Here is a 57,082-nt window from a genome sequence, read left to right on the forward strand (position 1 = left end):
CTGATCAAAACCGTGAATGGCCTGGAACCTGTGCAACAGGGCAGCATTACGGTAAACGGTACTGAAGTGAACAATAAAAAAACCAATCTGGCCAAACTGCGCAGTAAGGTCGGCATGGTGTTTCAGCACTTCGAACTGTTCCCTCACCTGAGCATTATTGATAACCTGGTGCTGGCGCAGGTCAAAGTCTTAAAGCGCGACAAAACCGCCGCCCGCGAGAAAGGCCTCAAATTGCTGACTCGCGTGGGCCTGTCAGCGCATGCGGATAAGTTTCCCGGCCAGCTCTCGGGCGGTCAGCAGCAGCGTGTCGCGATTGCGCGGGCACTCTGTATGGATCCGATTGCCATGCTGTTTGATGAGCCGACCTCCGCACTCGATCCCGAAATGATCAATGAAGTGCTGGACGTTATGGTCGAACTGGCCCAGGAAGGCATGACCATGATGGTCGTGACACATGAAATGGGCTTCGCCCGTAAGGTGGCCAATCGGGTGATCTTTATGGACGAAGGAAAAATTATCGAAGACACCCATAAAGATGACTTCTTTAATAATCCACAGTCTGAGCGGGCAAAGGATTTCCTGGCAAAAATTCTGCACTAAACGTCAGGCGGGCACAAAGCCCGCCTGCTTCTTCTACGGCTCAAAAGGCTGACGATAAAACTGATCGTGATTGCATTCGGGGCAACGTGACAGCGTTTCCGGCGTATAAATGGCGCGAGTGAAGTGGCATTTTTCGCAGACCAGATTGCCCAGGCCCACCACCTCACCACTTTGGTACACACCGTGATGTTGCAAATCCTGAAAAACCTCACGCCACTCTAACTGGCTTTTATCCGTAATATCTGCCAGCTCCTTCCAGATGCTTTCCCGAATCACGCGCATAAAAACGGAGTCGGCGACCGGCTCTTCCGCCTCTGCATAGTTACGGCCAAACTCTGCCAGATCGCGACGCACCGACGTCAGCGCCCGATCGATTTCGTCCGGCGTCAGATCGGAGTGCGCTTGTAAATGACGGCGCCGATCGTCAACTAACGTATCCAGATCGCGATCGCCGTGGCGAAGACGTTCGGTTAATACCGCCAGTGAGGCGTGATATTCCTGGGCCACTTTATTCATTTTATTCTCCTTTTTGCGCTCAGTACCTGTACTAAGTTTAGCTACTTTGTCACATTTGCCCGGCTCGCTGGGTAAGGAAGCGTAAAAGAGTGAAAGCAGGGATGCGTTGACGATAAATCGCCCCCGTAAAAGTGGGAAGTGTTGTTGATGTGCGGCCTTATGGGTATGCTATGCGGATCGTAAAGTCAGCAAAGTGTCATCTATTAAGGACCACAGGCAGCCATGCAAGAGCAATACCGCCCGGAAGAGATTGAATCCCGCGTTCAGCAGCAGTGGGATGAAAACGAAACGTTTAAAGTGACTGAGCAGGAAGGCAAAGAGAAGTACTACTGCCTGTCTATGCTGCCCTATCCTTCTGGCCGCCTGCACATGGGCCACGTTCGTAACTACACCATCGGCGACGTCATTGCGCGTTATCAGCGCATGCTCGGCAAAAACGTGCTGCAGCCAATTGGCTGGGACGCCTTCGGTCTGCCTGCGGAAGGCGCGGCGGTCAAAAACAATACCGCGCCGGCGCCCTGGACTTATAACAACATCGCGTACATGAAAAACCAGCTTAAGCTGCTGGGATTTGGCTATGACTGGAGCCGCGAGCTGGCGACCTGTCAACCGGAGTATTACCGCTGGGAACAGTGGTTCTTCACCAAACTGTATGAAAAAGGCCTGGTGTACAAAAAAACCTCGGCGGTGAACTGGTGCCCGAACGATCAGACCGTACTGGCCAACGAGCAGGTTATCGATGGCTGCTGCTGGCGCTGTGACACCAAAGTCGAGCGCAAAGAGATCCCACAGTGGTTCATTAAAATCACTGATTACGCCGAAGAGCTGTTAAACGATCTGGATACGCTGGAAGAGTGGCCTGAGCAGGTCAAAACCATGCAGCGTAACTGGATCGGCCGTTCTGAAGGGGTGGAAATCACCTTTGACGTGGCAGACAGCAGCGAAAAAGTGACGGTTTATACCACGCGTCCGGACACCTTCTACGGCGCGACCTATGTCGCTGTCGCCGCCGGTCATCCGCTGGCGGCACAGGCGGCGGCCAGCAACCCTGCTCTGGCTGATTTTATCGCAGAATGCCGCAACACCAAGGTAGCCGAAGCCGATATGGCCACCATGGAAAAGAAAGGCATGGCGACAGGCCTGTCTGTCGTGCATCCGTTAACGGGTGAACGCCTGCCTGTCTGGGTCGCGAACTTCGTCCTGATGGAATACGGTACGGGTGCGGTCATGGCCGTGCCGGCGCATGACCAGCGCGACTGGGAATTTGCGACCAAATACGATCTGCCGATCAAACCGGTTATCCTCAATCTGGACGGCAGCGAGCCTGACGTCAGCGCCGCCGCGATGACCGACAAAGGTACGCTGTTTAACTCTGCCGAGTGCAGCGGCCTGGATCACAGTGCCGGTTTTAACGCCATTGCAGATGCGCTGGCGGCAAAAGGCGTTGGCGAGCGTAAAGTCAACTATCGCCTGCGCGACTGGGGCGTTTCTCGTCAGCGTTACTGGGGCGCGCCGATTCCGATGGTAACCCTGGAAGATGGCACCGTCATGCCGACACCAGAAGACCAGTTACCGGTGATTCTGCCGGAAGATGTGGTTATGGACGGCATTACCAGTCCGATTAAAGCCGATCCGGACTGGGCAAAAACCACCGTGAACGGTCAGCCTGCGCTGCGCGAAACTGATACCTTTGACACCTTTATGGAATCGTCGTGGTACTACGCGCGTTATACCTGTGCCGACTACAAGGACGGTATGCTGGATCCGGCTGCAGCAAACTACTGGCTGCCGGTAGATCAATATGTCGGCGGTATCGAACACGCCATCATGCACCTGATGTATTTCCGCTTCTTCCATAAACTGCTGCGTGATGCAGGCCTGGTGAATTCGAATGAGCCAGCCAAACGTCTGCTGTGCCAGGGCATGGTGTTAGCGGATGCGTTCTATTATCTGGGCGTTAACGGCGAACGTAACTGGGTTTCGCCGGTTGACGTGACCGTCGAGCGCGATGAGAAAGGCCGCATTGTTAAAGCCTTAGATACTCAGGGCCGCGAGGTGATTTACGCGGGCATGAGCAAAATGTCCAAGTCGAAAAACAACGGCATCGATCCCCAGCTGATGGTTGAGCGCTATGGCGCCGATACCGTCCGTCTGTTCATGATGTTTGCCTCGCCTGCGGATATGACGCTGGAGTGGCAGGAATCCGGTGTGGAAGGGGCAAATCGCTTCCTGAAACGTGTCTGGAAACTGGTCTACGATCATTCACAGAAAGGTGCAACGGTTGCCCTGGACGTCGCCAGCCTGAATGACGATCAGAAAGCGTTGCGCCGCGACCTGCACAAAACCATTGCCAAAGTGTCGGATGATATTGGTCGTCGCCAGACCTTTAACACCGCGATTGCGGCGGTCATGGAGCTGATGAACAAGCTGGCGCGTGCGCCGCAGGACAGCGAGCAGGATCGTGCGTTGATGCAGGAGGCCTTACTGGCCGTGACGCGTTTGCTGTATCCGTTCACCCCGCATGCCAGCTACGTGCTGTGGCAGACGCTGGGCGGCGAAGGCACTATCGACAATGCGGAATGGCCAGTGGCAGATGACGCCGCAATGGTCGAAGATTCTCTGCTGATCGTGGTGCAGGTCAACGGTAAAGTGCGGGGTAAAATTACTGTGGCAGCCGAGGCTACACAGGAGCAGGTTCAGGCGCGCGCTGCTGAGGAGCCTCTGGTGGCGAAATACCTTGATGGTGTGAGCATTCGTAAAGTCATTTATGTACCGGGCAAACTGCTTAACCTGGTTGTGGGTTAAGTTCAGGAGGAACTGTGCGACATCCGATTATCAGGTTGTTTGTCATGCTGGCGGCGGTGATCACCGCTGGCTGTGGTTTTCACCCGCGCGGCACCACTCAGGTGCCGACGGAACTGCGAACGCTGGTCTTAGAAACGGGCGATCCTTACGGGCCGCTGACGCGCGTGGTGCGTCAGCAGTTGCGAATCAACAACGTTAACATCGTTGAAGCGACGCAGAAAAACAGCATGGTCGTACCGACCCTGCGTCTGGGCGGGGAATCTCAGGGTCGAAGCACCGCATCCGTCTTCATCAGCGGCACCACCGCTGAATATCAGATGGCGATGGTGGTTACGGCTCAGGTCTTGATTCCCAACAAAGGGATCTACCCTATCAGCACGACCGTTTATCGCTCGTTCTTTGATAACCCGAACGCGGCCCTGGCGAAAGATGCGGAACAGGACATGATCACCCAGGAGATGCGTCAACGTGCAGCCGAACAACTGGTTCGTAAGCTGTTGGCGGTACATGCGGCCCAGATGGACAGCCCGCAGACATCCTCTTCGTCAACGGTGGCAAAACCGGTTCACTCTGCTGCGGGAACGGCCTCTTCCGCGGCACCCCTGACGCAATGATCAGGATTTATCCGGAACAACTCAGCGCGCAGCTCCGTGAGGGGCTGCGCGCCTGTTATTTATTAACCGGCAATGAACCTCTGTTGTTGCAGGAAAGTGCGGATGCCATTCGCGCCAGCGCCGTGGCGCAGGGCTTTGAAGAACATATGAGTTTTACCCTGGATGCACAAACAGACTGGGACAGCCTGTTTGTCAGTTGCCAGTCAATGAGCCTGTTTACTCAGCGACAGACGCTTACATTGCAGTTTCCTGAAAATGGTCCCAATGCCGCCATCGCCGAACATCTGATCACGCTCGCCTCGCTGCTTCATGAGGATATTTTGCTGATTTGCCGGATGGCGAAACTCAGCAAAGCGCAGGAAAACAGCGCCTGGTTTAAAGCGCTGTCAGCCCATGCGGTACTGGTCCCCTGCCAGACGCCGGAGCAGGCGCAACTGCCGCGCTGGGTCACCAGCCGGGCCAAAGCGATGAAGCTCGCGATCGACGATGCGGCGGTCCAGCTACTCTGTTACTGCTACGAAGGTAACCTGCTGGCGCTGGCGCAGGCACTTGAACGTCTGTCTCTTCAGTGGCCTGATGGCAAGCTCACGCTACCGCGCGTTGAAGCCGCAGTCAGTGATGCCGCGCACTTTACGCCTTATCACTGGGTCGACGCGCTACTGGCAGGCAAGAGCCGTCGCGCACTGCATATCCTGCAACAGTTGGAAAGTGAAGACAGCGAAGTGACGATATTGCTGCGGACGCTGCAGCGCGATCTGATGACTCTGCTGCACCTGCGACGTCATCAGACACAGCAACCTCTGCGTACACTGATGGATCAACAGCGCATCTGGCAAAATCGCCGTCCTCTCTTTACTGAGGCGTTGCAGCGCCTTGATGCAGCGCGCTTACAACAGGCAATCCATCTGTTGACGCAAATCGAAATTACGCTGAAACAGGATTATGGACAATCGGTCTGGCCACAGTTGCAAACGCTGTCAATGCTGATTGCCAACCGTGCTTTTCCCGCGAGTTTTGCCCATGTCTGATTTACACGCCCTGTTTGGCGGCACCTTCGACCCGATCCATTTCGGCCATTTACGCCCGGCAGAAGCGCTGGCGCAGCAAACTGGCCTGGCCCGGGTTACCCTGTTGCCCAACAATGTGCCGCCGCACCGGCCGCAGCCGGAAGCCAGTCCGCAACAGCGCCTGGCGATGCTGCGGTGCGCTATTCGCGATCTGCCGCTTTTTGATATCGATACGCGCGAACTGCAACGGGACACGCCCTCATGGACTGTCGATACGTTAGAAGCCATACGGGCTGAACGTGGCGATCAGCCGTTAGGGTTTATTATCGGTCAGGACTCATTACTGACGCTTGCAAAATGGCATCGCTGGCAGGATTTACTGAGCCTGTGTCATCTGCTGGTGTGCCAGCGACCAGGCTATCCGACTGAGATGGCGACGCCGGACATGCAGGACTGGCTGGACAGACACGTGATCCACGATCCTCAGGAACTGCAGCAGCGTCCGGCCGGCGGCATCTGGCTGGCAGAAACCCCGCTCTATGCCATTTCAGCTACCGAAATTCGCAAGCGTCGTCATCAACATCTCGCCTGTGACGATTTACTGCCCGCCTCGGTAATCGACTATATCGACCGCGCCGGCTTATATCGCGACTGATATGGGCGTGATATACTACGCCGCTAAATTTTTCGGCTGTATCCCGGGCGTCAGCCAGCCCGCTCTCACCAGTTTTTAAAGGGGAACCTTTTGCAAGGTAAAGCACTCCAAGAGTTCGTTGTTGATAAGATTGATGATTTGAAAGGTCAGAACATCGTCACCCTCGACGTTCAGGGTAAATCAAGCATTACTGATTTCATGATCATCTGCACCGGCACCTCGACGCGCCACGTTACCTCAATCGCTGAACACGTTGAGCAGGAATCCCGCGCCGCCGGCCTGATGCCGCTGGGCGTTGAAGGCAAGACGGCCGCTGACTGGGTTGTGGTCGACCTCGGTGAAGTCATCGTGCATGTGATGCAGGAAGAGAGCCGTCAGTTATATGAACTGGAAAAGCTCTGGGGTTAAGCGGTGAAATTGCAGCTTGTTGCCGTCGGCACCAAAATGCCTGACTGGGTGCAGACCGGTTTTATGGAATACCTGCGTCGTTTTCCCAAAGACATGCCGTTTGAACTGACGGAAGTTCCGGCGGGCAAACGGGGTAAAAATGCCGACATCAAACGCATCCTGGAAAAGGAAGGTGAAGCGATGCTGGCCGCCACAGGTAAAGGCAACCGGATTGTCACGCTGGATATTCCCGGACAGCCCTGGGAAACCCCACAGTTGGCCCAACAGCTGGAACGCTGGAAACAGGATGGCCGCGATGTCAGCCTGCTGATTGGCGGCCCGGAAGGGTTAGCGCCAGCCTGCAAAGCGGCGGCGGAACAGAGCTGGTCGCTTTCGGCCTTAACGTTGCCTCATCCGCTGGTGCGCGTGCTGGTTGCCGAAAGCCTCTATCGCGCATGGAGCATTACGACAAATCATCCTTATCATCGTGAATAACCGATAAGCTCACTCCAGACATTACAAGTAGCGGATGAAATTACAAAGCAACGCCTTTCGCGATTACAGCGCCGAACAAAAAGTCTTTGTCCGCAGGGCTTATATTGCTTTTGTCGGCGTCTTACTGCTCTCCTCCGTGCTGGTGGTTAATCTCTATCACCTGCAGATTTTACGTTTCGACGATTACAGTACCCGCTCCAACGAAAACCGAATCAAACTGGTGCCGGTCGCGCCCAGCCGCGGCATCATCTATGACCGCACGGGTACGCCGCTGGCCCTGAACCGGACCATTTATCAGGCGGAACTGGTGCCGGAAAAGGTCGATGACCTGAAACAAACCCTGCAAAATTTGCGTCCGGTCCTCGAACTCACCGATGAGGATATCGAGGCGTTTGAAAAAGAGCGTAAACGTTCGCGCCGCTTCACGTCGATTCCGGTTAAAACCGGGTTGAATGAGGTGCAGGTGGCGCGCTTTGCGGTGAATCAGTATCGCTTTCCTGGCGTAGAAGTGAAAGGCTACCAGCGCCGCTATTATCCCTATGGCCAGACACTGACTCATGTTGTGGGCTATGTGTCGAAAATTAACGACCGCGACGTGGCCCGTCTGGATAAAGAGGGAAAATGGCCCAACTATGCGGCAACGCATGATATCGGCAAACTCGGTATCGAAGCCTATTACGAAGACCTGCTGCATGGCAAAACCGGCTATGAAGAGGTCGAAGTTAACAACCGTGGCCGGGTCATACGGCAGTTGCACGAGCAGTCGCCCCAGGCCGGTCGTGATATTTATCTGACTATCGATCTCAAACTGCAGCAGTATATCGAGACGCTGCTGGCCGGTAGTCGTGCAGCGGTCGTGGTCAGCGATCCGCGCACCGGTGAGATTCTGGCGATGGTGTCGACCCCCAGCTACGATCCCAACCTGTTCGTTGACGGCATTTCCAGCAAAGACTATCGCGGCTTGCTGAACGATGAAAATCGCCCACTCTATAACCGTGCGATTCAGGCCGCTTATCCGCCTGCTTCTACCGTTAAACCCTATGTTGCCGTCTCCGCCCTGAGTGCGGGGGTGATTAACCGTAATACCAGCCTGTTCGATCCTGGCTGGTGGCAACTCCCCGGCTCCGAGAAACGCTACCGTGACTGGAAAAAATGGGGACATGGTCGCCTGAATGTCACCAAATCGCTGGAAGAGTCCGCTGATACCTTCTTTTATCAGGTTGCCTATGACATGGGCATCGATCGTCTGTCGGAGTGGATGACGAAATTTGGCTATGGCATGCGCACCGGCGTTGACCTGCCTCAGGAAAGCGCTGGCAACATGCCGACGCGTGACTGGAAAATGCGTCGCTTTAAAAAGCCCTGGTATCAAGGCGATACCATTCCAGTCGGCATCGGTCAGGGTTACTGGACAGCGACACCGTTGCAGATGAACAAAGCGATGATGATTCTTATCAACGACGGCATCATCAAAGTGCCGCATTTGCTGCGCGCGACCCGTGAAGGCCGTACGCTGGTGCCTTATCGTCAGCCGCCTTCCCAGCCGATTGGCGATATCCACTCTGGCTACTGGGAAATTGCCAAAGACGGCATGTACGGCGTCGCCAACCGGCCAAACGGCACGGCCCACAAAAGCTTTGCCGATGCGCCTTACAAAATTGCCGCGAAGTCCGGTACCGCACAGGTCTTCGGTCTGAAAGAGAACGAAACGTATAATGCGCATAAAATCGCTGAACGCTTACGTGACCATAAGCTGATGACCGCTTTCGCGCCTTACGATAAACCACGCGTTGCCGTCACCATGATTCTGGAAAACGGCGGGGCCGGTCCGGCAGTGGGCACGGTCATGCGCCAGATTCTGGATCACATTATGTTAGGCGATAACAATACTGTCCTGCCGGATGCTGCGCCTACACCACCTGGCTATGAAGGTGAATAATCATGTCGATGAATGACAGCCCGCAGAAGCGGACGATCTGGATGCGCATGCACATTGATCCGCTGTTTATGCTGATCATCCTTGCGCTACTGACCTACAGCGCCATTGTTATCTGGAGTGCCAGCGGCCAGGATCCCGGCATGATGGAACGTAAACTGGGCCAGATCGCCATGGGATTAGTGGTTATGCTGGTGCTGGCGCAGGTCCCGCCGCGAGTGTATGAAGGCTGGGCACCTTATCTGTATATTATCTGCGTCATTCTGCTGATCGCGGTGGATGCTTTTGGGCAAATCAGTAAAGGCGCACAGCGCTGGCTGGATTTGGGGTTTGTCCGCTTTCAGCCTTCCGAGATCGCCAAAATTGCGGTGCCGTTAATGGTGGCGCGTTTTATTAACCGCGATGTCTGTCCACCTACCCTGAAGAATACCGCAATTGCGCTGGTGCTGATTTTTCTTCCCACACTGCTGGTGGCCGCACAGCCTGACCTCGGCACCTCGATTCTCATCGCCGCGTCCGGGCTGTTTGTGCTGTTTCTGTCGGGCATGAGCTGGAAACTGATTGGCATTGCCGTCCTGCTGGTCGCAGCCTTTATTCCTATCCTGTGGTTCTTCCTGATGCATGATTATCAGCGAGACCGCGTGATGATGCTGCTTGATCCGGAAAGCGACCCATTGGGCGCGGGCTATCACATCATTCAGTCAAAAATCGCCATTGGCTCCGGCGGCTTGCGCGGTAAAGGCTGGCTGCACGGTACACAGTCACAGCTGGAATTCTTGCCGGAACGTCATACGGACTTTATTTTTGCCGTGCTGGCCGAAGAGCTGGGTCTGGTTGGCGTGTTGTTACTGCTGGTGCTCTACCTGCTGTTAATCATGCGCGGCCTGATCGTCGCCGCCCGGGCACAGACCACCTTTGGGCGCGTCATGGCGGGCGGATTAATGTTGATTTTATTCGTCTATGTTTTCGTTAACATTGGCATGGTTAGTGGTATCTTACCGGTGGTTGGCGTTCCGCTGCCGCTGGTCAGCTATGGCGGCTCGGCGCTTATTGTGCTTATGGCGGGATTTGGCATCGTAATGTCGATCCACACACACCGAAAAATGTTATCTAAAAGTGTTTAAGAGGTCGCAGATGCGTAAGGACTGGCTTGGCGTTGTATTGGCTTCAATGGTGTTGGCTGCATGTTCTACTCAGGAACCGCAACAGCAGAGTGCTCCACCCCAGCCCGCCTACAATGGCCCGGTGGTGGAAATTCCTGGCGTTGAGCCGCGTTATGAGCCGGTCAACCCGTCGACCAGTCAGGACTACAGCGTCAATGGCAAGACTTATCACATCATCAAAAATCCGGCTAACTACAGTGAAGTCGGTTTGGCCGCCTGGTATGGTGACGAAGCCCAGGGCAGCCGTACCGCCATCGGCGAGCCTTTTGATCCGGATGCCCTGACCGCCGCGCATCCGACACTGCCGCTGCCAAGTTATGTGCGCGTCACGAATCTGGCCAACGGACGTCAGATTGTCGTGCGCGTTAACGATCGTGGCCCTTACACGCCAGGACGCATTATCGATCTGTCACGTGCGGCCGGCGATCGTCTGAACATCTCCAATAACACCCGCGTCCGCGTGGATTACATCAGCGTCGCGCCAGATGGCACGCTCTCGGGTCCGGGTACTATCGGCACTGTTGTGGCAAAACAGAGTTACGCCCTGCCCGCACGTCCCGATCTGAACGGCCCCGTCATGAGTTCGCCCTCCGTCATGAACGGCGGCGGTCAGACGCAAACGGCACCGGCAATGGAAACGGCACCTGCCGCACAGGACGTGTCGCCCATCAGTAATGCGACGCTGAAAACGGACAATGCCATGGGCGCGCCCGTTCAGAGCAGTGGTTTTCTGGGGGCCCCTCAGCCCTTACCGAGCGGTGTTCTGGAAGGCAGTGAGCCAGAGGCGGCCCCCGCCACTGCCGCTGCCGCACCGGTGGTTGCCAGCGCCGCCGCGCCTCACGCCGCTTCATCCAGCCAGAGCAGCAGCGCTTCGCTGTCCGGCTATGTCGTCCAGGTCAGCGCTATCAATGATGCAGCACGTGCGCGCCAGCTGCTCAGCAGTCTGCGCCAGCGCTTCGGCGTACCCGGCGCAGTGGAAAACGCGGGGAACAACGTTTATCGCGTACAGCTCGGCGGTTACAAAACCCGTGCCGAAGCTGTGGCGCTACAGCAGCGCCTGAGCCGTGAGGGTCAGAGCGCGGCTTTTGTGACCACCGCAGGTCGTTAAACAACAGCTTTACTCATGACTGGTAACGTCTGTTAACAACCCAGTTATCAAGCCGGGTGCCTGTTAATCAGGCATTTGTTATGATGAATGACTTTTTTTAACCCTAAACCCATGGATGTTGTCGTCCCACACATGAACACGCTGAAACCTTCTCGTTTGTTAAAACGCCTGACAGTGGGATCACTGATCGCTTTCTCTCTCAGCCATGCCGCCATTGCTGATGATGTCAATCTTAAGACCATGATTCCGGGCGTTCCGGATATTGATGCGGAAGCCTACGTTCTAATCGACTACAACTCAGGCAAAGTGCTGGCTGAAAAGAACGCCGATGCACGCCGCGATCCTGCCAGTCTGACGAAGATGATGACCAGCTACGTGATCGGTCAGGCAGTGAAAGCCGGGAAAATTCATCAGGACGACATGGTGACTGTTGGTCAGGATGCCTGGGCAACGGGCAATCCGGTCTTTAAAGGATCATCACTGATGTTCCTGAAACCCGGCGATCGCGTACCGGTTTCTCAGTTAACGCGCGGTATCGTCCTGCAGTCTGGTAATGATGCCTGCGTCGCGATGGCGGACTATGTTGCCGGCAGCCAGGATGCTTTCGTAGGGCTGATGAACAACTACGTGAAAGCGCTGGGTCTGCAGAACACGCACTTCCAGACCGTCCATGGCCTGGACGCCGAAGGCCAATACAGCTCCGCCCGTGATATGGCGTTGATTGGTCAGGCGCTTATCCGTGATGTGCCGGAAGAGTATGCGGTTTACAAAGAAAAAGAGTTTACCTTCAACAACATTCGCCAGATGAACCGTAATGGTCTTCTGTGGGATACCAGTCTGTCGGTCGACGGGATCAAAACCGGCCACACCGCAGCGGCGGGCTATAACCTGGTTGCCTCTGCGACAGAAGGTCAGATGCGCCTGATTTCCGCCGTAATGGGTGGACATACCTTTAAGGGCCGTGAAACCGAAAGCAAAAAGCTGCTGACCTGGGGCTTCCGCTTCTTTGAAACGGTTGCACCGTTGAAAGCCGGCAAAGAGTTTGCCTCTGAGCCCGTGTGGTTTGGTAACAGCGATCGCGTACAGCTGGGCGTGGAAAAAGATGCGTATCTGACCATTCCTCGTGGCCGTATGAAAGACCTAAAAGCCAGCTATGTGCTGAGCAATACTGAACTGCATGCGCCGTTGAAGAAAAATCAGGTTGTGGGCAGCATCAACTTCCAGTTAGATGGCAAAACCATCGATCAACGCCCTCTGGTGGTGCTGAACGAAGTCTCTGAAGGCGGCTTCTTTAGCCGTATCGTTGACTACATCAAACTGATGTTCCATCACTGGTTTGGTTAAAGGTGCATGGCGGCGGTTGAAAAACCGCCACCTCGCCCCCATTACAGGTTAATATGATGCTCCCGCTTCGGCGGGAGCCTGTTTTTTAAGTACCGGAGTGATTATGAAAACCAAACTGAATGAACTGCTCGAATTCCCGACCCCGTTTACCTATAAAGTGATGGGGCTGGCACAACCGGAGCTGGTTGATTTGGTGCTTGAAGTGGTGCAGCGCCATGCTCCCGGCGATTACAGCCCTGAGGTGAAACCGAGCAGCAAGGGTAACTATCACTCGGTCAACGTCACCATTAATGCGACACATATCGAACAGGTTGAAACCCTGTATGAAGAACTGGGCAAAATTGAAATCGTGCGCATGGTGTTGTAACACTGTCAGTCATACTGCCAACGAGCCATGTCGGTGCTACCGGCTGGCCCGTTTTTGTTTGCAGACCGCGCCGGTGCGGCGGAAAACGTCTCAGCCTTCCTTTTACGCTCATCATTTCACTTCCGCGCGGCCGGCGTTATACTCAGCCTCTGCCCTCTTAACGGATATTCGTTTTGTCAGCTGAAACGCTCCTTATTCGCCAGCCTGGTTTATGTGACTGGCAGTTAACCTCAGACGCGATGCATCGCTACACCGACCAGCGCGACGCTGAAAGCCGTGATGAAATCTGGCTGGTTGAACACCCGCCGGTCTTTACCCAGGGCCAGGCAGGCAAAGCCGAGCACCTGTTGATGCCCGGCTCGATTCCGGTGGTACAGAGCGATCGCGGCGGCCAGGTGACCTATCACGGTCCGGGTCAGCAGATCATGTATGTGCTGATCGATGTTAAACGTCGCAAAACCGGCGTGCGTCAGCTTGTCACCGCGTTAGAAGAAACGGTGATCGCCGTACTGGACAGCTTTGGTGTGGCGGCTCGGGCGCGCGCCGATGCACCCGGCGTTTATGTCGGAGAAGAAAAAATCTGCTCGCTGGGCCTGCGCATTCGCAAAGGGTGCTCGTTTCATGGGCTGGCTCTCAATGTCGATATGGATCTCAGCCCGTTTTTGCGTATCAACCCCTGCGGTTACGCGGGCATGCACATGACGCAGTTAAAACATTTTTGCCCGGAGGTCACGCTGGCGGATGTCCGCCCACGGCTTGCCGAGACCTTCGCCCGCCAGTTAGGTTATCAGCAGGTGGAATGGCATGAGGCGGAACCGGCCTTACCTTGACGGTGCGTGCGTATTTACAAATATGTAACTTATCACGCACGTCTGTGGCTGCTTCCTGGCCGCTGAGATGATATAATTTTTGCACTTTTTTCAAATAAAGTTGAAAGCCGCCTTCTCGGGTTGAGTGAGACAGCTTTCAAATCGCAATCCGACCGGAACCTGCTGATTTATGAGTAAACCAATTCAGATGGAACGCGGCGTCAAATACCGTGACGCAGACAAAATGGCGCTGATCCCGGTGAAAACCGTGGCCGTTGACCGGCAAGAAATCTTACGCAAGCCGGAGTGGATGAAAATCAAACTGCCTGCGGACTCCAGTCGTATTCAGGGCATTAAAGCGGCGATGCGTAAAAACGGTCTGCACTCTGTTTGTGAAGAAGCCTCCTGCCCTAACCTTGCCGAATGCTTTAACCACGGTACCGCCACCTTTATGATTCTGGGTGCAATTTGTACCCGCCGTTGCCCGTTCTGCGATGTGGCACACGGTCGCCCCAACGCGCCCGACGCGAATGAACCCGGTAAGCTGGCACAGACCATTGCCGACATGGCATTGCGCTATGTGGTAATCACCTCCGTGGACCGCGACGATCTGCGCGACGGCGGTGCTCAGCATTTTGCGGACTGTATTACCGCCATCCGCGAAAAAAGCCCTAATATCAAGATCGAAACGCTGGTACCCGACTTCCGTGGTCGCATGGATCGTGCGCTCGAGATTCTGACCGCCGCCCCACCGGATGTGTTTAACCACAACCTTGAGAACGTGCCGCGTGTATACCGTCAGGTGCGTCCGGGTGCCAACTATGAATGGTCGCTGAAGCTGCTGGAGCGTTTTAAAGAGGCGCATCCTGATGTACCGACGAAATCCGGTTTAATGGTTGGTCTGGGTGAAACCAATGCTGAAATCATTGAGGTCATGCGCGATCTGCGTCGTCACGGTGTGACAATGCTTACTCTGGGACAGTACTTGCAGCCCAGCCGCCACCATTTACCTGTTCAGCGTTATGTCAGCCCGGCGGAGTTCGATGAAATGAAAGAAGAAGCGCTGGCGATGGGCTTTACCCACGCGGCCTGTGGACCCTTTGTGCGTTCTTCTTATCACGCGGATATGCAGGCAAAAGGGCTGGAAGTGAAATAAGCATTTGCCGTTATGTCAGGTGCAGAAAAAACAAAAACCAGATTGTCCGCAATCTGGTTTTTTTCTGCAGTCAGAAATAAAAAGTAACACTTCTGTCATTCTGACGCGGTCTTACTCTTTATGAGAAACGCGTTCTGCAGGGGTTTCTTCCGCTGAGGTACGTGCTGCACTGGAATCTTCGTCTTTCATAGCCTTTTTAAAGCCTTTGATTGCGGAGCCCAGATCGCCACCCAGAGAGCGTAACTTGTTGGTGCCAAAAAGCAGTACGATAAGCGCACCGATAATCAGCAGCTTGGCAATACTGATACCTTCCATATTTAACCTTATAATCTGACGAATAACGGTAATGACTATTTAGGCGCAGTTTAGGGGCAACCTCAAGCGGAATCTGTAACAGAGTAAGAAAACGCCCGACGCATTTTATGCGCTACGCTTTGCCCGTTCCCCTGCGCCTCGGGGATCAACGCGCCGGATCCAGCTCTGGCCGGGCAAAGCGACGGTTCTCCAGCACCGGCAGCAGAGCCCGCGCCGCCGCAATGCGCTGTGGGTCCAGATCGGCAACGATCAAAGCAGGCGACTCCGCGGCGCGACTTATGGGTACGCCCAGCGGATCGATCACCATACTGTTGCCAATATTACGTGCGCCGCACTCGCCCACCGCCAATACATAACAGGTATTTTCCAGCGCTCGCGTTCGGGTGAGTAAATCCCAGTGCATCTCTTTTAGCGGTCCTCTGACCCATGCTGATGGCACGACCAGCACGTCAGCACCATCCAGCACAAGACGTCGTGCCATTTCCGGAAACCGCACGTCATAGCAGGTCATCAGCCCAACGTTCATGCCCGCCACGGGCACCAACGGCGGCACGTCCTGACCGGCCTCAACCCGCGCCGATTCCTGCATTGAAAAGGCATCGTACAGATGCAGCTTGCGGTATTCCGCCAGAATCTTGCCGTCGCAAATGGCTACCAGAACGTTAAAGACTTTATGGCTGTCGCCCGGCACATGCATCCCGAACACGGTCGTCAGCGCCTGCCCCTGGCTGGCGGCCAGTAACTGGGTCAGAAACGGGCCGTTCAGCGGTTGGGCCGCTTCCCGTATCCAGTCAGGGTTGGTCATATCTGTGGCCAGCACGGCCTCCGGTAGCACCAGCAGATCGGCGCTGGCTTCCCGGGCTTGTGCCATCATGTTTATACAGGCTTGCGCATTCTCCTGCCATTCCCGTTTAACGACAAACTGACCCAGCGCGACTTTCATTCGTCATCCTCCCTGCCGACAGCAGCCCTGCTGTGGCGCTTATAATGGCTGTAAGGCTTTCACATGGTAGCGCGGTGATTCAACATACCCTTCGCGGCCATAAAACTGGTTGGCTTTAAGGCGTGACGCATGACAATGTACTTCCATGCGATCACAGCCATGTTGCGCCGCCAGCGCTTCAGCCTGCTTAAGCAGCGTCTGTCCCACCCCTTTGCTGCGCTCACCATCGGCAATACAAAAATAGCTGATACGGGCAAAATCACCGGCCAGGGCCAGTTGTGGGATGAAGTGCATAGAGAGAAAACCCAGCACCTGATTACCGTGTTCGGCCACCAGCAGCGTTTCACTGGGATCGGTTATCAACTGGGCAAGGCGCTGTTCAATAAACGACTCTGTGCCGCCATAACCTAATTCACTTAACAGCGCGCTCAACACGAAACTGTCCCTGGCCTGGGCGGGGCGAATATTCATCCTGTCACCTCTTCCTCTGCGATGTAGAAAGGTAGTTATAACCCGATCAGCCCGAAAATGCTGCCTCGGGAGGTTGTTATAATTATGTTACAAGAGCTATCTGTGACTGGTAGCGCAATTTATGCGCTGAAATACCGTCCTGACGGCGGATAAGCGGCTGACTGGATTAAGAAAGGCAGCAGGAAAGCAGCCGTTCGTGAGGTTAAAGTGAGCAACACCGCAAGCAGGGTTCTCGCCGCAGCAAAAAACAGATTAACGCAGGCATAAAAAAACCCGCCAGAAGGCGGGTTTTTAGAATTCTGACTGTTAACTTACAGACTGATAACGTTAGCAGCAGATGGGCCTTTTGCGCCGTCAGTGATTTCAAACTCTACACGCTGACCTTCAGCCAGAGTTTTGAAGCCATTGCTCTGGATCGCAGAGAAGTGTACGAATACATCTTTGCTGCCATCTTCAGGAGTAATGAAACCGAATCCTTTAGATTCATTAAACCACTTAACGTTACCTTTAATCTTAGACATCTATATTACCTTTACATGAAAAATGGACACTAAACTGTGTCGTCATCTAGTACAGCAATTGCTGAAGGTTTTGTCCAGCCTGATTTGATGAAAAAGTGATAAATATCCATTTTATTTACCCTTCGGTGACTTATTCACTGGCGCGGACAGTTAAAACTGCCAGCGCACCCAGGCAAAATACACGTTCCCGTTGTTATAAGTCCCTGGAATGTAAGTCATTTGAAAGTTCACTGGGCCGTAACCTACTGATGCCAGAGGTAATATAGCCGGGATGGGATAATATCCCCAGTTATCCCTTGCCGTTACCCCAACCGTATAGCCCAGTCCATAATGAAATGCCTGATTAGTGAGCGGGCGCCAGGTCGCTTCCCAGCCATAGCCTGTAAAAGGTTCCCAATGATTAAAGGAGTCTTTGAACGCCATCGCATAAAGGCCATGCCAGTTCCCTTTCTCGTCGTAACGGGAAACGCCACCGCCCGCTCCCCAGGGACGTTCGTTGTAGCGATCAATATGCTCTCTGTCATAGGTCCAACGGTTGTGCCAGGTGATGGCAGGCACATAAAGATCGATGCTCTGCGGTTGTTCCCAGGTTTGCTGAACATTATCGCTAAAGGTGTTCCAGCCGGATTTGATTTGCTGGGTAAATGTGGCGGCCTGGAGGGAAAAAGAGACAAACAGGGCCAAAAAGGGGCCTGAAAAAAGAGATTTATTCACGTCAATGCTACCTGTATCGTTTCGATTAAATTCAGTATTCCACACTGAAACTCAGTAACGGAAAAACGCCTCAATCCCGGATACGTGTCCCTCTCCGGGTATTTTCAGCATGTAATTATCATTCATGTTACGGAAAAGTGGGGAAATTTTAACGTAAAAAATCTGAACACATCCCAAACGGCAAGGGCAAATAGCCGCTTACCTGCCCTTCAGCTAGCGAAACAGCAACTTACAGGCAACCGGGCTTACTGAGAAACCCGCTAAAATATGGTGTGTCCCTGTTACACTCCTCTATGAAACCGGGCGCTGATCCTGCTTGTGCGGGCGTACGAGGGCCTTGATGAGAAGAACAGCGATTGCGGCCACAACGTACCTGGGGATGGCACAGCCGGTCGGGATGACGCAGAGATGCAGGCTGAAATACGAAGGGGAAAGAAACAACACACAGGAAAATTTTAGGCATCGGGCACCCGTCTGGATGCCCGTAAAAACACGATCAGAAGATGAGCTTAAACACGCCTGTCAGCGTCAGCAGTCCGACGATAAAAATGATGGCGATGATCCACAAAATTATTTTCATTTCATATCCCTTACCTAATAAAACAATCCCCTGACAGTATAGGCGAGATTTTGCCGTTTGCTTTTTGCCAGCCGTGATCGCATACCGGAAGGCAATAATCGGTTTTAGCGGTTTCTTTCTGTGAGAAGTATCGCATCGCGTGACTTTAGTGCGGCCTGCCGTTTCGTTTTGCAGATTATTCCTGGCTAAAATTTATGCCGACAGGAAAGCCCGAGAATGTTGACAGTCCAAATGCAGAGCAGGGAGAGACCTTATGAGCAGTATTAATACCAGTATGGGCCGCTACAGCCTTAAGGCAAAGTACAGCGGCGACAAAATCAAAGGTTTTTTCGCCATCAATGATGAAGGCGGCACGCAACTGACCCGACAAGAGTTTGCGGAGCATTACCTTGATGATGTGGTCAACAATGTGATTTATCCGGTTACAGGCGGTAACCGTGAGATTGCCCGCGCACTGCGAGAAGAAATGGTGAAAGCGGGTTTTGAAGATGCAGATTAACCTTTTGGGCCGCCCGTTCTGTGCGGCCCTTTTGTTTTCTACACTCTGATTTCTATACCACGTAAGAGAGCAACAAACAGCCCACCAGCCCACACACCGAAATAATGGTTTCCAGCGCAGACCAAGAGCGAAGCGTCTCGCCTATAGTCAGGTTAAAATACTCTTTAAATAACCAGAACCCCGGATCGTTAACGTGTGAAAAAATCACACTGCCCGAGCCCACCGCAATGACCATCAGTTCAGGGCTGGCACCGCTGGTCGCAATCAGTGGTGCCACAATGCCGCCTGCCGTAATGGCCGCAACGGTAGCGGATCCGAGTGCAATACGTAACACAGCAGCGATTGACCATGCCATGAAGAGAGGCGACAGATTAGTTGCATGCATCATACCGGCGATGTATTTATCCACGCCGCTGTCCACCAGGACCTGTTTAAAGGCACCGCCGCCGCCAATGATGAGCAGCATCATGGCGATAATCTTGATGGAGTCGCTCAGGGTATCCATGACCTGTTCCATACTGCGACCACGATTCAGACCGAAGGTGAAGATAGCAATCAGCACAGCAATCAGTGTCGCCATGATGGGATCGCCAAAGAACTCAGCATAAGGGAGCAAGGCATGCCCTTTAGGCAGAACCATTTCGGCCACCGCGCGCAGCGCCATCAGTATTACAGGCACAAGCGATGTCCAGACGCTGACCCCAAAGCCCGGCATTTCCGCTTCCGTGAAAGTTTTGGGGTTGTACAGGCCTTCCGGAATCGGTTTATCAATGCCTTTCAGGAAACGGGCATAAACCGGCCCCGCAAGAATCACCGTTGGAATGCCCAGTAAGGTGCCAAACAGCAGCGTTTTCCCCATATCTGCGTTGAACAGCGTCGCAATGGCGGTCGGGCCCGGATGAGGAGGCAGAAAACCGTGGGTTACGGACAGTGCCGCGGCCATCGGCACGCCCACAAACAGCAGCGGGACACGTGCTGATGCGGCGACGCTAAACACCAGCGGCAGCATTAAGACAAAACCGACCTCATAAAACAGCGCAAACCCCACGATGAAGCCGGTCAGCACGAGCGCCCACTGAATATGCCGCGTGCCAAACTTCGCAATCAACGTGGTGGCAATACGCTGCGCACCGCCGCAGTCGGCCAGCAGTTTACCGAGCATCGCGCCAAAACCCATAATCAGCGCCAGACCGCCCAGCGTGCCGCCCACGCCATTTTTAATTGAAATAATCACTTTGTTGACCGGCATGCCCTGCATCACGCCCACCGCCAGCGCAACCAGAATCAACGCGATAAAACCATTAAGTTTAAAGCGAATCATCAGCAGTAACAGTAATGCCACGCCAATCGCCACATAGAGTAATGGCATAATTTTTCTCCACCTGATGCCCTGAATGATGTCAGTGCCGCTTGGTTATCGTGGTCCCGGAGGACGCTTAAAATCAGGGAAATGTCGTGACATTTATGTTTTGACACACCCTGTTACCGATAACATGTTAAGGGTAACATCCCGACTCGCGCATCACCCCGCCAGGGATGAATTTACGTTTTGCGAAGGTGATCAACTTTTTAACCGACCGCTATCAGAAAGTTTCTTGAGGCCTGACGTTGGGTTTTCGTTACACTCAAAGCTTAGCGAAGAGACAAAAGGATGCGCGGGTGAGTGACAATCTGAGTGAGCTGTACAGCAATCAACATACCCTTTTTGGCCGGGGAAGCCTCAGCAAGCTGATTCCTCTGCTGGCTGCCCAACCCCAGGCCACTCTGCTCTTTTGCGGCCGGTCATTTTTGCAGGGGGAAGCTTATGCACGTATCAAAACCACCCTGAACGATCATATTGTGGGTTATGAAATTGTCAGCCATGAGGCTTCCCCGGCGGATATTGATGGCTGGGTCACCCGCTGGCGAGGGCATGTTGATCGGGTCGTCGCGATAGGCGGCGGAAGCGTACTGGATGCGGCTAAAGCCTTTAGCGCCATGATTCAGCATCCACTCTCCACGGCCCGTTATCTGGAAAAAGTCGGCGATACGGCGGTCAACCCGGTTACCCTTCCCCTCATCGCCGTTCCGACCACGGCGGGCACCGGCAGCGAAGTTACCCAAAACGCGGTGGTGACCGACCAGCAGGATATCCAGATCAAAGCGTCGCTGCGTCATCCGGTATTTGTGCCGCAGGTCGCCATCCTGGATCCCGACTTACTCAAAGGCGCCCCCGATACTGTGCTGGCGACCTGCGGGATCGATGCCTTCACACATCTGTTTGAAGCCTACCTGTCTGGCAAGGGCAACCACTTTACCCGTCAGATGGCCTTGAGTGGGCTGCGTCAGTTTATCCAGGCCTGGCCGGCCTTGAACCAGTTGGATGAAACAGGCGATCGGGCGCGTGAGGCGATGATGATGGCTTCCTGGCTGGGCGGTGTCAGCCTGAGCACTGCCGGTCTGGGCGTGATTCACGGTATTGCGGGCGAGTTGGGGGCGATAAAGCCTTTCCATCATGGCGAAGTCTGCGGCAGGCTGTTATTCACGTTTCTGGACCATCTGGCCGTGAGCCAGCATCCTGAACAACGTCAGTTGATGGCCGACATGCATCAGCAGCTGTTTGGCACGCACACGGACTCTCCGGCACGTGACCTGAAAGCCTGGCTGCAACGTACCGCGATTACCGCATTCTGGCTGGATGGCCCGACGCTGAGCGAAGCGGACGTGGCCTGGATTCTGGCCCGCGCGAACAGTAAAAACAGTCTGATCAGCTACAGTAAAGATGAGATGCACGACATGCTTGTTCGTGCCTGGACCGTCACCGCGTAGCCCACGGGCGGGCGTTTTGCCCGCCCGCATCAGGCCACTACCTCTGCTGCGCTGCCGCTGTATTGAACGGCGCTTCCCCTGCCAGCATCTGTTCAATCACCTGCAGGACACCTTCCTCATTGTTTCCGGGAGCCAAAAAACGCGCCGTTTGCTTTACCCGTTGCGGCGCATTGCGCATGGCGAAGCTGTACCCGGACTGCTGCAGCATTTCCAGATCGTTACCGCCATCACCAAAGGCCAGCACCTGATCGTGGGAAATGTCCCAGCGCTGTGCCAGCAGGTTCAGGCCATTGGCTTTATGCTGACCGGGCACGATTAAATCTACCGAGCCGTGACCGCTGGATGTGGCTGCTGCCGATCCTGCGTGCAGGCGACCAATATCCGCCATTAAAGGCTCAACGTAATCGTCTGACAGATTCAGCGCAAATTTCAGTATCCGATCGTCAGCCACCTCATCAAGCGTACGTATTGGCTTAAGCCGGTGACAGTAGTGACGCATCTTCACCAGCCACGTTTCATCCATTCCCTCAAAATAATAGGCGCTGTTTCGTCCACAAAGCAGATAACGCAGGTCGGGATAGTGTCCGTTTTTCAACGTATCGAGCACGGCATCAATGTCGCTGCGTGAGAACGCGCCACAGAACCGCTCTTCATCCCTGTCGATAATCAATGCGCCATTTTCAGCGACGAAGGCGATCTCGCTGGCAATCTCAGGAAAAAACGACCGCAGTTGGTGGTATTGATTGCCACTGGCGACCACAAACCTGATGTTTCGCTGGCTGAGCTGGTGGTAACAGGCAAGAAAACGGGCGCGGTTGTACTGCTTTTTGTCATCCAGAAAGGTGCCGTCCATATCAACGGCAACCATTTTTACCGTGGTCATCAGAACTCCTTAGCAGGGAAACGTTCAGGATTCACTGTCAGAATAGCCTGATAATGCAGCGCATGTGGCATAAAAAAGGGATGGCATCTGCCATCCCTGTATGGTGATCAATGAAACGCGTTGTTGAGGATGAGTGAGGTGATAATGCCGGTGGCCGCTGCAATCAGCACATAGTTACCATCGATATCCGCCCAGTGCTGCCCTTCCGGTGGCTCTCTCAACCCGCGCTCACGCCAGTCATCGATCCGGTATCTGTCGCCGCAATATTCCCGTGGAACGGGTCGGCCGCGCCGGAATTCATGCCCTTCCCACGCAAACCGATCGTGGTCGTAGTCACGACGCGCATCAGGCGGTGGCGGTCCACCCGGTCCCGGCGGTCCTTCGCGTCGCAGGCCCGGCGGGCCGAAACCATCAGGACCGCGTCCCGGATGATGCCATGGGCCACCAGGACCACCGGGGCCATCCGCCAGTCCCGGCAGGCTGTACAGGGTGCTGTATGCTAAAAGGACACTCACTAAAACTGATTTTATTTTTTTCATGGTACTGCCTCCAGTATAACGGCGACGACGCGCCGTTATGACTACTATCGGCATGAGGCGTCACAATAAGTATCGCCAAAACTCTTAAAAGTCAGCAGATGAAAGCGCCGTGTCTCAGGACGCGCTGAACGACGCCGCAGGTGGAAGAACAACAGGGTGACAGCAGAGACTCACGCGTAATCAGGCGAGCAGGGTCAGCCCGACCATGATGTTAAACGGCACGAAAGCGCGTCAGCCAGAGGCGCGCGGTCATCGGCAACGTAACGGAATCCTTTCCGATAAGCGGATCAGCCTCAACCGCAGCGCGTTATGCAGGCTGACTCAACACATAATTCAGCCTGCACGCGGCGGTCAACAGGTTCGCGCCTCAGGGAAAGGTATCAGGGATAACTCAGCATGACGGGCGCATCCGGTAATTTAGTAAACTGGCGGATAATGTTGTGGTAATCCGCGGTAGGATCCAGGTCACTAAACTGCTTTGGATAAAGATCTTTTGCCAGAATTTCCATACCAATAATGTTGTAGGGATGGTTATAAAAGTGGTGATAAATCCCGTAGGTCTTTCCCTGTTTCACCGGCTCAATCTGCGCCAGCCCTGTGCGTTTTAGTAATGTGGTAAAAGTGGTGGCGACATCCTGTTTATTCGCCCCGTAGCCCAGCGGCAACACGTTGCTGTTGGACCGTTTCGAGCCGGTCATAATGTAAACGTCCGGCTTCATGGCGATGATCTTCTCCAGCGACACAAAACCGGCATTACCGGGCAGCAGTGACGAGCCAATATTTTTACCGCCGACCGCCTCAACCAGCCCGCCCCAGCCGCTGTGAGCGTGGGTAAAACAGCAGCTGTCGCTGTTACCGGCGATAGGTTCAATAAAGACGGTAGGCTTGTTTTTGACCTGATCGATTTTCGTTTGCAGCGCATGCCAGCGCTGTTGATAAAAATCTGTATAGGCTTTCGCCTCCGCTTCACGGTTCAGCACGCTGCCCAGCAACGTTATCCCTGGCACCGTGTTTTGCTTAGGATGCAGTTCGTCATCGACAAACACGACCGGGATATTCAGGCTTTTCAACGTGGTCAGTACGCCAGATTGCATCAGCGCCGGTTTGGCACGCAGTTGCGCAATCATCAGATCCGGCTTCTGCGCCAGCACGCTTTCAAGGTTTACCTGTCCCTGATCGTTGAATCCCATATCCACAATACTGGCAGCCTGCGGCCAGGTTTTCTCCAGCAGCGCCCACGTTTGCGTGTCCTGCTTTTTGGGCAGATTGTTCCAGGCCACGACGCGTTTGAACGGATTATCACGATCCAGCAACGCCAGCGCCATAATGTCGCGCCCGTCCTGCAAAATGATGTGCCGGGGCTCTTTCTGCAGCGTGATACGCTGGCCATCCATGTCGGTGACGGTGACAGGATACGTCGTTGCCGAACAGACGGTTGAGGCCAACAATGTTGCTGCAAAAATACCGAATTTCATGTTTAGTAACCCTGTTAAGGAATAAGAATTATTCTCGTTAACTTTAACATGCAAATTCGTAAAAAATTTAAAACTTTTTTTAGCGAATACGTCTGAAGCCGTGAACGGAGGATCGCTGTCCGGCAGAAACACAGGGCGGCGTTGCCAGCCGCCCGCCAGTCACGCCTGCAAAAGCGAATAGAAAATAGCGGAAATGGCAATCAGCCCACTGGCCACCACAAAGACATTACTGAGCTTGCCGCTGTATTGGCGCATGGCAGGAACACGATGAATAGCGTACATCGGCATTAAAAACAGAATGACCGCAATCACCGGGCCGCCCAGGGTTTCAATCATGCTCAGAATATTAGGATCGAGCGTCGCCACCAACCAGGTCGTCAGCAGCATAAAGCCTGCCGTCAGGCGATTCAGCCGCTGAGGCGCAATCGTCTTGCCCCGGCTGCGCAGGGCTTTGTTAACGATGCCGTTAAACCCTTCGCGTGCCCCTAAGTAGTGCCCGAGAAAGGATTTAGCGATTGCAACCATGGCGATTACCGGCCCCGTCCAGGCGATCAGCGGCGCATTAAAATGGTTCGCCAGATAGGACAATATCGTAATGTTCTGAGCTTTCGCTGACCGCAGGTCATCAGGGGACAAGCTCAGCACACAGCTGAACACAAAGAACATAACGGTCAGCACCATTAACAGGTGCGCGCAGGCCAGAATCCGTGAGCATTTTTGCTCAGCCTGGGCGCCGTATTCCTGACGTTTGGCCACCGCAAATGATGAGATAATCGGCGAGTGATTAAAAGAAAAGACCATCACCGGCAGGGCCAGCCACAACGTGCTCCACAGGTTGCCGCCGCCGCTGTGCAACGTTTGCAGTGCGGCGCTGTGCCAGTGAGGAATCAGGCAGACGGCCATCAACATCAGCACCGCGACGAAGGGATAAACCAGCACGCTCATCGCCTTGACAATCATGGTCTGGCCGAAGCGCACCACCGTCATCATGCCGACAATTAACAGCAGCGCCAGTAAGGCGCGCGGGGGCGCAGTCAACCCAAGTTGATTGACCATCAGGCTTTCGACCGTATTCGTCATCGCCACGCTGTACATCAGCAAAATGGGGTAGATAGCAAAGAAATAGAGCAGCGTGATCAACCTGCCTGCGCCAGCCCCAAAATGCTCCTCCACCACATCCGTGATGTCGCCCGCCGGATGACTGCCTGACAGCACGAAACGCGTTAAGGCGCGATGGGCAAAAAATGTCAGCGGAAAAGCCAGCAGCGCCATAATTATCAGCGGCAACAGACCGCCCATCCCCGCATTGATGGGCAGAAACAGGACGCCTGCGCCGATTGCGGTGCCGTACAGCCCCAGCATCCAGACGGTATCCGTTTTACGCCAGCCCGTTTCTTCTGTAATGCGGGCAGATTCCAGGGGGCGGGTGTGCGAGGTTTTCATTAGCTTTTCCAGAGTATGCATCAGCCGCAAAGGCGGCCAGTTGCGGATAAAAGTGTGGCCGTTCTCAGAGGGAACAGGTAAACGCGGGCGACAGGAATGCCTCAGGCTGCCGCTGCGTAATCGATTGCGCGTGCGTTTTTTTACACTATCTGACGACCTGAGTTCAAGTAATGCGTCATATCGTGCAGATTCCGGGCGGGTTATGCGCATCATCCCCTACAGGAAAGGCTTTACAGGCCGTGGTTGTTTCATGGTTTCACCCCACCGCTCTGCTTACCCGTTTTTCCCTCACTACACTTCAAGCACCCTTACAAATTTTGGCGACGACTGTTGTCGGGCGGGTATCGCCGACCGCGCCGTTGCTGTGCTTCACCGGTTTACAGGAGTCAACTACATGAAAGCCTTAACCTGGCATGGTCCGCATAAAGTCAGCGTTGATAATGTTGCCGATCCCGGTCTGGAAGCGGCCGATGATATTATTCTTCGCGTTACCGCCACGGCTATTTGTGGCTCAGATCTGCACCTGTACCGGGGAAAAATTCCGGGTACGGATCATGGCGACATTTTTGGCCACGAGTTCATGGGCGAAGTGGTGGAAGCAGGTCGCGCAGTGACCGCCGTGGCAAAAGGTGATCGGGTGGTGATTCCGTTTGTGATTGCCTGCGGCGACTGCTTTTTTTGTCATCTGCATCAGTACGCCGCGTGCGAAAACACCAACAGCGGAAGAGGCGCGATCTTAAACCGCAAAAAAATTACGCCACCTGCGGCCCTGTTTGGCTACAGCAAACTGTACGGCGGTATCCCCGGCGGTCAGGCGGAATATGTCCGAGTTCCCAAAGCGAATACCGGTCCGTTTAAAGTGCCTGCAACGCTCCCGGACGAGAAAGTGCTGTTTCTGTCTGATATCCTGCCGACCGCCTGGCAGGCGGTCAAAAATGCTGAAATCAAGCCGGGTTCAAGCGTCGCGATCTTTGGTGCTGGCCCCGTCGGCTTACTCAGCGCCGCCTGCGCCCGCCTGGAGGGCGCAGAACAGATCTATATGATCGATTATAATGACTACCGGCTGGACTTTGCCCGGGAACGTTATGGTGTGATCCCGATTAATTTCGATAAAACTGACGATCCCGCCGCCTGGATCATTGAACACAGTGCGGGCCATCGCGGCGTGGATGCGGTCATTGACGCCGTTGGTTTTGAAGCCAAGGGCAGCCTGACAGAAACGGTATTAACTAACCTGAAACTGGAAGGCAGCAGCGGGAAAGCGTTACGTCAGTGTATTGCGGCCGTTCGCCGGGGCGGAATTGTCAGCGTGCCCGGTGTGTACGCCGGCTTTATTCACGGCTTCCTGTTCGGCGATGCGTTTGACAAGGGCCTGACCTTCAAAATGGGCCAGACGCATGTTCATGCTTATCTGCCCGACCTGCTCAGCCTCATCGAAAAAGGGCATTTAACCCCGGAAGAGATTGTGACGCACCATATGCCGCTGGAGGATGCGGCACGGGGCTATGCCATCTTTGAAAAACGGGAAGAAGCGTGCCGAAAAGTGATTCTGGTGCCGGGCATGACGCCAACCCAGGCGACGCTGTAGCAAACACGGGCGGGGTTTTCCGCCCGTTACAGGTTAACGGTGCCTCGCCTGGGCGTAGGCCGCATCTAAATCCAGCCGCTGCCAGAATGCCTGATCCGCGCCCGGCCCACCCAGTGGGTAACCGGCGGGTAACGCGCTTTTCACCATCAGCGCACGGCGCTGCTTCGCCGACAGTTGAGGCAAGGCAGTTTCCAGCAACACCTCTGCGCCGTCGGGAACCGTTAACCTGGCCTTATTGCCTGCCACCTTCGGCAGGTTATAGCTCATGGTGAAACGGTAAAACGGCTTCATGCTGCCAGTGCCATAGGGATCATCCTGTCCTGCGGGTTTTGCGCACACCGCTAATGTGGTACCACACTCTTTTTCCAGCGCACTGCGTAGTTGCTGGCGAGCCTCTGCGAATAATGTCCGGTAAGCAGCATCATTCAGATAATGTGCGACGTTATATTGGGCCACCATGCGCGATCCCATCACGTCCAGCGGATAATGTACGCCCAGAACCAGACGCGAATACCCGTAACGCGCGCCCCGTTGCAGCAACGCATCAAAACGTTCCGGGATCATCTCAGCCAGCAATAACGCATCGGTGTAGCCGGTATTGGTATGTCCGCTGGGAAAAGACCCCCCATCGGCCGTATAAGGCTGGTTATCTTTGATCACCGTGTCATCCGGCACCAGATGAATCGTATTGCCTTTGTGCAGGAAAGGACGTGGATAGTCGAAGTGTTTTTTTGCCGCGCTGGTGCTGACTTCACTGGCTTTTATCAGCGCGGCAGCTTTACTCAGCTCGCCTTTTTCATAGGCCGCAAGAAAAGCTTTACCTAAGCGCGGTCCCAGGGCATCGGCAAGGAAATACAGATAGCTAATCCCTTCGGCGTCCGCCAGCGCCTGACGGCGTTCGCCCTGCGTGGCATTAAGATTAATTGATGTCACTGTGGCCCGGTTAGCGTTCATCACGTTATCCGGCAGCGTACTGAATCCCGATAACAGCGCAATGCCCGCCTGTTGCAGGGGTTGGGTCTGGAAATTGTAGCCACTGGCTTTCAGCCAGCGATAGTCGGCGAGTTTGTCACTTTGTTTCGCCTGTTTTAGCTGGTCACGGCTGAGCGTAGGTGCACCGTTCTGGATGGCCGTGCGCTCTGCCGCCAGCGCCTGCAGTTCAAGCGCATTGAATACCGGACTGGATGAGCCCTGAGACGTTTTGTTCGCCAGCGCACTGGCTTCAGACAACGGGATTGCCTGCGCCTGTTGCGTCATGAACAGCGCCGCCGCAATCAGGGTAATGTGCATTTTCATTATTATTCCTTTTTTCTCTGACCTTGCCGGTTGTCACGCTAGCATTGCTGTATGACAGTTTTATTTCGCAAGCCTGGGCCGCGCGTCAGTCGTCAGTGGCAGGCTTATCTGAGAAATCTGTCGCGCTGCGCCAGCAAAACCGCCCGAACCCGCTACGCTAAGGTAGGCATCGTTCGCGGCCGCGGCCGGGGTCGCGACATGGCCTGTCTCTCGTCGGTTGTCTGCGACTGAAGAATGCGCTGGCGAATGCAGCGTGAGGAGAAAATAAAAACAGAATTGATCGTTGATTCCCGATGCCACATTCATACACTTTCGGGTGGCCAATGCCCGCATCGGCATACGTGCTTATCAAGGGATGTTTACATGAGGTTATCCTATGCGCTTTAAAGGACTTACTATCGGGTTTTTCCTGCTGATACTGGCCATCGCGACGGTGGCTTTTTTCGAGGTATTAGCGCCCTACTTCTCGCCGATTCTCTGGGCTGCCGTGCTGGCCGTGATCTTCCATCCGCTGAAAACGTATTTGCGAGGCAAGCTGGGCGATCGTAACGGGCTTGCCGCCCTGCTGACGCTGTTATGCATCTGTCTGATCGTCTTTACGCCTTTAGCGATTATTGCGTCATCGCTGGTGGTCGAAGTGAATACGGTTTACCACAAGCTGCAAACCAACTCGGCCCAGTTCCCGGTCGTTTTCGCCGATCTGCTGCAACATCTGCCAGGCTGGGCCAAACATTACCTTGCAGAAAACAACCTGGACAATGCTACGCAGATTCAGCAAAAGCTGTCGGCCTTTGCCCTCAAAGGCGGCCAGTACCTGGCCGGTAGCGCCTTTATCATCGGTAAGGGGACATTCAGCTTCACCGTCGGCTTCGGCATCATGCTCTATCTGCTGTTCTTCCTGTTGAAAGATGGATCGTACCTGGTCCATCTGATTCTGGAAGCGCTGCCGCTGTCTACCTATGTAAAACACCATCTGTTTAAGAAGTTTGCCGCCGTGTCGCGCGCGACGGTAAAAGGCACGGTCGTGGTCGGTGTGGTACAGGGGATTTTAGGTGGGCTCGCCTTCTGGATTACCGATATTGATGGCAGCCTGCTCTGGGGGGCCTTGATGGGTTTCCTGTCGCTTATTCCTGCCGTCGGCTCCGCTATTATCTGGGTGCCCGCTGCGATTTTCTTCTTCGCAACCGGGGCGTTGTGGAAAGGGCTGTTTCTTGTGGGCTTCTTTGTGGTCATCGTCGGGCTGGTGGATAACATCCTGCGCCCACTGCTGGTCGGCAAAGACACCAAAATGCCTGATTACCTGATCCTGATCGCCACCCTGGGCGGAATGGAAATCTATGGCATCAACGGTTTCGTCATCGGCCCGGTGATTGCTGCCCTGTTCATTGCCTGCTGGAATTTACTGTCCGGACGCGATAACCGCGAAAACATCGAAGAAATCGATGAAGAGTTTATCGAAGAGGGGAAAAAACAGTCTGATACGGCGCAGCAGGATGCCGCAGAAGCAGCAAAGGCCGAAGCCTTACAGGCTAAGACCGTTCCGGCCGACCCCGAACAGAAATAGGGAATAAAAAAACCCACCAGCGGTGGGTTTTTTCTACACAAAAGCGGCTTAGTTGGTCGCTTTGTTTTTCAGGTCTTCGGCACCCTGCTTGGTTTTATCCCAGCCTTTCTCGGTGCCTTCTTTAGTTTTGTGCCAGCCTTTCTGCGCACCTTCAGAGATTTTGCTTGAGGTGGCGTTGCTCTTACCTTCCGCTGCATGCTCAGACTTCAGCTTCAGCTCCTGGCCTTTGTGCTGCGTCTGATGCAGTTTTTCTTTAGCGGTATCTGCGCCTTTATGCGCTTCAGCGACAGTTTCATCCGTTGTGGTAGCAGCGAAAACTGGCGAGGCCAGTAAAACAGCAGACAGTGCAATAATTGCTTTCTTCATCGTAATTCCCTCTTGTGTGAAATTTGTCGTCTTGCGTAATTATTCTGGCACAGGAGACCAAAGAACGATTTAAGAATAGACCTGAAATGAAATATAGCGAACCTGACTGGTTAAAAGGACACCAGAGGTATAATCGTTGCCTATAACAAATCGAGTTGCTGAGGCGACGGGTCCGGTGCCGCAGGTTTGCGCACGCGACGTGGAGGAGGGGGTTGCTGCATAGCCTGGTGAATCCAGTCCATGATCACGGCTACCACATAAGCCTGCTGGTTATCAGTCAGCGTCTGATGTTGCGCAATACCGTGCCACTTTGCCAGGCATCCGCGACAGCAGGTCGCCGTCGCATGCTGAGCAATAAAGACCGGATGACCGCGCATCGGCGTTTGCTTGCCGTCATTCACCGGATGGGCGGCGGACAGACGCTGGTGGATAAACCCGGCGGCGTGCTGTTGCACCCCAGCCTGCCCTTTCGCAAGACAGTAATCGTATTCTTTACGACCCAGACGAAAACGCTGGCGAAAAGGCGAGCGCGACAGGCGCGCAAACAGGTCCTCAAACATTGTTCTTCTCTGTCTCAACGATCACGACAACTTTCTTCCTGCCAGATAACGTACGCCCTGCGCGCCAAACGTCTCGCGGTGCGGTTGCCCGGCCTGCAAATGAAAAATGTCTCCTACCTGGTAGGTACGGACACCGTCTTCGGTAAATAGGGTGATATCCCCTTCAAGAATCAGCGCCATCGCCTCAAAAGGATGATCGTGCTGGTCCAGTTCACTGTGGGCTTCACGTTCGACAATGACCGGTTCTGCAAAGCCTTTCTCAGCCAGCAGCGTTCTGAATTGATGTTCTGTCATCGGCATCCTCGTCTGTCATTGGGTTTACTGGCAGTGTAGTCACTCGCGTGCTTTTTTGCCGTTGCGTAAAGTAGCGCAAGCAAGGTTGTAACAGAGAATCCCGCATGTGTACTTTCTGCTAATCGTCTCGTTAACACGTCATCTCTTAAACGGATTAAGCATGCCGCACAGGGTAAAGACTGCGCTGTTATTGATCAATCAACGTTCACGCAAGGGCCGCATTGATGCCGCCCGCGCCACAGAACTGCTGCAGCAGGCGGGCATTAATCTAATCCTGCCCGCCCCGGGCGATCAACGTAGTTACCCCGATCTTATTTCTGCTTACGCCGGCCAAATCGATTGGGTGATTGTGGGCGGCGGCGACGGCACGCTCAATGCGGCAGCGCCGGGACTGATGCGCACCGGGCTGCCGCTGGGGATTCTTCCGCTGGGCACCGCCAATGATTTTGCGCGAACACTGGGGATTCCCACCCAGCTGGAACAGGCGGTGAGTGTCATTTGCCAGGGCCATATGCGCTCTGTGGATCTCGGTGAGGTCAATGGCCACCTGTTTCTCAACGTCTCCAGTATTGGTTTCTCGGCTGAGCTGGCTCGTAATCTTACGGCACAGGCGAAAAAGCGCTGGGGCGTGCTGGGTTATGCCTTTGCCGCGTTGCGCATTCTGCGGCAAAGTCGACCTTTCCGCGCCACGCTGATTCATGGCGGCAAGGCAACCGCCATTAAAACCGTGCAGGTGTCGGTTGGCAATGGGCGCTTTTATGGTGGCGGAATGACCGTACAGCAAAGCGCCGCGCCTGACGATGGCTTGCTGGACGTCTACAGCCTCGAAATCAAACGCAGCTGGCAACTGCTGTTGCTGTTTCCTTCGCTGCGACGCGGCACTCATGGCCGCTGGCGCAATGTCCGCACGTTCAGCACGACCGCCCTGACACTGCAAACGCGTCGGCCACACTTTATTAATGCAGATGGTGAGATCATCGGGCAAACGCCAGCCCATTTCCGCCTGCTTAATGATGCGTTGAGGGTGCTGGCTCCCGCCCCCTCCGGCAGGGAAAATCCTTAAAAGCTTACAGGTAGTGCGGGGCGCTTGCGCATAGCGCTCAGCGCCAGGATGACCAGCCCCAGCCCAATCAGCACCAGGAAGTAGTAATTGAGTAAATGCCAGAGCCCGATGCCGGCGATCCCGCCCGCCAGGAAAGAGAGGATCGTGTAGGTATGCAGCCGCAGACGCTCAACATACAGCGGCGCGTCTTTTGGCGACGCCTTACGTCGAAGCACATCAAACAGCATCGCCAGCTCGATTCCAATGTCGGTGGAGGTCCCGGAGACATGTGTCGTTCTGACGCGCGCATTGGAGATGCGGGTCACCACCGCATTTTGCAGGCCCATCAAAAAACTCAGGCTCAGAATCAACAGCGCGCCGGACGACGCCAGCGTGTAATGGGCTTCGGTTATGCCCAGCGCCACCAGCGCCGCACCTTCCAGCAGAATATTCACAGCGTAGATTGTGCGAATCTGCCGTCGGCGTCCGGCATTAATAATCAGCGTCGATACCATCGCGCCAAAAATAAACATGCAGACAATCAGCAGGAAAAAGATGCCCTGATGCACATTGGCTTTGGCCAGATAATCCGACAGTGAGGATACGTTGCCTGTCATATTGGCCGAGAAGAAACCGACTATCTCAAAGGCAGCCGTGTTTAACGCGCCGGCGACAGCGGCAAGCGTGCAGGCAAGACGGCTGTCCGCAATATGCGTCCGTTCGGTTTCCGTGCTGATCAACATAATGTTCACTCAGGTACGATGCGATTGGCTCTATCATTCGCTGAGTTCGTTAAGGAAACAAGCGCTAATTCAGCGACGTAGACCTCCGTCTGCCTGACTGTTTTTAACGAGAGGGTAGAAGCTATTACTGTGTCATTCGGCGCGAAGCCGGATGGCCTTTTCGGCTGGCGTGGCCGGTCTCCCTCTGTTCTGCTACTTACCGCCATAGAGAGACTGTTTCGACAACAATGCCGCACCTTATCAGGCTGTGTTCGCGTCTGTTGTGTTGGCCTCTGCTGACCCGCTTCACCCTGTTCATAGCAACAGCATCAGGGCACATCGTCAGGAGGGTATATTTTATCTCGTCAGATCCGAACGCCGCGATAAAACCCCTCGCTAAAACAGTAAGCGCCTCACTTTTCAGCCTGTTGCACCCTACTCTGTGGCAGATCAAGGTACCACGTGGCGCAACGCTTCATGCTTTGCGCTCCCTCCACCGACTCATTTATTAAGAGTATGAACCCGATTTCTAAAGCAGTACTGACGTTAACAGCGACAGGATGGCTGGCTGGCAATGTGCTCGCTCAGCCGTTACGCGCACCGCTGCTGGGAAATTTTCAGGCCAGCGCACACCAGCGCTGTGGACAGGACATCACACTGCAACTGCTGAAAACGACCGATAACATCATGCTTATGGGCCTGAAAAACCGGGAAAGTGGCGAAACCGATCTGTTCATGTCCAGCAGCCCGTTTACTGCAGACAATAGCTATTCCCGCTTCGTGCCCGTGAAATTCGATCAGTTGTCGAAGCACTTTATCGAAACGCATAACGATGTGCTGGAGGTGATCTGGGGCGCAGCAAAAGACGATAAGAATGTGCTGCGCTATACACTGGCGTTAGGCAGTTACACCTATTCCTGCGGTGCCATTGAGTCCTGGCCGAATGATACGGCAAACCAGTTGTACGGTGAGCCGGATAGCAGCGATGCTGGCACTGCGGCAGAGAAAAAAGCGTTCAGGGAATAGCGCAACCCTCGACCTGTTTAACGGCACGCAGTCTGAGGCGCCCGCGTAAATTGACCATGAATAATGGCAAAGCGTTGTACTACCGTGGCCTGCTCAGCGATAGAGACATTTTTTATCGTCATCTCAAGCGGAAACGTCTCGCTGTACCCGTCCAGCGTAATTTTTCCGTTGCCTGTCCTGACGTTGTCGAAGGTGATATCCCGGTAATCGGGGATCATCGTGCCGCTGGCGTGCGGATCATAATGCGTATCAATGACCACGGGATTGTCCACATCCTGCATACAAATGTTTTGGTAGCGAACCGCCCGCACCTGCCCACCGCGCGAGCGGTCGCTTTTGATGCGCAGGCCATTGGTCGTGCCGGTTAACGTCAGCCCGTCCACCAGCACATCGCTGACGCCTCGGTTTATTTCACTGCCAATCGACATACCATGACCAGAGCCAAACTGGTTATTCACGATGGAAATATGCGAGGCCGGTGCGTTTCCGGCTTTAATCGCCACATTGTCATCACCGGTACTGATCCGACTGTTGATTAACGTAACATCGCTGGACCCCATGGGATCCACACCGTCGGTGTTTCGTGCCGTCGCGGGCGTGTCGATGGTGATGCCCCATAGCGTAATGCCCTCACTGTCACTGACAGCCACGTGAAAGTTTGGCGCATTCTTCAGGGTGATCTGATACAGCGTGATATCCCGGGCGTGATCAACCTGGATCAGCCGCGGCGCATTTTGCTTTGCGTCATCACTCTTGGCGCTGGTCGCCAGTTGCCACCAGGTTTGCGTCTTACCGGTGACAGAGGCTCCGCCCTGCCCGTCGATCATGCCCTGCCCGTATATCCCGCTACCACGGACATGACTGAGAGTAATAAACGCCCTGCAACCGTTGCCCTGCGAATCCAGCGTCCCACAGCTTCCGCGCCCGTTATCATACAATCGTGGATCCGGAAGTGCGCGCAACACCGCTCCCTTATCAATGCCCAGACTGACACCCGAAGGCAAAGACAGTGGCCCGCTATAAAATACCTTCGCACGGGTTGAGGGTACTAACAGCACCATTTTGCCGGACGGGCAGCTATCCAGCGCCTGTTGAATAGTCTGACTGACAGTGTATTGATCCATGGCCGGGATACGCTGGCAGACCGGCGGATAAACCGGTGGTGTTACCGTTCGTCGATCGCCCATTTGTGCCTGAGCGGTAAAACTGATCGCCAGGCCAACAATCATGGCTAACAGAACAAAGGGAGAGCGATACATCGTCACAATCAGGTCAGTCATAGTGAAAGGGGCGACAGAGGGACAGGCCTTCACAATACGCAAGTCCTTCCTGGCAGGTAAAGCAGAAAAATGAGCCCGTCGCCGGAAGTGGTCAAAATGTTAAATTGATGCGCAGGGGTCAGCGAAATAAAAGCGGGATGGCTTCGTTTTCCCCTTTGAAATGCCGCCGTCCACAGCCTGGATAAAGCGGATTTTGACCTTTATTCGCCCAAGGGATGGGTTTGACAGCACCAGGGCCAGTGCTACGCTTCTTGTCATATAACCGACTGATTTTTGGCAGCCTTCGCGAGGCCGGGCGGCCATTAAACGCTGAGGTATTGATGCATGATGCTCAGAAAACCCCGTATTAAGGAAAATATAAAAAACCTTAATTTTGAATATCAGTTTAGTCGTGCAGGGTTTATTTTACTGACAAGTGTTGTTGTGGCGGCAGTGCTGGGATTATTTTCCAACGGCCTGTTTAGCGAGCAGCACCTGCAGAATAAAACGCACACCTTACGTCTCAATTACGATCGGTTTGGCCGCCTGACCAGCGAAAACGAAATCAAAGTCTCCATCAAAGAGCTCAACGCACCGGACTATATTCTCAGCTTTGGAAAAACGTTTCTGGACGAATTTCAGATTGGCAGCATTAAACCTCAGCCTGACCGGATGTACAGCGAAAAGGGTTATGTCTACCTGGTCTATAACCACGCCGACAAACAGCCGACCTTCTCAGTCTGGCTGGCCCTTACCCCCAGGAAGCCGGGCGCTTTTAGTAATACCCTGCAGGTCAACAATGAACCCGAAATCCATTTCAGCCAGTTTATTTATCCGTAGGTAACCTTTATGGAAATGGTCCTCAGAGCCGCTGCGATATACCTGATCCTCCTCCTTGTGTTCAAAATTGCCGGGCGAAGAGCCCTGCTTCAGATGACCAGTTTTGATCTGATCCTGCTTCTCATCATCAGTGAGGCAACCCAACAGGCGCTGCTGGGAAGCGATTTCTCCGTCACCGGCGCAATGATCACCATTATCACACTGATAGTGATGGATATGCTGTTTGGTTACATCAAGCGGAAACATAAAGGGTTTGAACAACTGATTGATGGCAGCCCGGCCGTCCTGGTTGAAAACGGCCAGCCTTTTCCCGATAAGATGAAAAAAGTGAACGTCAGCGAGGATGATATTTTGCTGGTCGCGCGACAAAATCATGGGCTGTGCGAACTCGATGAAATTCGCTATGCCATTCTGGAAAGTAACGGGCAGATTTCGATTATTCCTGCTGAGAAATGAAACCCGTTTAATCCGCACCTGGCCATGGCGGCATTTCATCATGTGAGAAACGACACAACGACCGAAAAGTCAGATACGGATCACGCATAGCCTGTATAAAATGCGTCAGAAGAGGATTCAGTGACGGCAGGAGGAGATGGGCGGTCTTGGAAAGCTATGACGATATCTATCGGCGCCTCAAAAATGAGGGCTATGAAGCCTGGACAGGAAGCGGCTTTTCGCGAGCCCGTCAGCGGCTCAGCGAGGTGCTTTATGAGCTTGAAGAAGCAGCATGGCTTCCTGACAAAGGGACTGTTCTTGAACTCGGATGTGGCAATGCTGCCATGGCATCACATTATTTTGCCCGACAATCATTCGTCGTTTACGGGGTCGATATCTCAGACGTGGCGATTTGCTGGGCTCGGGAACGCTTCAGGGAAGCAGGTCTGGTCGGTCATTTTAACCAAGGCAACGTATGCGACCTTTCTCTCTATAACGATGCTCAGTTCGATGTCATCGTTGACGGCAGCTGCTTTCATTGTCTGGTGGGAACACAACGTACACATTGCCTTAAAGCCGTGCGCCGTGTACTGGCCTGTGACGGCGCGTTAATTATCAGCAGCATGTGTGGTTCGCCTAAACAAATAAGCGAATCTCTGCGTTATGACCCTGGACAGCACCTGTTACTGAAAGATGGCATTCCCTGGCGCACGCTGAAACCGCTGGACGACCTGACCGCAGAAATCACAGCAGCCGGTTTTAACATCCGTTATTTTTCAGTTAATCAGAATTCGTGGTGGGATCATGCAACGCTTGTGTGCCACAAGGCTTCCAGTTAGTGCAGCCCGTCATCGTATTGGTGCGGATTGCCCTTACCCGAATACTTACCGCTTTTTGCCCGACGCGGTTGGCAGTTCAATGCCAACAAAACGCCTGACCGTCGGCATCAAGATTCCTGTAAAGATGGCGTAAAAAAAGAGGCATACAAAGCATGCCTCATAGTGTAGTAACAGGTTAATCAGACCGTAAATAAGCCGGGCTGAGAAACAAACATGCTGAGATTAGTTGGCTGCGCGCTCTTTTTTAATCTTATCTGCGTACTCAATAACTTCTTCGCCGGTCTTACCGGCCAGTGCGCCTTTGATCTTTTTATCAATCAGCGCGCGTCCACCTTCATCACCGCTGCCCGCCTGCATCAGCTCTTTCATGCTGACCTGGCTGAAGGCGACAACCTGAATAGCATCGTTAAACGCGGCGCGTTTATCCTCTGCAAGTGACTCCCGAACTTTTTGAAGCGATGTCTGAAAAGCCTCTTCGGAAGAACCATCAATTTTAGGCTCTCCACATCCCGTGAGGGCGAATGCTAACAAAACGACTGCAATTGCTTTTTTCATATGGGTTTTATCCTAAAAAAATTCTTATCAATCGTAAGTTTTTATGCGTTTTTTTAAAAGAACTTTCCACTGCTTCTCACCGGGTTGAACATAAAAAAAACAAATTACCTGTCCTTAGACAGTTGCCAGCCATCAGGAGCCGGCATGCATGACGGAAATGGGACGGTAAAAATTATGTAACCTGATTAAAGCAAAAGCCTTCTGAGTATTAAAAGCCGCTCAAAACAGGCCATCGCCAATTTTTCAGATGTTTAATGTGTCTTAGTGTGGGGAAGAATGTTATTCCCCTATTTTTACTGCGTGACCACAATGTTTTGCTCACGTTAAAACAAATAAAATTTATCCGCGCGCGCATGGATATCTTTTTGTCAGGTCATAAGAAATCCTGACCATATTGAGCCAGGGTAAGTATACCCTTCCTTTCACCCTCTTATTTTTCAACACCTTCAACAAGAACTGCTGAGATATTTCAGATGTGTGTAAAATAAGCAAACAAAATTACTTAGGTTGCTTTGTTTCATTACGGTCACGTTTTATGCCACTCACACTCAACGCTATTTTATTCATTTCTGGCATGAGTACTGACGTAACATCATCTAACCACACATGCCAGCCGATTTACCTGAGTATTAAAATATTTTTTCAAAAAAATTTTCCAGGAGCACAGTAAAGTGGTTCACCCTGGTCCTGAATTTCCAGAACGATACGACGCTGATGACTAATCTTTAAAAGTCCCCTTACTTTTATAACGTTACTTAACACTTTAACAGGCAAGTTAAGCCAGTAGCATCCTGCACTGATTAACAGGTATTCGACTTGCCAAATAAATAAAGAAAAAGATTTTTAGCCGATGATCTGCAAAACCATTTCATTGTGGTATTGCATTTGATATTTGATAAAACCTTATGCACCACAGAATAATACGTGGTTGCAACCTGATACGCTTAATAGCACTAAACATGATTATTCCTGTGCCGCCCCTGCGTGAACTTTAACAGTAATACTTTACCCGCATAAATTTTCTGGTGATGTGAAACGACGCATTTATGCGTGCCGTAATGCCGAATCATAGCATTTTTTTGAAGAGCAGAGACTTTATCGCTCATTAAAAGTACAGTGTTCAAAATGCGAAAAACCCAGCAGCAGTAATCTGCGCTGAGCTTTCGCTATCTGTTACCGATGGATATCAGGGTAAAAAGCGCTAGCGCCCCAAATCCCGTAGCTTCTCACCCGCCATCAAATTCTTCTCAATCCGTTCCAGCGTGACATTCTTGGTTTCCGGCACCAGATAAACCGTTATTACGATAAACACCAGATTAAAGCCGGTATAAAGCCAGAACGTGCCCGCCGCGCCAATGCTGCCCAGCAGGGACAGGAAGGTGGCACCGATAATCATGTTTGCCACCCAGTTAGTGGTCGTCGAACAGGTGATACCAAAGTCGCGGCATTTAAGCGGCTGAATCTCAGAGCACAGGATCCAGACGACAGGCGCTGCGCTCATCGCATATCCACCGATACACAGCATGGTCATGCCCACAGAAACCCAGGATAACCCATGGCTGATCTCTCCCTGTCCCGCTTTCATCAGGCAATAGCCCAGCACCAGCGTAGCAAACGCCATGACTGAGAAACCAATTTTCAGAATCGGTTTTCTGCCCGCTTTATCTACGGTAAAAACAGCAATAAAAGTGGCAAACATAAAGGTCAGGCCAACAATGACCGTGGCGATCATCTGCTCCTGTGTGCTTTTAAAACCCGCCATTTTAAAAATCTGCGGCGCGTAATACATAATGATGTTCATCCCGGTAAACTGCTGCATGCCCTGTAATAACATGCCCAGAAAGACCGCACGCCTGACGTTCCTGTTGCTTTTAAACAGCGAAAAGCCCCCCTGCTTCATGCGCAGACTTTCCCGAATCTCGTTCAGTTCCTGACGGGCTTTTTCAGACGTATCGCGCAGCATCCGCAAGACATCTTCTGCTTCAACATGCATGCCTTTTGCAGCCAGCCAGCGCGGGCTGTTCGGCAAGAAAATAACCATGACAAACAGTACGACGGCGGGGATAGCCAGGACGCCCAGCATGGCTCGCCAGTTACCGCTGTAGCTAAAAGCCGTATCCGATACAAAGGCCAGTACAATGCCCAATGTAATCATCAGTTGATACAGACTGATCATTTTGCCACGGACGTTTTCGGTTGCCATTTCAGACAGATAAAGCGGTGCGGTATAGGAGGCTACGCCCACAGCAAGGCCCAGCAGGAGGCGAAAGATCAAGAGCATTTCAACGCTGGTTGCACCGGCTGAACCCAGCGATCCAATAGCAAACAGCACTGCGCCCGCCATCAGACTGTATTTGCGGCCAAGACGATGTGATACCCAGCCATTACATACTGCCCCTATTGCGGCACCCAGCATCATGATACTCACCACCCATTCCTGCTCATGGCTGCTCAGATTAAAGTGATGGGTGAGAAACGGCAGTGCCCCTGAAATCACGCCAATATCCAGTCCAAACAGCAGTCCTGCTAACGCAGCGGAAACAGAGATAAACAGGTTCATACGGCGAACTTTTTGCTTATGTTCGCTTTGAAGATTGAAAGTATTTACATGAGACATCATTAAGCTCCGCTCACACAACATGTAGTGTCCATGCAGCATATAAAGCAGAGACAGCGGGCGATGAGGGCAAATAAGGTCTGGATATGGACGATTTTACTGATCTCACTCTAAGTGTGATGGAGATCTCATCGACAGAGTGAGCGTCTGTTTTTCGTTTTATGACGTAATATTGCTACACGTCTTTTCTGGCGATAATGTGTAAAACAATCCATTGATGGGCCGCTTAATGCGGCGGACTGTTCAGGTCCGGCAGACACTCTGCAATACTTCACCACTGACGCAGTATATGAATTAAAGCGCTGTCAACATCGCTAAAAATCTGCCCTGGCCGCAACCGGTCTGACGATATGATGTATCGCCCAGACACCCTTCATAACAGAATCCCCCTTTATAATGAAAGCCAGCCACGACTCGCCCGCTTGAATCTCGTTCCAGGCTTATTTCGTTGTCGAGGGTTTATTCGCCGCACTACGGAAATACAATAATGCTCAGCAAAATGCATAACGTTTATCAGGATAGGACAGGACGAAGGAAATGGTGTGCGCCGTTTTGGTTCAACCTGTTTTAATGACTGTCCTGTTTGAGCTCTGAGCATAACCTGATCTACTGAATGATCGTTTAAACCGTTGCCAGAACAGGCTGCCGTGAATACGTGCTTCAGTTGCGGAGAAAAGTGAACACAGGAAATTAGTCATGACCGGCATCATTTTATTATTACTGCTCATTCTCATCTTGCTTCTGATTCAGGAAGTGCTTGATGAGCGTTATTCACCTCATTATGAAAGTGAGGATTACGATTAAACCTTCGTATTTCTGTCATGGCTTTCAACCTGAACGCTTATAATCGTTCATGACCACCCGACCTGTTTACATCGTTATCGTTTCTGGATTAGCCCAGTTATAAACCGCAAAGACCAGCCGGATATCGCCAGCTACGCTCCCATACCTACGGTGCATATTGTCAATAAAATACGATTTAAGCGAGTCGGGCAAGCTGGCAGCGCGATAGCGAAGTATTGTCGTATGCCAGAATTCAGGCGGGGTCGTTTTTCCACCGTGCCTTTCGAGCAGTAAATCCCGCCACGTCGCTGATGACATCAAAACATTCCAGAACGCAGCTCTTTGCGCGACTGCGCTGCCGTCAGGAAAACCTGCCAGCAACAGCTGATCGGGAAGCGCGAGCAAACGCAATCCCTCCACCCTGAGTGATGAATCCGTTACGCACTGGCGGAAGGTGCCAGTCACTTCGCTTATCATCGGGATTTGCTGGCGCTCGTGATAACGGGCTGGCGTGAGCGGCAGGAAGGTGACATGAAAGTTTTTTGCCTGCATAACATCTGCAAGTGGGTCATCGCGGGTTAAACGGCGGATGTCGTCAAGAAGAGCAAGGATGTCGGGATTCAGATCAGGCAAAATGCCACAGCTCAGCGCTTTAAGCCCGTCAGGGTAAAAGAATTTTTCAGCATGGTGATGCGCTTGCCTGTTTTCCTGTTGCCACAGCCGCAGGGTTTCACTGTTTCGGTCTGCATAGAGAGTGTCAAAACAAGCCGCCTTTTTCACCTTCTCTCCTGAATGTCCCTGAACGAGGTGTCCACAGCATAGCCAGACGAGCGGGGAAATACAGCACTTTCTACAGCGGATATATTCCGGCCCACTTCACGCAGGTGGGCCGGCAGACTTAATCTGGCTGTTTATCGCCGGATTCAGGCGCGTGGGTTACATCATCTTCCGCGCCGTCGGTGCCGCCTTGTGACAGGCTTTTTTTCCCCGGTTGATAATCCGGATGATCACCCTCTACTGGTCTTTCTGTCATACAGGCCTCTCTGGTTAGCAAACCGAACACTAAGTCTGGTTCACAAAAAGCGAGTAAGCACAGCGGCTTCCCCTCGTGGGATGGCGCTGCACGTATCCGTTTTCATAAAGGCATTGATATCACGCGCTTTTTTTTCGCTACATTGACTTAGCGAAAATACCGACCAGACTTATCAGGCGAGTTGTTTTTTAAGTGTGTTAATCACGAGGGAAAGAGATGAAAAGCATTTTGAGCGGTCTGTTAATTGTTTCCAGCCTTTTAATGATGTCAGGTTGTCAGCAGGACAGCAGCGCCGTCGGCAACGATGGTCGCCCGCATGCGCCAAGCGGTCAGTCAGTGCCTGGCGGTCCACTGGGTAAAGGGCCGGTTGGCCAGCCGCAGGCATAAAAAATCCGGCCATGTGCCGGTTTTTTTATGCCTGCGCAGAAGCCCACCTGTGGCTTGAACTTTATGTACGTAACCATCATCCGCGACATTACTCCCGCGCAGTATTTAACGGCAATGGTCATATTGCTGCGTGCTGTAACAATTGCACAATGTGGACTCACACCGCGTTTAAAGGTATCGTCACACCGGATACGGAATATAATCCCCGTCATATCTGTGGCACACGATAACGAAAGCATTTTCAGGCAATATAAGACCTGGCGCGAACACGGTATCTCAATACATGATTATTTCAGTAACGCGCAACGGACTGACAACGCCCATGGCAGTCCGCTTTAACGTCAACCTCTCCTGCCCTACTGAATGGACGACGAAAGCCGGAAAACCGGTCTGTATTCCGCCATGTCCTCAAACACGCAAAACGCCGGTGCATTCAGTTCAATGATCGGAGAAACCCGCATAAGCTTTTCCAGATAAACCGCTCTTAACCTCTGAAGGAGGCGGCACTCCTCGGCGAACGGCGGGTTAATCAGATATGACACACTGATATGAAACTCGTAAACATCATGATTATGTCGTCTGCAGCGCAGGACATGACTGAGACGATCTCTCAGCCCGCGAATTTTTATTTCTTCCGCCTGATTCATTGGCGCCAACGAGATCGAGACGCCGCGCTTTAATACAACAGCCCCAATCCGCATTTTTACGGGAAATTCAGTTACGCTAAAGTCGGTCAGCTTTTGGGCAAATAACCGATCGCACGCCGACATGGGCGCATCGAGGCTCAGGTCTGCGGGCCAGGCCGGCAAATAACGCGCCCTGTCATTCGCACCATTAAAGACGGTCATGTGGTAGCTCGCCGACGGCAGAAAGGTATAACACCGTGCCAGTCCTTCCGCCTTCATGGCCTCCACCATCTCAGAGATCACGCTAACGATTTCGCTTCCCTGATCCAACTGGCAAATGAGCGTGTTACCTCTGAAAGGCAAATATGCACCATCAGCCGCAAATTTTTCACCGATAGCATTCTCTTTCCAGCCGTCGTACTCAAGCACTTCTGACATAGCTTCTGCCCTAATCAATGGATAAATGCCTGCGTTTGAGGCGCGCGTGCTTCGCACAACAAAAGACAGCGCCGCACAACATGATCGTCCACGCCTGAAAAGTGTGGCCTCACGGGCTTATGACAATAATGCCGAAACATGACCGTTTTTATTGCGCTGCCCGAAGCAGGCAACGAACGCCGTCGTGCAAGGTGGCTGCATATCAGCAGCGGAAAGGGGCGCGCAAAGACTGTTAAAATTTTATGTCTCTTTACCCTGCTGCGCCGGACAGACGTTGTATTCCTGTGCTGGCTACCCACGTCGCACGCGCGTGTGATGAAGTTTCATTCTGCAACAAATTTCACGCCATTTACCGCTTATGCCCGGAAGGCTTTTGCCGAAAACATCATGGGCCATATAAAATCTTAACTGGGGTGAAAAATGAAAGTATCGACGCGATTATCTGCTGGATTTGCTTTTTTAATGTTGTTTTTCGTCATTAGCTCTGGGGTTGCACTGAATCATCTGCTTGAAGCCCGAAAAAATATCAACGAAATCGTCAACACTAATCTGAAAAAAGTCACGCTGGCGAATGATGCGGGAACGGCCCTGCGAAATATGCTGGTCGAAGTCAGGAATATGGCCCTGTTTTCTGATCCCAAAGCCATCGAGAATGAATGGGGCCGTTTCGAGGGCCAGAAGGCCGTTTATACACAAAAGCGCGCTGAACTGGCCTCGCTGATTGAAATCAACAAAAACCCCGAAGAGCTCGGCCTGCTTAAAAAAGTGCAGGAAAATGAAAACGCCGCGCTTACCACCCTGGCGACAGCGGCCACAATGGGCAGACAGCGGCAACTGACCGGACTGGCGGACTATCTGACCAATGTTGTCCGCCCGCCCCAGCAAATCCTTATTGGCAGCCTTAATGAACTGACCGAGATGCAGCGGGCCTTTGCAGAGCAAACGGCAGAGAAGAGCAATGACTCTGTCAGCCGCATCATTAAGATCTTTATTTTTCTGGTTCTGGCGTCCCTGATTTCTGGCGCCGTGATCTGTGTGTTAATGAGCAGGAAACTGATGGCGCAGTTGGGTGGAGAGCCGGCTCAGGCCCAGCAGCTGGCCGCCGCGATTGCGGCGGGTGATCTGACTACGTCCGTTACGTTACGCCGCCACGACAGGAGCAGTCTGCTCGCTTCTCTGGATACCATGCAGGCAAATCTGCGCGGCCTGGTGTCGCAGATTAAACATGCCTCCACTACTGTTGCTCAGGCCGCCGATGAAATTTCCCAGGGCAATACCGAACTGTCCTCACGCACCGAGCAGCAGGCCGCCGCGCTGCAGGAAACTGCCGCCAGCATGGAGCAACTCACAGCCACGGTGAAAAGCAACAGCGCTGGTGCGCAGCAGACGGCTGAATCCGCGCGCGAAACCGCCCGACTTGCCCGTTCCGGCGAAACGGATATGAATCGCATGTCGGATACCATGAACGCGATTGCCATCAGCGCGACCAAAGTGCGGGACATCACCGCGGTAATCGAAAGCATCGCTTTTCAGACCAATATTCTGGCGCTCAACGCGGCAGTGGAAGCGGCACGCGCCGGAGAAGGCGGACGCGGTTTTGCCGTGGTGGCGGGCGAAGTCCGAACGCTGGCGCAGCGCAGCGCTACCGCAGCCCGCGATATCAAAACGTTAATTGAACAGGCCGTAAGCCAGGTTGAAAGCGGTGTTGCAGTGGCGTCAGGCACGGGCGAAAGCATCATGAAGATTGTCGGCATGGTCGGAGAGCTTGCCAGCGCAATGGACAACCTGTCGCTGGCCTCTTCAGAACAAATGCAGGGTATTTCTCAGGTCAGCGTGGCGGTCAGCCAGATGGACAGCGTGACGCAGAATAACGCAGCACTGGTAGAAGAGTCTTCTTCCGCGTCACAGTCCCTGTCAGTTCAGGCCCATGCGCTTCGGGGCATGGTGGAAACCTTCCGGGTCTGATTATCATGACGCGGCGAGACGGTTACTCAACGTTTTTCGCCTGAGGGCAGCAATCCGCCCTCTTTATCGTATCACCACCAGCCCGGATGCCGGGCTTTTTTCATTTGTATAAAAATCGCACTGACCAACAGTGAATATCGGACATGCTGTTATGGTTTTCAGTATGTGCGGGACCGGGCTGCCACCTTCGCTATCTTCATGTCGCTTACATTCGCCGGGGTCGATGAGCGACCCCGGACATTTTCGTCGTGCTGAGAACATCAGACACAAAGACTACGTTACTTAACCAGATACAGGTCTTTGGTATAGTAGAAACGCAGATGCGACGGCGCGTAGCCGCCTACTTTTGGACTGACCATCTGATTCAGAGCGCCGTAAAAGACCGGAATGACTGGCGTATCATTAGCAATAATATCGCTGGCTTTTTGATAATCCCGGGTCACGGCATCCAGGCTGGTATCCATGCCTGCGGCTTTTACAGCGGCATCAAAGGCCGGGCTGGCATAACCCGCCGTATTTTGACTGTCGCCGGTACGATAGGTGTTAAGGAAGGTGGACGGTTCGCTGTAATCGGCGACCCAGGTATAGCGCACCAGATCAAACTGCCCCTGATGCATATTATCCACCATGGTTTTCCACTCCTGGTTTTGCAGGGTGACCCGGGCGCCCAGCACTTTCCCCCACATCGACGCGGCAGCGATCGCGATACGTTGATTATCCTGATTGGTGTTGTAGAGCAGAGTAAAAGTTAAAGGATGGCTGGCGGAATAACCGGCTTCACTGAGCAGCGATTGGGCTTTTTTCACCCGTTGTTCCTGCGTCCAGCCCGCCCATGCTGGTGCCTTGAGCGTCACCTCCCCCATAGATAAGGGCAGCATAGCCCAGGCCGGTTGCTGGCCCATACCGATGACTTTATCAGCGATAATGGTTTTATCCAGCGCCAGGTTGAGCGCCTGCCGCACACGCACATCCGTAAAGGGCGGCTTGCGGTTATTAATTTGAAAATAGAACACGCTGTATATCGGTGTGCTGCGCACCTCTTTTGGCCGCTCTTTTTTCATACGAGGAAAGTCAACGGCAGGGATGTTATCCGTGATGGTAATGCCGCCCGCAAGATAGCGATTAAGCTCTGCGGATACATCGTTGATCGGTAAAAAAGTGACCTTGTTAATTACCGTATGTGCGTTATCCCAATAGCGATCGTTACGGACGAGCGTAATTTTTTCATTTACCACCCACTGGTCCAGCTTAAACGCTCCGCTGCTGACCATATTGCCGGGCCGTGTCCAGGTTTCTCCAAACTTTTTGACATTATTTTCGCTAATCGGGAACAGGGAAGGATGAGCGACAAACTGCAAAAAATACGATACCGGCTGATCGAGCGTGACCTGAACAGTATGGTCGTCCAGTGCCTTAACCCCCAAACTGTCAGTCGGGCTTTTTCCGCCCGTTACCGCATCCGCATTGAGGATGTGGGCATAGCTGGCAAAAGAGGCATAAGGCGAAGCCGTTTTGGGATCGGTGAGACGACGCCAGCTAAATACAACGTCCTGTGCGGTCAGCGGCGATCCATCGGACCAGGTCAGATCCGGGCGAAGGTGAAAGGTCCAGACTTTGTTATCCGCCGTTTCCCATGAGGCTGCCAGCCCGGGCACCACCTTACCGTCGGGCGTGGTCTGCACCAGCCCCTCAAACAGATCGTTAAGAATTGAAAAAGCATCATTCGTTTCCGCTTTTTCGACGTCCAGTGTGGCAGGTTCAGCACCATTACCGCGCACAATTTCCTGTAAGGGAGCCAGCGTTACTCCCGTTGGCACATTTGCCCCTATGGCGGGAAAGGAGGATAGCAGCCCTGAAAAAATTACCGACCCACACAAATGGGCAACATATGAACGGCTTACTGGCATTCGTCTGACTCCTGTTGGATAAATTATTATGCGACTTTGCGCCAGCACTGCTGCAATTTATGGGCCAGAGGCGAGACGCTGTACTGCGCCAGTCTGCCAAAGGTCAGGTGGTAAAAAGCGTTATCACTGCACAGTTTTGATGCAAAACGACAAACGGGCTGTGCCGTTTGCCCCGTTGCGATTAACAGAACTTTTACACTATGCCAGCAACCCTTTTTCACCCGCTTCACACCTCGACACAGCCAAATTGATAGAGTAATGGGATATCAATCTGGAGCCTGTATGAAAAAAGTCATCCTTTTAGTGATTGCGTTAGCCAGCGTCTCGGCGCTGTCGGGCTGTGTCTGGCCGTTCTGGGGACCGGGCGGTGGCGGCCCAGGGCATATGGGACCGGGCGGCGGACCCGGTGGTGGTCCGGGCGGTGGCCCGCACGGCTAAAGAACCCAGGACGGTCTCTTCATGAAGCCGTCCTGCTTCCCTAATCAAAATCATTCTGGCATTCACACCTGTGTTGCCAGATGCGCGCGACAACTGCGAAATACTGCACTGGAACTTAAATTGACAACTCAGCGTATGACACGATCCGCTGGCAGACGAGGTGCGCCGGCCGATAACACGCTGGGCTTACTGATCATCCTGACCGATCGCCTTGGCCGTACGCGGCGCGGACATTTTAATACGCGCGCTAATCTGCTATGACGGGATCCGCCCGGCAACCTCATTCACCTTACCCTGCCAGGAGAACAGCAGCTCACGTGGCTGCATCACAGCTCCCGCCACGTCAACACCATTCGCTTTAATCAGTAACTGATCAGTGAATTTACCCGTTATCGCCTGCCTCGGGAAATCTGCCACAGTCAGGAAGTGCGTGAGAATGTACGGCATGACGACCGCCCGGGCAGACGCACCTTACATCACGGTGAGCCTGAATTGGGTTGTTTTTTTGCTACTCAGAGAAATCCATCTGTATTTCTGTGAAGAGTAATAAAGCATGATAATATTGATTTTTTATTTCAAAGAAAATCTCCTGAAAATTGAAATTATATATTCTACAGATGAAAGGTGTGATTAAAAAACAAAGCCAGCCACCAGGCTGGGTTTGCTATTTTTAAAAGTATAAATAAAATGCCTGACTTTTTTAGCAGGTAAGCTGAAGCCTGCAGAGTAATCGTTTACTTCATCATACAATCCGTTACTGATATCCATTTCAATTAAAGTTATCAATTAAAAAAAGATAAAAACAGCACTAATTAAAACAAACCCCCTCACTAATAAAACAACCGCATTACAAAATAAAAGTTAATATCACACCCGGGTCAAAAAACACGTGCTGAAATCAGTAAAATAGATGATTAACAATAAATCATTAAGCTGTTAAGAATGAAATCAACTCCCTCTCAATGCCATTTTCTATGTCTTTTTTTACAGTATATACTTATTTTCCCACCAGACTTATGATTGTAAGGTGCCATGTGGACACGGTGGAGGTCGATATGAGAAATTTCGGTTTCGTCGTAATAGGTCTGGTTGGTTTTGCTGCATTCAGCGTTGCTTTTTGTGCCCTTTGCCTGACGACATCCGGTGTCATCCATTAGCTGCGCGGGAAATCCACGATATGGCCATTCGTGGCCATTTTGGTCAATATCATAACGCCCTCTACCGGCTCTGCCTTATCTCTTCGTTGCAGAGTCACATCGCTAAGCGGTATCTGAACGTGCAATGACCTGAAAATTTTAACGGAAGGCCTGCGATGTTCAGGTCAGCGATCTTTGCCCTGCGTCTGACTTCTGCTAACTTTGTTATGAAAACGTTAACTTCAGACAAGGCAAGCTATGAATCAGTATGACAACCTCTGGAATGCTATCGAAACGCGCGTTAAGCAGAACAATGATGCCTCAACGCTGGATATGAGCCATTCCGATAATCTGATGGTTAACCAGGTGAAACAACGCACCGCGCAGATATTTATTCTTGAAATCATTTTGGATAAACATCGTAAACAATTTGGCACGCGTTATTTCCCGTTATCCGGCGAAGAAGCGCTTTATCATTTGATCTTTACGCGCACGAACTGGTTACCGGCACAAATCAGAACCCTTTCACTTTCTGATGCACTTTTTGTTATCGCAGAACTGTTTCGCGATGGCAATCTACAGGAGGGCGTCAGAAACTTTCTGGGCACGCAGGGACTGCGAAATGTCTCTTATCCCCTTGATGAGTTTTCAGACAGAGACTGGGCACCTAAGGAAAACGAGGTACATCTGTCCCTTCCCTGAGACAAACGTAACAGGATGCCGTAGGTGATATCACTGTGCCTGTGAGACTATCCCAGGCACCGTTGGCGCTAAAGAAAAAATGTCCTGGCCATCAAGCCGATAAAGTTGGTAACTTTCTTCTTTATCTGCTGGTCTTTCCCCCTGCCAGACAAGCGTGCCATCCACAAATTCCTGCGGATGCTTTTTATCGTGCTGTACCAGAAGCCAGTGACAGCGAAAGGCACCTCTGTGCTTTCCTTCCCTTAGCGTGACTAAGCCGTCGTAATACTCCAGTAACGCACGCTGTGGCTCGCCAAGGTGCCGACTGGCTACGCACTCATCTTTAGGCAGCCAGGCTCGCATCGGGATAAAGACGTCTGAATAACGCTTCGTATAATCCAGATAAGGCATGCCGAGTGTCATGGCCAACACCCAGCACAGGGTTATACAACTGGTGAAAATATATAAGGGGCTTTGTCGCGCTGCCCGATGGAAAAACACGATGCCACTCATCATCAGGGTAACCAGCAGTGCCACGCTAAACATAAGCGGATGGAACTCAGGCATAAATCCAGGTGCGCCTGGCGCCACCCACTTATTCCATAACGGGACAGGCCAACCGGTTATCAGTATGATCCCCGCGCCCCACATCACTGCAGGAAGCAGACAAAACAGGCCCAGAGACCAGGGCCGCAATTTTTCAGCCCACTCCGCTTTTCGTTGACACGCCCCCGCCGCTAATATTGCCAGTGGCAGCAACAACGGCATGGCATAGAGTTCGCGTGCATCTGCGGCGGCAGACAATGTAGCAAACCCCGCCACAAAAAACGTCAACAGGACTTTGACTGCCGGACTAATGCCGTTTGCCCCGCAGCGCCATAACCACCATACCGCCATAGGAAGCGCTGGAAATGCATACCACGGAAGCAATTTAAGATAAAAGAACGGCTTCGCTTTCGGACCCAGTCTGGCGGTACCGTCAAATCGGCCAAAGTTATTCACCATAAGCCAGGTTGAAAACAGTTTTTCTGAACGCATCCAGAGCGCGTAAAGCCAGGGCGCGACCAGCGGGCAAAAAACCAAAAAAGCAATGGCACAAAAGATGACGTAGCGCCTGTTGCGAAATTCAGTATTGAGCAACGGTAACCCCATTGCCGTTACTCCCAGAATCCCGGGACCCAGTAGCCCCTTTGAGAGAAACATAACGGCAGCACCCACGCCCAGTACAATGCCGCCAGCAACATGGCGTCGAATCCCCAACACGAAACCATAAATGCCGATGGCGCCTCCCGCCAGTAAGGCCGTATCGGTAATCATCTGGTGCGCCCGAATGGGAAAGCCGACGCAGGCAAAGAGAATAAGAACAGCCCAGCGTCCGGCGCCTTTACCCAGTAACTCTCTGGCAGATAGTGCAATAGCGTAACAGGCGATCAGGATGAAGAAGCCTGTAGTCAGACGCGCTGCATCCGGCTCGCCTAATAACGGACTGAACAGCCGAAGGAAAAACGACGCCGCCACAAAATAGAGCGGCGGCTTTTCCATAAAAGGCTCACCTGCCAGCGTAGGCACTACCCAGTCACCGGTCTGCGCGATGTGGCGAATTAACCCAAAGGTATAAGCTTCGTCAGGCTTCCACGGTTCATGTCCTACCAATCCTGGTAATAACCAGCAGCTAAAAACAATAAAGCATAAAAATAAGGGAATTTGCTGCGAGACAGGAAAGATGGTCAGAATACGCTGCGTGCGAGTCTCGCTGCTGTTTGTGGATGTCAGAGGTATAAATGCATCCGGGGCAGCGGCCCGTGTTGCAGGAAAAATAACCTGAAAATGTTTTGTGTTCACGCGTTACTCGCTTGTCTTACCGACTTTTAGAGTAAAAATACGGTGTATAAGCTCTATGTCTGTTCGCAAAAATCTTTACAGAAACGACCCAATAAAGATGCAAAATGTGCTTCTTAAGCAAAATGCTGAATCCCTTTATCCGCTCAGCACTTTTTGAAGTTTATAAGCGCTTATTAGTGCGAGGATTTGAACATCCGGAGCTCCGGGCTTACAAAAAATTCACTGTTAATAAGATAAAGAAGCGGAAGTAAACGAGAAATAAACATTCTGCGCTTTGAGTTTAAACGCTTAGCCCAGACTGACATTGAGGATAAGAACTGATGAGGAGCCACCACCAAATCTAAAAAGATGAATGTAAAGAACGGAATAATGACTTATGGGTCCGGTTCAATTACGGGATCTGATCATGATTGACGTGTTAAACGCATCACTAAAGCAGAAGCATCTGGCATAGTGTTCCCGTTTAAATGAAAGCTCGAAGTGCAAGAAATGTTCCTGTCAATAAGTCAGCTGAGGCACCATTAAATCACCTATTATTCGGACCTAAAGACGAACGTCTCTAAGTGCCCTGTGCAGCAATACGATCACAGGATCTAACGCCTTTCTGAAAAGGTGCAGATATGAGCCAGAGCGAGGCAAGTCGCCCATTGACTAAGAAGCATTATGAGATGCTTAAACGAAAAAAGCCCTGTAACGAGCAGGGCTGATAACCATTCAAAAAAATTTATCTATTTCTTATAAAAAGTGTATGATGAGCGCGGAGTATTCCCTGGTGTTGGCTGTGTTAGCCACCCTCACATCAACCCTTGAGGTTTCCGAGGCCACTAGTGGTGTGGGGGTTTCTTTTTTAAATCATAAATTATGTTGAACCTTAACCCCCTTCATAACAACTAGACTTTAGATCAAAAAAAACTATACTAAAGGATAGCAAAGGGAGCATTATCACTTTGTAATCAGATACATAAGCGAGAACCCTCTCAAGCTAACTTCGGATTGCGCTTGAGTTTTTTGTTCATCACCTTTAATTAACCACACAAACACCTGAGCAGCATTATGCTCTGCAAGCACGTCGTTTCCAAACGCCTTCAGACTGATTCCCTGCCCCCGGAAAGAATAAAACCATCAGAAAAATTGATACTAACCAAGTATGCTGCGCTGCAAGCTGAGCCGATCTGCCTTTCCACGTACAGCACCTGGTGCCAGTTCACCCCTTCTCCTGGTTTCACTGAATTCTCTTCCGCCGGACCCACGTATGTTTTACATCGTCGTATAATTGTCATCATCCTGTGATAGGTTCTCTGAGGGGTTATACACGCTCTTCTTAAACGCACTGGAGTTGTTACATGAAAACGACAAAAGCCCACTCTTTAGAACAGGCTAATGAATTACTGTCCAAAGGACTGGCTAAGAATGTTGAGTTGTGTTTTGAATTGACCACGGATGAGTTTTTCAGATTCACCGATCACTGGTGTGATAAAGGGGCAAAAATTCTAAAAAAAGAACACTTTGTCGTTAAACTGAAGCCTTCCGCTTCGGTCTCCGACCCAGAGTAATTCTGTTCTTTGCCTGCTGACTGCGGTCTTAACGATCGAGACGCTAACCGCGTTTTTATACACGCAACGACAGTCAGTAGGTGTTTTTTCACGGCTTGCTTTTTGAATAACGCTGGAAATCCCTCCAGTAAAACCGGGTATAGTGCTGCCTGACCCGTCAAAATCCTTATACATCTCAGTTCAGCGTGCCGGTACAGCCCGTAAGCAGTAGCAGAACGACACAAAGCACCACGTTTATCACTCGCGGAGACATTCTGATTGAAGCGAGTAAATTACGGTCTTTTGATACGTGCTTATTATGACCCGTTTTAGCGAAACGCTGAGACAGCATTAAAATGTCGAATGGCAGTAACAGCATTGCGGGAGTCAGCTTTGGCCGGTTCTCACTCTTAAATGGCTGCATTACGTTTTTCTCCGTCATCGAGTTTAACTGCGAGGTGGCTCACTGACATCTGTCACAACCCCGATAACCCTATATCCGCTAGCGAGTTCTGAATGGGTATACCTTGTAGCAATAAGAAAAAAATCGTGAACCAGCGCAATAGTGTTTCCAGTGCTAAATACGGCAACAAGCTTAATCAATTTCACTATGAACGTTACGTGATTAATTCCAAGGGTACTGCATGTCAGCTTATAAAGCATAATTAATGCATGTCTTTTTCTTAGCGCAGCGCTTAAAAAGCTGAAAAAAGACTAACATTATCGTTAAGTATGGTGTGGTAAGTGTAAAACGCTTATTAGACAGCACTATTTTGCTTTGCATCAGGCGCTAAAAATGCTCTTCCAGGGTGCTGTGGATAGCAATCAGCTGTCATTCCTTGCCAACGAAGCCATTTTTTCAGCAGTATTGGTAGTTCAACACCGCACTAGTGAGTATGAACTTAAAAATATGACAAAATGATGGCGAAGACAGTATGTCTGTAGCAAATCGCATCAAATGCAACAGCCAGCCTTTTTCAATGCGCAACCTTCAAACCGTCATTAATTATTAAAAAATAACATTCAAATCAATTATTTATCGATAGATAAATTAACATGCAAAAATCAGATGTGAAGTTAAACCTTCGTAAATAAAAAGCCTGCGCTTTTAAAATTCTCTCTGGGTATAGACTCCCGTTATATAGTGAAGGAAGATTTAAAAGTCACTGCGATGAGCATCCATTATCTGACAGAAAAGACGAACAGCCCAGTAAAGCGTATTGTCATGGACAGGAGCTAATTCTCTGTCGGGCAAATTCACGAAGTACACTGCATAACTTTATCATGTACCGTTTATCGATAACCCATTTCCGTTACTTCTGGAGTCAGGGGCTCTCGGCCTTAGCTTCTTGCTGTACATTATTAAACGAAGAATCAAGACCGTGCTTCTTTATCCAGGCATTAAAAGTATGCGTGACGATATAGAGACATGCTGCTACCATGGAAACAGAATGAGTGCAATCAACGACCTGTTTGTCCGCTTAAATTTCAAACATTTTAGGATAACACTTACCATTCATGTACATATATCTTAACTCATATTAAATAATACTAAGATGTCTGTAAAAACCTATGGCGATTCAATAAATTCTCAGTTATATCTTGAGAAAAAAATCCATTCCAGCCTCTTTCTGTAATTTTCTTTGAATATTTACACTTACGAGGCTATCAGACATATCTTCGATACGATTTTTACATTAACGTGAGTTGAAAAAAACAGCGCCCTATATAAGTTATAGAAAAAAAAGAGCGCTTGATTTTAATAAAAATCTACCGAAAAATTAATTCTGCCACTTTTCAATAATCACATTAACAGAGCCAGAATCACCCGCACGTTGCCAGTCTTCTAAATACAAGTCAAACCCGCCGCCCTGGGGAAAAGCATGGATAAGAGATGAAGATTGAAGCCCATCATTGTTTAAACCATAATAGCTTACAGAGGCGGTTTTATCTGCAGTTGTTGTACGATCGTAAGTTCTTAATGCGGCAGATTTTGAGTTTGTATTTCCTGCTTGTCCAGTGGCATAATCAATCCCTACCGAAGCCGAATCAATACGGAAACGATAGACTCCAGAAGCCACATTAGTTTCGTAATAAAGATTCCCACCGGGAACCGTATTATTATATCCATCTAAAGAAACAGTTTTATAGGGTTGCCAATCTGCCATAGCTGAAAAAGATGCTATTACAGAAGCAGTTAAGATAGAGGCTTTCAACGTTTTCATCATAGTTTAATTTCCTTAAGTGAGTCAACCAGCCTCTTATACATATCGGTATCTGACTCAGTTGTTAAGGGTATAAACTTTACTGATGAACTACACAACAAAACACCTTTTGGGGCCTAAAATTTTAGCCTGAAGCTTTTATGCGTCATCAAACCGTCAACTCAGAATAATAAAATTCAATTATTTTACGAAATCTGATGTAGACTCATTAAAATTTCATATCAGCAACTTTAAAGTGAGAATAAATTGGCTATATAACCAATTTTCGATGCTGAAAATATGCTCCAGCATCTGACATTGATCTTTTTTATATAAACCAGAATGCTGAATAAATAATTTGCAAGGAGTAATAGGTGTCCTAAATCACTTGATACAAAGGGCAAAATGAGAGCCATTACCACTCAATTTTTATCACCTCGATTCCAGACGTTCCTTACCCGCTATCTGTTTCGATAGGCCTTTTTTCTTGATAGACTCAGGTTACTTTAAGACCTGTTAACCATGGTTAAAGAAAGGTATTGTTATGAACAATTACGGGAACAGGAAAAGAAAATCAAATTACTTTTCTACGTATGGCAAGCCTTTAGACCAGTCATTTAGTTAATTTTGCTCCATGCACGTCAAAGTTATATACCAAAGATGCGCTTGTCCGTCTGAATTTTCAGTAAGAAGTTCGGACCATAACCGCTTGCAGTCTCCAGCTTTTGGCTCCGTTTAGAGATATATCAAGATATATACCTCCACCATCGGAAAGTTTGTATGACTTTTCCCTGGGCTTCGCAGAGTCGATTTGGCGGGCTGTTAGCTTCATTTGGGGGCATCATTTCCATTGAACCTGTCGATGCCCCCTATCGTGCCCCCATATTGGATAAGAACGCAATAGGTGACCCTGGACCGAAATGGACCAGTTAAAAGATTTATGTTCTGATTTTT

The 57,082-nt window shown here is 51.9% G+C and carries 55 protein-coding genes and 1 pseudogene (1 of these 56 only partly in view); 29 read left to right on the plus strand and 27 right to left on the minus strand.

Annotated elements, in window-relative coordinates; all coding sequences use genetic code 11:
• On the plus strand, positions 1–600 hold the 3' portion of the coding sequence (locus C1N59_RS14715; RefSeq protein ID WP_039342886.1) for an amino acid ABC transporter ATP-binding protein. It extends 126 nt beyond the left edge of the window; the window shows 600 of its 726 coding nt (coding positions 127–726); the start codon falls outside the window, past its left edge; it ends in the stop codon at positions 598–600.
• Positions 601–633: 33 nt separating this feature from the next.
• Here C1N59_RS14715 and C1N59_RS14720 read toward each other — a convergent pair whose 3' ends face one another.
• Positions 634–1,116: a zinc ribbon-containing protein gene (locus C1N59_RS14720; protein ID WP_006118415.1), complete on the minus strand. Its 483-nt coding sequence runs from the start codon at positions 1,114–1,116 to the stop codon at positions 634–636.
• Positions 1,117–1,338: 222 nt separating this feature from the next.
• On the opposite strand from C1N59_RS14720, the gene leuS reads away from it, so the two are divergent.
• From leuS to lipA, 13 genes are all read left to right on the plus strand, one after another.
• On the plus strand, positions 1,339–3,921 hold the full coding sequence (leuS, locus tag C1N59_RS14725) for a leucine--tRNA ligase (protein WP_394549807.1): 2,583 nt from the start codon (positions 1,339–1,341) through the stop codon (positions 3,919–3,921).
• 14 nt (positions 3,922–3,935) lie between these two features.
• A complete protein-coding gene (gene lptE, locus C1N59_RS14730; protein ID WP_006118413.1) occupies positions 3,936–4,535 on the plus strand; it encodes an LPS assembly lipoprotein LptE in 600 nt (199 codons plus the stop codon).
• Positions 4,532–5,563 carry a DNA polymerase III subunit delta gene (holA, locus tag C1N59_RS14735; protein ID WP_394549808.1) on the plus strand — a complete coding sequence of 344 codons (1,032 nt, stop codon included), beginning with the start codon at positions 4,532–4,534 and terminating at the stop codon, positions 5,561–5,563. The genes lptE and holA overlap by 4 nt, the downstream gene beginning before the upstream one ends.
• Positions 5,556–6,197: a nicotinate-nucleotide adenylyltransferase gene (gene nadD / locus C1N59_RS14740; RefSeq protein WP_394549809.1), complete on the plus strand. Its 642-nt coding sequence runs from the start codon at positions 5,556–5,558 to the stop codon at positions 6,195–6,197. The genes holA and nadD overlap by 8 nt, the downstream gene beginning before the upstream one ends.
• Positions 6,198–6,287: 90 nt before the next feature.
• Positions 6,288–6,605 (plus strand): ribosome silencing factor, encoded by a 318-nt coding sequence (gene rsfS, locus C1N59_RS14745; RefSeq protein ID WP_006118410.1) that lies wholly within the window; start codon positions 6,288–6,290, stop codon positions 6,603–6,605.
• Between the two features lie 3 nt (positions 6,606–6,608).
• On the plus strand, positions 6,609–7,079 hold the full coding sequence (rlmH, locus tag C1N59_RS14750) for a 23S rRNA (pseudouridine(1915)-N(3))-methyltransferase RlmH (protein ID WP_006118409.1): 471 nt from the start codon (positions 6,609–6,611) through the stop codon (positions 7,077–7,079).
• A gap of 34 nt (positions 7,080–7,113) precedes the next feature.
• Positions 7,114–9,018 carry a peptidoglycan DD-transpeptidase MrdA gene (mrdA, locus tag C1N59_RS14755; RefSeq protein WP_394549810.1) on the plus strand — a complete coding sequence of 635 codons (1,905 nt, stop codon included), beginning with the start codon at positions 7,114–7,116 and terminating at the stop codon, positions 9,016–9,018.
• Between the two features lie 8 nt (positions 9,019–9,026).
• Positions 9,027–10,139: a peptidoglycan glycosyltransferase MrdB gene (mrdB, locus tag C1N59_RS14760; RefSeq protein WP_006118407.1), complete on the plus strand. Its 1,113-nt coding sequence runs from the start codon at positions 9,027–9,029 to the stop codon at positions 10,137–10,139.
• 10 nt (positions 10,140–10,149) lie between these two features.
• Positions 10,150–11,286, plus strand: a complete 1,137-nt coding sequence (gene rlpA, locus C1N59_RS14765; RefSeq protein ID WP_058708330.1) for an endolytic peptidoglycan transglycosylase RlpA — start codon at positions 10,150–10,152, stop codon at positions 11,284–11,286.
• Positions 11,287–11,418: 132 nt separating this feature from the next.
• Positions 11,419–12,630: a D-alanyl-D-alanine carboxypeptidase DacA gene (gene dacA, locus C1N59_RS14770; RefSeq protein WP_006118405.1), complete on the plus strand. Its 1,212-nt coding sequence runs from the start codon at positions 11,419–11,421 to the stop codon at positions 12,628–12,630.
• Positions 12,631–12,733: 103 nt separating this feature from the next.
• The gene (gene ybeD / locus C1N59_RS14775; RefSeq protein WP_006118404.1) at positions 12,734–12,997 is read left to right on the plus strand and encodes a DUF493 family protein YbeD; all 264 of its coding nucleotides are present in this window, start codon (positions 12,734–12,736) and stop codon (positions 12,995–12,997) included.
• 173 nt (positions 12,998–13,170) lie between these two features.
• The gene (gene lipB / locus C1N59_RS14780) at positions 13,171–13,827 is read left to right on the plus strand and encodes a lipoyl(octanoyl) transferase LipB (protein WP_394549811.1); all 657 of its coding nucleotides are present in this window, start codon (positions 13,171–13,173) and stop codon (positions 13,825–13,827) included.
• Between the two features lie 169 nt (positions 13,828–13,996).
• The gene (gene lipA / locus C1N59_RS14785; RefSeq protein ID WP_394549812.1) at positions 13,997–14,962 is read left to right on the plus strand and encodes a lipoyl synthase; all 966 of its coding nucleotides are present in this window, start codon (positions 13,997–13,999) and stop codon (positions 14,960–14,962) included.
• A gap of 111 nt (positions 14,963–15,073) precedes the next feature.
• Here the strand turns inward: lipA and tatE are convergent, their stop codons facing one another.
• The 5 genes from tatE to pagP all read right to left on the minus strand — a co-directional run bounded on the left by tatE (position 15,074) and on the right by pagP (position 17,896).
• On the minus strand, positions 15,074–15,277 hold the full coding sequence (gene tatE, locus C1N59_RS14790) for a twin-arginine translocase subunit TatE (RefSeq protein ID WP_006118401.1): 204 nt from the start codon (positions 15,275–15,277) through the stop codon (positions 15,074–15,076).
• A 145-nt stretch (positions 15,278–15,422) separates the two neighbouring features.
• Complete coding sequence (locus C1N59_RS14795) at positions 15,423–16,220, minus strand: deaminated glutathione amidase (RefSeq protein WP_394549813.1); 798 nt, start codon at positions 16,218–16,220, stop codon at positions 15,423–15,425.
• Between the two features lie 39 nt (positions 16,221–16,259).
• The gene (locus C1N59_RS14800; RefSeq protein ID WP_033737452.1) at positions 16,260–16,691 is read right to left on the minus strand and encodes a GNAT family N-acetyltransferase; all 432 of its coding nucleotides are present in this window, start codon (positions 16,689–16,691) and stop codon (positions 16,260–16,262) included.
• A gap of 311 nt (positions 16,692–17,002) precedes the next feature.
• Complete coding sequence (cspE, locus tag C1N59_RS14805) at positions 17,003–17,212, minus strand: transcription antiterminator/RNA stability regulator CspE (protein ID WP_006118399.1); 210 nt, start codon at positions 17,210–17,212, stop codon at positions 17,003–17,005.
• Between the two features lie 150 nt (positions 17,213–17,362).
• Positions 17,363–17,896 carry a lipid IV(A) palmitoyltransferase PagP gene (gene pagP, locus C1N59_RS14810; protein WP_110267826.1) on the minus strand — a complete coding sequence of 178 codons (534 nt, stop codon included), beginning with the start codon at positions 17,894–17,896 and terminating at the stop codon, positions 17,363–17,365.
• Between the two features lie 863 nt (positions 17,897–18,759).
• Between pagP and C1N59_RS14815 the strand changes: the two genes are divergently transcribed.
• Positions 18,760–19,005 (plus strand): hypothetical protein, encoded by a 246-nt coding sequence (locus C1N59_RS14815; protein WP_006118397.1) that lies wholly within the window; start codon positions 18,760–18,762, stop codon positions 19,003–19,005.
• A 52-nt stretch (positions 19,006–19,057) separates the two neighbouring features.
• Here the strand turns inward: C1N59_RS14815 and gntT are convergent, their stop codons facing one another.
• The gene (gntT, locus tag C1N59_RS14820; RefSeq protein WP_039342906.1) at positions 19,058–20,374 is read right to left on the minus strand and encodes a gluconate transporter; all 1,317 of its coding nucleotides are present in this window, start codon (positions 20,372–20,374) and stop codon (positions 19,058–19,060) included.
• A 290-nt stretch (positions 20,375–20,664) separates the two neighbouring features.
• Here gntT and C1N59_RS14825 point away from each other — a divergent pair, with 290 nt between their 5' ends.
• The gene (locus tag C1N59_RS14825; protein ID WP_039342907.1) at positions 20,665–21,813 is read left to right on the plus strand and encodes an iron-containing alcohol dehydrogenase; all 1,149 of its coding nucleotides are present in this window, start codon (positions 20,665–20,667) and stop codon (positions 21,811–21,813) included.
• Between the two features lie 37 nt (positions 21,814–21,850).
• Here the strand turns inward: C1N59_RS14825 and C1N59_RS14830 are convergent, their stop codons facing one another.
• The 4 genes from C1N59_RS14830 to C1N59_RS14845 form a co-directional block, all read right to left on the minus strand.
• Entirely contained in the window at positions 21,851–22,696 is an 846-nt protein-coding gene (locus tag C1N59_RS14830) for a Cof-type HAD-IIB family hydrolase (protein ID WP_054634331.1), read from the minus strand.
• Between the two features lie 107 nt (positions 22,697–22,803).
• A complete protein-coding gene (locus C1N59_RS14835) occupies positions 22,804–23,235 on the minus strand; it encodes an RcnB family protein (protein ID WP_033737446.1) in 432 nt (143 codons plus the stop codon).
• Positions 23,236–23,615: 380 nt separating this feature from the next.
• Positions 23,616–24,710 (minus strand): ABC transporter substrate-binding protein, encoded by a 1,095-nt coding sequence (locus C1N59_RS14840; protein ID WP_039342958.1) that lies wholly within the window; start codon positions 24,708–24,710, stop codon positions 23,616–23,618.
• Between the two features lie 159 nt (positions 24,711–24,869).
• Positions 24,870–26,153 carry an HAAAP family serine/threonine permease gene (locus C1N59_RS14845; RefSeq protein WP_283787551.1) on the minus strand — a complete coding sequence of 428 codons (1,284 nt, stop codon included), beginning with the start codon at positions 26,151–26,153 and terminating at the stop codon, positions 24,870–24,872.
• Between the two features lie 394 nt (positions 26,154–26,547).
• Here C1N59_RS14845 and C1N59_RS14850 point away from each other — a divergent pair, with 394 nt between their 5' ends.
• Positions 26,548–27,741, plus strand: coding sequence for a zinc-dependent alcohol dehydrogenase (locus C1N59_RS14850; RefSeq protein WP_394549814.1), 1,194 nt, complete (start codon positions 26,548–26,550; stop codon positions 27,739–27,741).
• A 33-nt stretch (positions 27,742–27,774) separates the two neighbouring features.
• Here the strand turns inward: C1N59_RS14850 and C1N59_RS14855 are convergent, their stop codons facing one another.
• Entirely contained in the window at positions 27,775–29,037 is a 1,263-nt protein-coding gene (locus tag C1N59_RS14855; protein WP_394549815.1) for an acid phosphatase, read from the minus strand.
• A 376-nt stretch (positions 29,038–29,413) separates the two neighbouring features.
• On the opposite strand from C1N59_RS14855, the gene C1N59_RS14860 reads away from it, so the two are divergent.
• Positions 29,414–30,601, plus strand: coding sequence for an AI-2E family transporter (locus C1N59_RS14860; RefSeq protein ID WP_394549816.1), 1,188 nt, complete (start codon positions 29,414–29,416; stop codon positions 30,599–30,601).
• Between the two features lie 48 nt (positions 30,602–30,649).
• On the opposite strand, the gene C1N59_RS14865 is transcribed toward C1N59_RS14860, so the two are convergent.
• The 3 genes from C1N59_RS14865 to C1N59_RS14875 all read right to left on the minus strand — a co-directional run bounded on the left by C1N59_RS14865 (position 30,650) and on the right by C1N59_RS14875 (position 31,821).
• Positions 30,650–30,967: a hypothetical protein gene (locus C1N59_RS14865; RefSeq protein WP_033737439.1), complete on the minus strand. Its 318-nt coding sequence runs from the start codon at positions 30,965–30,967 to the stop codon at positions 30,650–30,652.
• Positions 30,968–31,107: 140 nt separating this feature from the next.
• Positions 31,108–31,527 (minus strand): DUF4186 domain-containing protein, encoded by a 420-nt coding sequence (locus C1N59_RS14870; RefSeq protein WP_039342914.1) that lies wholly within the window; start codon positions 31,525–31,527, stop codon positions 31,108–31,110.
• 21 nt (positions 31,528–31,548) lie between these two features.
• The gene (locus tag C1N59_RS14875; RefSeq protein ID WP_033737438.1) at positions 31,549–31,821 is read right to left on the minus strand and encodes a cupin domain-containing protein; all 273 of its coding nucleotides are present in this window, start codon (positions 31,819–31,821) and stop codon (positions 31,549–31,551) included.
• 160 nt (positions 31,822–31,981) lie between these two features.
• On the opposite strand from C1N59_RS14875, the gene C1N59_RS14880 reads away from it, so the two are divergent.
• Entirely contained in the window at positions 31,982–32,884 is a 903-nt protein-coding gene (locus C1N59_RS14880) for a lipid kinase (RefSeq protein WP_394549817.1), read from the plus strand.
• Here C1N59_RS14880 and C1N59_RS14885 read toward each other — a convergent pair.
• Positions 32,881–33,606 (minus strand): YoaK family protein, encoded by a 726-nt coding sequence (locus tag C1N59_RS14885; RefSeq protein ID WP_283787561.1) that lies wholly within the window; start codon positions 33,604–33,606, stop codon positions 32,881–32,883. The two genes, C1N59_RS14880 and C1N59_RS14885, sit on opposite strands and share 4 nt — an antisense overlap.
• Positions 33,607–34,101: 495 nt before the next feature.
• Between C1N59_RS14885 and C1N59_RS14890 the strand changes: the two genes are divergently transcribed.
• Positions 34,102–34,611, plus strand: coding sequence for a hypothetical protein (locus C1N59_RS14890; protein ID WP_394549818.1), 510 nt, complete (start codon positions 34,102–34,104; stop codon positions 34,609–34,611).
• Between the two features lie 17 nt (positions 34,612–34,628).
• Here C1N59_RS14890 and C1N59_RS14895 read toward each other — a convergent pair whose 3' ends face one another.
• Positions 34,629–35,924: a glycoside hydrolase family 28 protein gene (locus C1N59_RS14895; protein ID WP_394550870.1), complete on the minus strand. Its 1,296-nt coding sequence runs from the start codon at positions 35,922–35,924 to the stop codon at positions 34,629–34,631.
• Positions 35,925–36,215: 291 nt separating this feature from the next.
• On the opposite strand from C1N59_RS14895, the gene C1N59_RS14900 reads away from it, so the two are divergent.
• The 3 genes from C1N59_RS14900 (at position 36,216) to C1N59_RS14910 (ending at position 37,984) form a co-directional block, all read left to right on the plus strand.
• Entirely contained in the window at positions 36,216–36,710 is a 495-nt protein-coding gene (locus tag C1N59_RS14900) for a hypothetical protein (RefSeq protein WP_205951373.1), read from the plus strand.
• Between the two features lie 9 nt (positions 36,711–36,719).
• The gene (locus C1N59_RS14905) at positions 36,720–37,166 is read left to right on the plus strand and encodes a DUF421 domain-containing protein (RefSeq protein WP_394549819.1); all 447 of its coding nucleotides are present in this window, start codon (positions 36,720–36,722) and stop codon (positions 37,164–37,166) included.
• A gap of 245 nt (positions 37,167–37,411) precedes the next feature.
• Positions 37,412–37,984, plus strand: a complete 573-nt coding sequence (locus tag C1N59_RS14910) for a class I SAM-dependent methyltransferase (RefSeq protein ID WP_394549820.1) — start codon at positions 37,412–37,414, stop codon at positions 37,982–37,984.
• Positions 37,985–38,206: 222 nt separating this feature from the next.
• On the opposite strand, the gene C1N59_RS14915 is transcribed toward C1N59_RS14910, so the two are convergent.
• From C1N59_RS14915 to C1N59_RS14930, 4 genes are all read right to left on the minus strand, one after another.
• Positions 38,207–38,539: a DUF6694 family lipoprotein gene (locus C1N59_RS14915; protein ID WP_367143234.1), complete on the minus strand. Its 333-nt coding sequence runs from the start codon at positions 38,537–38,539 to the stop codon at positions 38,207–38,209.
• Between the two features lie 1,201 nt (positions 38,540–39,740).
• Positions 39,741–41,159 carry a sugar porter family MFS transporter gene (locus C1N59_RS14920; protein WP_072209526.1) on the minus strand — a complete coding sequence of 473 codons (1,419 nt, stop codon included), beginning with the start codon at positions 41,157–41,159 and terminating at the stop codon, positions 39,741–39,743.
• An 867-nt stretch (positions 41,160–42,026) separates the two neighbouring features.
• On the minus strand, positions 42,027–42,719 hold the full coding sequence (locus tag C1N59_RS14925) for a hypothetical protein (RefSeq protein WP_394549821.1): 693 nt from the start codon (positions 42,717–42,719) through the stop codon (positions 42,027–42,029).
• 118 nt (positions 42,720–42,837) lie between these two features.
• Positions 42,838–42,972, minus strand: a complete 135-nt coding sequence (locus C1N59_RS14930; RefSeq protein WP_394549822.1) for a hypothetical protein — start codon at positions 42,970–42,972, stop codon at positions 42,838–42,840.
• A gap of 216 nt (positions 42,973–43,188) precedes the next feature.
• Between C1N59_RS14930 and C1N59_RS14935 the strand changes: the two genes are divergently transcribed.
• A complete protein-coding gene (locus tag C1N59_RS14935) occupies positions 43,189–43,359 on the plus strand; it encodes a hypothetical protein (protein ID WP_033738761.1) in 171 nt (56 codons plus the stop codon).
• A gap of 356 nt (positions 43,360–43,715) precedes the next feature.
• On the opposite strand, the gene C1N59_RS14940 is transcribed toward C1N59_RS14935, so the two are convergent.
• Complete coding sequence (locus C1N59_RS14940) at positions 43,716–44,423, minus strand: DUF1868 domain-containing protein (RefSeq protein WP_394549823.1); 708 nt, start codon at positions 44,421–44,423, stop codon at positions 43,716–43,718.
• 138 nt (positions 44,424–44,561) lie between these two features.
• Between C1N59_RS14940 and C1N59_RS14945 the strand changes: the two genes are divergently transcribed.
• Together C1N59_RS14945 and C1N59_RS14950 are read left to right on the plus strand one after the other, a co-directional pair.
• Positions 44,562–44,831, plus strand: coding sequence for a hypothetical protein (locus C1N59_RS14945; RefSeq protein WP_394549824.1), 270 nt, complete (start codon positions 44,562–44,564; stop codon positions 44,829–44,831).
• A 12-nt stretch (positions 44,832–44,843) separates the two neighbouring features.
• Positions 44,844–46,388 (plus strand): methyl-accepting chemotaxis protein, encoded by a 1,545-nt coding sequence (locus tag C1N59_RS14950; RefSeq protein WP_033738753.1) that lies wholly within the window; start codon positions 44,844–44,846, stop codon positions 46,386–46,388.
• Between the two features lie 278 nt (positions 46,389–46,666).
• On the opposite strand, the gene C1N59_RS14955 is transcribed toward C1N59_RS14950, so the two are convergent.
• A complete protein-coding gene (locus C1N59_RS14955) occupies positions 46,667–48,295 on the minus strand; it encodes an ABC transporter substrate-binding protein (RefSeq protein WP_367143238.1) in 1,629 nt (542 codons plus the stop codon).
• 282 nt (positions 48,296–48,577) lie between these two features.
• Here C1N59_RS14955 and C1N59_RS14960 point away from each other — a divergent pair, with 282 nt between their 5' ends.
• Positions 48,578–48,733, plus strand: a complete 156-nt coding sequence (locus tag C1N59_RS14960; protein WP_164483040.1) for a hypothetical protein — start codon at positions 48,578–48,580, stop codon at positions 48,731–48,733.
• A 255-nt stretch (positions 48,734–48,988) separates the two neighbouring features.
• Here the strand turns inward: C1N59_RS14960 and C1N59_RS14965 are convergent, their stop codons facing one another.
• Positions 48,989–49,180 carry a hypothetical protein gene (locus tag C1N59_RS14965; protein ID WP_110267797.1) on the minus strand — a complete coding sequence of 64 codons (192 nt, stop codon included), beginning with the start codon at positions 49,178–49,180 and terminating at the stop codon, positions 48,989–48,991.
• Between the two features lie 947 nt (positions 49,181–50,127).
• Between C1N59_RS14965 and C1N59_RS14970 the strand changes: the two genes are divergently transcribed.
• A complete protein-coding gene (locus C1N59_RS14970) occupies positions 50,128–50,571 on the plus strand; it encodes an ECs1072 family phage-associated protein (protein WP_039342951.1) in 444 nt (147 codons plus the stop codon).
• Between the two features lie 30 nt (positions 50,572–50,601).
• On the opposite strand, the gene C1N59_RS14975 is transcribed toward C1N59_RS14970, so the two are convergent.
• Entirely contained in the window at positions 50,602–52,203 is a 1,602-nt protein-coding gene (locus C1N59_RS14975) for an ArnT family glycosyltransferase (RefSeq protein WP_394549825.1), read from the minus strand.
• A gap of 1,532 nt (positions 52,204–53,735) precedes the next feature.
• On the opposite strand from C1N59_RS14975, the gene C1N59_RS14980 reads away from it, so the two are divergent.
• A complete protein-coding gene (locus tag C1N59_RS14980) occupies positions 53,736–53,945 on the plus strand; it encodes a hypothetical protein (protein WP_033738740.1) in 210 nt (69 codons plus the stop codon).
• A 1,760-nt stretch (positions 53,946–55,705) separates the two neighbouring features.
• Here the strand turns inward: C1N59_RS14980 and C1N59_RS14985 are convergent.
• Both C1N59_RS14985 and C1N59_RS14990 read right to left on the minus strand, forming a co-directional pair.
• The gene (locus tag C1N59_RS14985; RefSeq protein ID WP_394549826.1) at positions 55,706–56,152 is read right to left on the minus strand and encodes a hypothetical protein; all 447 of its coding nucleotides are present in this window, start codon (positions 56,150–56,152) and stop codon (positions 55,706–55,708) included.
• A 685-nt stretch (positions 56,153–56,837) separates the two neighbouring features.
• A pseudogene (locus C1N59_RS14990) lies at positions 56,838–56,960 on the minus strand (Arm DNA-binding domain-containing protein); the annotation flags it as partial.
• Between the last annotated feature and the right edge of the window lie 122 nt (positions 56,961–57,082).

This window comes from Pantoea sp. SGAir0183 (assembly GCF_043545505.1).

What these genes read in the sequence shown, in the direction of transcription:
- C1N59_RS14970 (WP_039342951.1), top strand. Translation starts at nt 50,128, where the DNA reads ATGAATCAGTATGACAACCTCTGGAATGCTATCGAAACGCGCGTTAAG.
- ybeD (WP_006118404.1), top strand. Translation starts at nt 12,734, where the DNA reads ATGAAAACCAAACTGAATGAACTGCTCGAATTCCCGACCCCGTTTACC.
- C1N59_RS14875 (WP_033737438.1), bottom strand. Translation starts at nt 31,821, where the DNA reads ATGACAGAACATCAATTCAGAACGCTGCTGGCTGAGAAAGGCTTTGCA.
- C1N59_RS14890 (WP_394549818.1), top strand. Translation starts at nt 34,102, where the DNA reads ATGAACCCGATTTCTAAAGCAGTACTGACGTTAACAGCGACAGGATGG.
- C1N59_RS14960 (WP_164483040.1), top strand. Translation starts at nt 48,578, where the DNA reads ATGAAAAAAGTCATCCTTTTAGTGATTGCGTTAGCCAGCGTCTCGGCG.
- C1N59_RS14855 (WP_394549815.1), bottom strand. Translation starts at nt 29,037, where the DNA reads ATGAAAATGCACATTACCCTGATTGCGGCGGCGCTGTTCATGACGCAA.
- C1N59_RS14915 (WP_367143234.1), bottom strand. Translation starts at nt 38,539, where the DNA reads ATGAAAAAAGCAATTGCAGTCGTTTTGTTAGCATTCGCCCTCACGGGA.
- holA (WP_394549808.1), top strand. Translation starts at nt 4,532, where the DNA reads ATGATCAGGATTTATCCGGAACAACTCAGCGCGCAGCTCCGTGAGGGG.
- C1N59_RS14860 (WP_394549816.1), top strand. Translation starts at nt 29,414, where the DNA reads ATGCGCTTTAAAGGACTTACTATCGGGTTTTTCCTGCTGATACTGGCC.
- C1N59_RS14900 (WP_205951373.1), top strand. Translation starts at nt 36,216, where the DNA reads ATGATGCTCAGAAAACCCCGTATTAAGGAAAATATAAAAAACCTTAAT.
- C1N59_RS14880 (WP_394549817.1), top strand. Translation starts at nt 31,982, where the DNA reads ATGCCGCACAGGGTAAAGACTGCGCTGTTATTGATCAATCAACGTTCA.
- C1N59_RS14795 (WP_394549813.1), bottom strand. Translation starts at nt 16,220, where the DNA reads ATGAAAGTCGCGCTGGGTCAGTTTGTCGTTAAACGGGAATGGCAGGAG.
- cspE (WP_006118399.1), bottom strand. Translation starts at nt 17,212, where the DNA reads ATGTCTAAGATTAAAGGTAACGTTAAGTGGTTTAATGAATCTAAAGGA.
- C1N59_RS14930 (WP_394549822.1), bottom strand. Translation starts at nt 42,972, where the DNA reads ATGACAGAAAGACCAGTAGAGGGTGATCATCCGGATTATCAACCGGGG.
- C1N59_RS14840 (WP_039342958.1), bottom strand. Translation starts at nt 24,710, where the DNA reads ATGAAATTCGGTATTTTTGCAGCAACATTGTTGGCCTCAACCGTCTGT.
- C1N59_RS14935 (WP_033738761.1), top strand. Translation starts at nt 43,189, where the DNA reads ATGAAAAGCATTTTGAGCGGTCTGTTAATTGTTTCCAGCCTTTTAATG.
- C1N59_RS14800 (WP_033737452.1), bottom strand. Translation starts at nt 16,691, where the DNA reads ATGAATATTCGCCCCGCCCAGGCCAGGGACAGTTTCGTGTTGAGCGCG.
- C1N59_RS14980 (WP_033738740.1), top strand. Translation starts at nt 53,736, where the DNA reads ATGAAAACGACAAAAGCCCACTCTTTAGAACAGGCTAATGAATTACTG.
- C1N59_RS14870 (WP_039342914.1), bottom strand. Translation starts at nt 31,527, where the DNA reads ATGTTTGAGGACCTGTTTGCGCGCCTGTCGCGCTCGCCTTTTCGCCAG.
- C1N59_RS14830 (WP_054634331.1), bottom strand. Translation starts at nt 22,696, where the DNA reads ATGACCACGGTAAAAATGGTTGCCGTTGATATGGACGGCACCTTTCTG.
- rlpA (WP_058708330.1), top strand. Translation starts at nt 10,150, where the DNA reads ATGCGTAAGGACTGGCTTGGCGTTGTATTGGCTTCAATGGTGTTGGCT.
- C1N59_RS14965 (WP_110267797.1), bottom strand. Translation starts at nt 49,180, where the DNA reads ATGCCGTACATTCTCACGCACTTCCTGACTGTGGCAGATTTCCCGAGG.
- C1N59_RS14945 (WP_394549824.1), top strand. Translation starts at nt 44,562, where the DNA reads ATGACCGTTTTTATTGCGCTGCCCGAAGCAGGCAACGAACGCCGTCGT.
- C1N59_RS14940 (WP_394549823.1), bottom strand. Translation starts at nt 44,423, where the DNA reads ATGTCAGAAGTGCTTGAGTACGACGGCTGGAAAGAGAATGCTATCGGT.
- tatE (WP_006118401.1), bottom strand. Translation starts at nt 15,277, where the DNA reads ATGGAAGGTATCAGTATTGCCAAGCTGCTGATTATCGGTGCGCTTATC.
- C1N59_RS14905 (WP_394549819.1), top strand. Translation starts at nt 36,720, where the DNA reads ATGGAAATGGTCCTCAGAGCCGCTGCGATATACCTGATCCTCCTCCTT.
- gntT (WP_039342906.1), bottom strand. Translation starts at nt 20,374, where the DNA reads ATGCCATTACTCTATGTGGCGATTGGCGTGGCATTACTGTTACTGCTG.
- mrdA (WP_394549810.1), top strand. Translation starts at nt 7,114, where the DNA reads ATGAAATTACAAAGCAACGCCTTTCGCGATTACAGCGCCGAACAAAAA.
- C1N59_RS14985 (WP_394549826.1), bottom strand. Translation starts at nt 56,152, where the DNA reads ATGATGAAAACGTTGAAAGCCTCTATCTTAACTGCTTCTGTAATAGCA.
- leuS (WP_394549807.1), top strand. Translation starts at nt 1,339, where the DNA reads ATGCAAGAGCAATACCGCCCGGAAGAGATTGAATCCCGCGTTCAGCAG.
- C1N59_RS14720 (WP_006118415.1), bottom strand. Translation starts at nt 1,116, where the DNA reads ATGAATAAAGTGGCCCAGGAATATCACGCCTCACTGGCGGTATTAACC.
- mrdB (WP_006118407.1), top strand. Translation starts at nt 9,027, where the DNA reads ATGAATGACAGCCCGCAGAAGCGGACGATCTGGATGCGCATGCACATT.
- nadD (WP_394549809.1), top strand. Translation starts at nt 5,556, where the DNA reads ATGTCTGATTTACACGCCCTGTTTGGCGGCACCTTCGACCCGATCCAT.
- C1N59_RS14920 (WP_072209526.1), bottom strand. Translation starts at nt 41,159, where the DNA reads ATGATGTCTCATGTAAATACTTTCAATCTTCAAAGCGAACATAAGCAA.
- lipA (WP_394549812.1), top strand. Translation starts at nt 13,997, where the DNA reads ATGAGTAAACCAATTCAGATGGAACGCGGCGTCAAATACCGTGACGCA.
- C1N59_RS14885 (WP_283787561.1), bottom strand. Translation starts at nt 33,606, where the DNA reads ATGTTGATCAGCACGGAAACCGAACGGACGCATATTGCGGACAGCCGT.
- dacA (WP_006118405.1), top strand. Translation starts at nt 11,419, where the DNA reads ATGAACACGCTGAAACCTTCTCGTTTGTTAAAACGCCTGACAGTGGGA.
- C1N59_RS14845 (WP_283787551.1), bottom strand. Translation starts at nt 26,153, where the DNA reads ATGAAAACCTCGCACACCCGCCCCCTGGAATCTGCCCGCATTACAGAA.
- C1N59_RS14850 (WP_394549814.1), top strand. Translation starts at nt 26,548, where the DNA reads ATGAAAGCCTTAACCTGGCATGGTCCGCATAAAGTCAGCGTTGATAAT.
- C1N59_RS14835 (WP_033737446.1), bottom strand. Translation starts at nt 23,235, where the DNA reads ATGAAAAAAATAAAATCAGTTTTAGTGAGTGTCCTTTTAGCATACAGC.
- C1N59_RS14865 (WP_033737439.1), bottom strand. Translation starts at nt 30,967, where the DNA reads ATGAAGAAAGCAATTATTGCACTGTCTGCTGTTTTACTGGCCTCGCCA.
- C1N59_RS14950 (WP_033738753.1), top strand. Translation starts at nt 44,844, where the DNA reads ATGAAAGTATCGACGCGATTATCTGCTGGATTTGCTTTTTTAATGTTG.
- C1N59_RS14815 (WP_006118397.1), top strand. Translation starts at nt 18,760, where the DNA reads ATGAGCAGTATTAATACCAGTATGGGCCGCTACAGCCTTAAGGCAAAG.
- C1N59_RS14955 (WP_367143238.1), bottom strand. Translation starts at nt 48,295, where the DNA reads ATGCCAGTAAGCCGTTCATATGTTGCCCATTTGTGTGGGTCGGTAATT.